This is a genomic window from Streptomyces sp. OZ13, assembly GCF_052068155.1.
GTDB lineage: Bacteria > Actinomycetota > Actinomycetes > Streptomycetales > Streptomycetaceae > Streptomyces.
On record NZ_JBQHCZ010000002.1, the window covers coordinates 338,759 to 394,146 of the forward strand.

The 55,388-nt window shown below is 70.8% G+C and carries 53 protein-coding genes and 1 pseudogene; 26 read left to right on the forward strand and 28 right to left on the reverse strand.

The window, feature by feature from the left end:
- Window positions 1–124: 124 nt before the first annotated feature.
- Entirely contained in the window at window positions 125–1,393 is a 1,269-nt protein-coding gene (locus ACTMTU_RS05180; RefSeq protein ID WP_441262251.1) for a transcriptional regulator, read from the reverse strand.
- Window positions 1,394–2,032: 639 nt separating this feature from the next.
- On the opposite strand from ACTMTU_RS05180, the gene ACTMTU_RS05185 reads away from it, so the two are divergent.
- The gene (locus ACTMTU_RS05185; protein WP_441262252.1) at window positions 2,033–2,392 is read left to right on the forward strand and encodes a hypothetical protein; all 360 of its coding nucleotides are present in this window, start codon (window positions 2,033–2,035) and stop codon (window positions 2,390–2,392) included.
- Window positions 2,393–2,568: 176 nt separating this feature from the next.
- On the opposite strand, the gene ACTMTU_RS05190 is transcribed toward ACTMTU_RS05185, so the two are convergent.
- The gene (locus ACTMTU_RS05190; RefSeq protein ID WP_441262253.1) at window positions 2,569–3,399 is read right to left on the reverse strand and encodes a dienelactone hydrolase family protein; all 831 of its coding nucleotides are present in this window, start codon (window positions 3,397–3,399) and stop codon (window positions 2,569–2,571) included.
- Between the two features lie 135 nt (window positions 3,400–3,534).
- On the opposite strand from ACTMTU_RS05190, the gene ACTMTU_RS05195 reads away from it, so the two are divergent.
- The 3 genes from ACTMTU_RS05195 to ACTMTU_RS05205 all read left to right on the forward strand — a co-directional run bounded on the left by ACTMTU_RS05195 (window position 3,535) and on the right by ACTMTU_RS05205 (window position 6,603).
- A complete protein-coding gene (locus ACTMTU_RS05195) occupies window positions 3,535–4,605 on the forward strand; it encodes a GlxA family transcriptional regulator (protein ID WP_441262254.1) in 1,071 nt (356 codons plus the stop codon).
- 128 nt (window positions 4,606–4,733) lie between these two features.
- Window positions 4,734–5,501 (forward strand): SDR family NAD(P)-dependent oxidoreductase, encoded by a 768-nt coding sequence (locus tag ACTMTU_RS05200; RefSeq protein WP_441262255.1) that lies wholly within the window; start codon window positions 4,734–4,736, stop codon window positions 5,499–5,501.
- A gap of 178 nt (window positions 5,502–5,679) precedes the next feature.
- A complete protein-coding gene (locus tag ACTMTU_RS05205) occupies window positions 5,680–6,603 on the forward strand; it encodes an RNA polymerase sigma-70 factor (RefSeq protein WP_441262256.1) in 924 nt (307 codons plus the stop codon).
- A gap of 153 nt (window positions 6,604–6,756) precedes the next feature.
- Here the strand turns inward: ACTMTU_RS05205 and ACTMTU_RS05210 are convergent, their stop codons facing one another.
- Entirely contained in the window at window positions 6,757–9,057 is a 2,301-nt protein-coding gene (locus tag ACTMTU_RS05210) for an FdhF/YdeP family oxidoreductase (protein WP_441262257.1), read from the reverse strand.
- A 38-nt stretch (window positions 9,058–9,095) separates the two neighbouring features.
- Window positions 9,096–9,614, reverse strand: a complete 519-nt coding sequence (locus ACTMTU_RS05215; protein WP_441262258.1) for an SRPBCC family protein — start codon at window positions 9,612–9,614, stop codon at window positions 9,096–9,098.
- A 576-nt stretch (window positions 9,615–10,190) separates the two neighbouring features.
- Between ACTMTU_RS05215 and ACTMTU_RS05220 the strand changes: the two genes are divergently transcribed.
- Window positions 10,191–11,678, forward strand: a complete 1,488-nt coding sequence (locus ACTMTU_RS05220) for a SpoIIE family protein phosphatase (protein ID WP_441262592.1) — start codon at window positions 10,191–10,193, stop codon at window positions 11,676–11,678.
- A 357-nt stretch (window positions 11,679–12,035) separates the two neighbouring features.
- Here ACTMTU_RS05220 and ACTMTU_RS05225 read toward each other — a convergent pair whose 3' ends face one another.
- From ACTMTU_RS05225 to ACTMTU_RS05235, 3 genes are read right to left on the reverse strand one after another with little or no spacing between them, the layout of a single operon-like run.
- A complete protein-coding gene (locus tag ACTMTU_RS05225; RefSeq protein ID WP_441262259.1) occupies window positions 12,036–13,694 on the reverse strand; it encodes an acyl-CoA dehydrogenase family protein in 1,659 nt (552 codons plus the stop codon).
- A 29-nt stretch (window positions 13,695–13,723) separates the two neighbouring features.
- Entirely contained in the window at window positions 13,724–14,344 is a 621-nt protein-coding gene (locus ACTMTU_RS05230) for a TetR/AcrR family transcriptional regulator (RefSeq protein ID WP_441262260.1), read from the reverse strand.
- 45 nt (window positions 14,345–14,389) lie between these two features.
- Window positions 14,390–14,614, reverse strand: coding sequence for a hypothetical protein (locus ACTMTU_RS05235; RefSeq protein ID WP_441262261.1), 225 nt, complete (start codon window positions 14,612–14,614; stop codon window positions 14,390–14,392).
- A 580-nt stretch (window positions 14,615–15,194) separates the two neighbouring features.
- Here ACTMTU_RS05235 and ACTMTU_RS05240 point away from each other — a divergent pair.
- On the forward strand, window positions 15,195–15,788 hold the full coding sequence (locus tag ACTMTU_RS05240; protein ID WP_441262262.1) for a hypothetical protein: 594 nt from the start codon (window positions 15,195–15,197) through the stop codon (window positions 15,786–15,788).
- A gap of 58 nt (window positions 15,789–15,846) precedes the next feature.
- Here ACTMTU_RS05240 and ACTMTU_RS05245 read toward each other — a convergent pair whose 3' ends face one another.
- The 3 genes from ACTMTU_RS05245 to rpmB all read right to left on the reverse strand — a co-directional run bounded on the left by ACTMTU_RS05245 (window position 15,847) and on the right by rpmB (window position 17,328).
- Window positions 15,847–16,356, reverse strand: a complete 510-nt coding sequence (locus tag ACTMTU_RS05245) for a hypothetical protein (RefSeq protein WP_441262263.1) — start codon at window positions 16,354–16,356, stop codon at window positions 15,847–15,849.
- Window positions 16,357–16,786: 430 nt separating this feature from the next.
- Window positions 16,787–17,092, reverse strand: a complete 306-nt coding sequence (gene rpsN / locus ACTMTU_RS05250) for a 30S ribosomal protein S14 (protein WP_441262264.1) — start codon at window positions 17,090–17,092, stop codon at window positions 16,787–16,789.
- Window positions 17,092–17,328, reverse strand: a complete 237-nt coding sequence (gene rpmB / locus ACTMTU_RS05255) for a 50S ribosomal protein L28 (RefSeq protein ID WP_441262265.1) — start codon at window positions 17,326–17,328, stop codon at window positions 17,092–17,094. Before rpmB ends, rpsN begins: the two co-directional genes overlap by 1 nt.
- Window positions 17,329–17,489: 161 nt before the next feature.
- On the opposite strand from rpmB, the gene rpsR reads away from it, so the two are divergent.
- Window positions 17,490–17,738 carry a 30S ribosomal protein S18 gene (gene rpsR, locus ACTMTU_RS05260; protein ID WP_441262266.1) on the forward strand — a complete coding sequence of 83 codons (249 nt, stop codon included), beginning with the start codon at window positions 17,490–17,492 and terminating at the stop codon, window positions 17,736–17,738.
- Window positions 17,739–17,745: 7 nt separating this feature from the next.
- A pseudogene (gene rpmF, locus ACTMTU_RS05265) lies at window positions 17,746–17,892 on the forward strand (50S ribosomal protein L32).
- Between the two features lie 82 nt (window positions 17,893–17,974).
- On the opposite strand, the gene xdhC reads toward rpmF, so the two are convergent.
- The 6 genes from xdhC to ACTMTU_RS05295 form a co-directional block, all read right to left on the reverse strand.
- Window positions 17,975–18,784: a xanthine dehydrogenase accessory protein XdhC gene (gene xdhC, locus ACTMTU_RS05270; protein WP_441262267.1), complete on the reverse strand. Its 810-nt coding sequence runs from the start codon at window positions 18,782–18,784 to the stop codon at window positions 17,975–17,977.
- 1 nt (window position 18,785) lies between these two features.
- On the reverse strand, window positions 18,786–21,188 hold the full coding sequence (xdhB, locus tag ACTMTU_RS05275) for a xanthine dehydrogenase molybdopterin binding subunit (protein ID WP_441262268.1): 2,403 nt from the start codon (window positions 21,186–21,188) through the stop codon (window positions 18,786–18,788).
- Window positions 21,185–22,660 (reverse strand): xanthine dehydrogenase small subunit, encoded by a 1,476-nt coding sequence (locus tag ACTMTU_RS05280; RefSeq protein WP_441262269.1) that lies wholly within the window; start codon window positions 22,658–22,660, stop codon window positions 21,185–21,187. The genes xdhB and ACTMTU_RS05280 overlap by 4 nt, the downstream gene beginning before the upstream one ends.
- 589 nt (window positions 22,661–23,249) lie before the next feature.
- Window positions 23,250–25,439: a catalase/peroxidase HPI gene (katG, locus tag ACTMTU_RS05285; RefSeq protein ID WP_441262270.1), complete on the reverse strand. Its 2,190-nt coding sequence runs from the start codon at window positions 25,437–25,439 to the stop codon at window positions 23,250–23,252.
- 571 nt (window positions 25,440–26,010) lie between these two features.
- Window positions 26,011–26,355 carry a tetratricopeptide repeat protein gene (locus ACTMTU_RS05290; RefSeq protein ID WP_441262271.1) on the reverse strand — a complete coding sequence of 115 codons (345 nt, stop codon included), beginning with the start codon at window positions 26,353–26,355 and terminating at the stop codon, window positions 26,011–26,013.
- 143 nt (window positions 26,356–26,498) lie between these two features.
- Window positions 26,499–26,891, reverse strand: coding sequence for a DUF2267 domain-containing protein (locus ACTMTU_RS05295; protein ID WP_441262272.1), 393 nt, complete (start codon window positions 26,889–26,891; stop codon window positions 26,499–26,501).
- Window positions 26,892–27,629: 738 nt separating this feature from the next.
- On the opposite strand from ACTMTU_RS05295, the gene ACTMTU_RS05300 reads away from it, so the two are divergent.
- Entirely contained in the window at window positions 27,630–28,865 is a 1,236-nt protein-coding gene (locus ACTMTU_RS05300) for a GNAT family N-acetyltransferase (RefSeq protein WP_441262273.1), read from the forward strand.
- A 534-nt stretch (window positions 28,866–29,399) separates the two neighbouring features.
- On the opposite strand, the gene ACTMTU_RS05305 is transcribed toward ACTMTU_RS05300, so the two are convergent.
- Window positions 29,400–29,789 carry an ATP-binding protein gene (locus ACTMTU_RS05305; protein WP_441262274.1) on the reverse strand — a complete coding sequence of 130 codons (390 nt, stop codon included), beginning with the start codon at window positions 29,787–29,789 and terminating at the stop codon, window positions 29,400–29,402.
- 340 nt (window positions 29,790–30,129) lie between these two features.
- On the opposite strand from ACTMTU_RS05305, the gene ACTMTU_RS05310 reads away from it, so the two are divergent.
- From ACTMTU_RS05310 to ACTMTU_RS05335, 6 genes are all read left to right on the forward strand, one after another.
- Window positions 30,130–30,654 carry a hypothetical protein gene (locus tag ACTMTU_RS05310; RefSeq protein WP_441262275.1) on the forward strand — a complete coding sequence of 175 codons (525 nt, stop codon included), beginning with the start codon at window positions 30,130–30,132 and terminating at the stop codon, window positions 30,652–30,654.
- A gap of 103 nt (window positions 30,655–30,757) precedes the next feature.
- Window positions 30,758–31,648 (forward strand): DUF4097 family beta strand repeat-containing protein, encoded by an 891-nt coding sequence (locus ACTMTU_RS05315; RefSeq protein ID WP_441262276.1) that lies wholly within the window; start codon window positions 30,758–30,760, stop codon window positions 31,646–31,648.
- A 42-nt stretch (window positions 31,649–31,690) separates the two neighbouring features.
- Entirely contained in the window at window positions 31,691–32,695 is a 1,005-nt protein-coding gene (locus ACTMTU_RS05320) for an ATP-binding cassette domain-containing protein (protein WP_441262277.1), read from the forward strand.
- Window positions 32,695–33,486, forward strand: a complete 792-nt coding sequence (locus ACTMTU_RS05325) for an ABC transporter permease (protein WP_441262278.1) — start codon at window positions 32,695–32,697, stop codon at window positions 33,484–33,486. Before ACTMTU_RS05320 ends, ACTMTU_RS05325 begins: the two co-directional genes overlap by 1 nt.
- A gap of 71 nt (window positions 33,487–33,557) precedes the next feature.
- On the forward strand, window positions 33,558–34,784 hold the full coding sequence (locus ACTMTU_RS05330; protein ID WP_441262279.1) for a cytochrome P450: 1,227 nt from the start codon (window positions 33,558–33,560) through the stop codon (window positions 34,782–34,784).
- 3 nt (window positions 34,785–34,787) lie between these two features.
- Window positions 34,788–35,021 carry a ferredoxin gene (locus ACTMTU_RS05335; protein ID WP_441262280.1) on the forward strand — a complete coding sequence of 78 codons (234 nt, stop codon included), beginning with the start codon at window positions 34,788–34,790 and terminating at the stop codon, window positions 35,019–35,021.
- Between the two features lie 359 nt (window positions 35,022–35,380).
- Here ACTMTU_RS05335 and ACTMTU_RS05340 read toward each other — a convergent pair whose 3' ends face one another.
- The 5 genes from ACTMTU_RS05340 to ACTMTU_RS05360 all read right to left on the reverse strand — a co-directional run bounded on the left by ACTMTU_RS05340 (window position 35,381) and on the right by ACTMTU_RS05360 (window position 40,261).
- The gene (locus ACTMTU_RS05340; RefSeq protein WP_441262281.1) at window positions 35,381–35,608 is read right to left on the reverse strand and encodes a hypothetical protein; all 228 of its coding nucleotides are present in this window, start codon (window positions 35,606–35,608) and stop codon (window positions 35,381–35,383) included.
- A gap of 316 nt (window positions 35,609–35,924) precedes the next feature.
- Window positions 35,925–37,088 (reverse strand): ATP-binding protein, encoded by a 1,164-nt coding sequence (locus ACTMTU_RS05345; protein WP_441262282.1) that lies wholly within the window; start codon window positions 37,086–37,088, stop codon window positions 35,925–35,927.
- A gap of 336 nt (window positions 37,089–37,424) precedes the next feature.
- Window positions 37,425–38,078 carry a TOPRIM nucleotidyl transferase/hydrolase domain-containing protein gene (locus ACTMTU_RS05350; protein ID WP_441262283.1) on the reverse strand — a complete coding sequence of 218 codons (654 nt, stop codon included), beginning with the start codon at window positions 38,076–38,078 and terminating at the stop codon, window positions 37,425–37,427.
- A gap of 161 nt (window positions 38,079–38,239) precedes the next feature.
- Window positions 38,240–39,124, reverse strand: a complete 885-nt coding sequence (locus ACTMTU_RS05355; protein ID WP_441262284.1) for a GNAT family N-acetyltransferase — start codon at window positions 39,122–39,124, stop codon at window positions 38,240–38,242.
- A 171-nt stretch (window positions 39,125–39,295) separates the two neighbouring features.
- Window positions 39,296–40,261, reverse strand: coding sequence for a Rieske 2Fe-2S domain-containing protein (locus ACTMTU_RS05360; protein WP_441262285.1), 966 nt, complete (start codon window positions 40,259–40,261; stop codon window positions 39,296–39,298).
- A 167-nt stretch (window positions 40,262–40,428) separates the two neighbouring features.
- Between ACTMTU_RS05360 and ACTMTU_RS05365 the strand changes: the two genes are divergently transcribed.
- Together ACTMTU_RS05365 and ACTMTU_RS05370 are read left to right on the forward strand one after the other, a co-directional pair.
- Complete coding sequence (locus ACTMTU_RS05365; protein ID WP_441262286.1) at window positions 40,429–40,593, forward strand: hypothetical protein; 165 nt, start codon at window positions 40,429–40,431, stop codon at window positions 40,591–40,593.
- Window positions 40,594–40,630: 37 nt separating this feature from the next.
- The gene (locus ACTMTU_RS05370) at window positions 40,631–41,056 is read left to right on the forward strand and encodes a DUF1801 domain-containing protein (RefSeq protein ID WP_441262287.1); all 426 of its coding nucleotides are present in this window, start codon (window positions 40,631–40,633) and stop codon (window positions 41,054–41,056) included.
- Window positions 41,057–41,126: 70 nt separating this feature from the next.
- Here the strand turns inward: ACTMTU_RS05370 and ACTMTU_RS05375 are convergent, their stop codons facing one another.
- Window positions 41,127–41,810, reverse strand: a complete 684-nt coding sequence (locus ACTMTU_RS05375) for a hemerythrin domain-containing protein (RefSeq protein WP_441262288.1) — start codon at window positions 41,808–41,810, stop codon at window positions 41,127–41,129.
- 144 nt (window positions 41,811–41,954) lie between these two features.
- Window positions 41,955–42,815, reverse strand: a complete 861-nt coding sequence (locus ACTMTU_RS05380) for a helix-turn-helix domain-containing protein (RefSeq protein ID WP_441262289.1) — start codon at window positions 42,813–42,815, stop codon at window positions 41,955–41,957.
- Window positions 42,816–42,943: 128 nt separating this feature from the next.
- On the opposite strand from ACTMTU_RS05380, the gene ACTMTU_RS05385 reads away from it, so the two are divergent.
- The 4 genes from ACTMTU_RS05385 (at window position 42,944) to ACTMTU_RS05400 (ending at window position 47,059) form a co-directional block, all read left to right on the forward strand.
- Window positions 42,944–43,939 carry an aldo/keto reductase gene (locus ACTMTU_RS05385; protein ID WP_441262290.1) on the forward strand — a complete coding sequence of 332 codons (996 nt, stop codon included), beginning with the start codon at window positions 42,944–42,946 and terminating at the stop codon, window positions 43,937–43,939.
- A 339-nt stretch (window positions 43,940–44,278) separates the two neighbouring features.
- Complete coding sequence (locus ACTMTU_RS05390; protein ID WP_441262291.1) at window positions 44,279–45,349, forward strand: hypothetical protein; 1,071 nt, start codon at window positions 44,279–44,281, stop codon at window positions 45,347–45,349.
- 719 nt (window positions 45,350–46,068) lie between these two features.
- Window positions 46,069–46,833: a glutaminyl-peptide cyclotransferase gene (locus ACTMTU_RS05395; protein WP_441262292.1), complete on the forward strand. Its 765-nt coding sequence runs from the start codon at window positions 46,069–46,071 to the stop codon at window positions 46,831–46,833.
- Between the two features lie 58 nt (window positions 46,834–46,891).
- Entirely contained in the window at window positions 46,892–47,059 is a 168-nt protein-coding gene (locus tag ACTMTU_RS05400; protein ID WP_441262293.1) for a DUF6000 family protein, read from the forward strand.
- Here the strand turns inward: ACTMTU_RS05400 and ACTMTU_RS05405 are convergent.
- Complete coding sequence (locus ACTMTU_RS05405) at window positions 47,056–47,478, reverse strand: MarR family winged helix-turn-helix transcriptional regulator (protein ID WP_441262294.1); 423 nt, start codon at window positions 47,476–47,478, stop codon at window positions 47,056–47,058. The two genes, ACTMTU_RS05400 and ACTMTU_RS05405, sit on opposite strands and share 4 nt — an antisense overlap.
- Window positions 47,479–47,647: 169 nt before the next feature.
- Between ACTMTU_RS05405 and eno the strand changes: the two genes are divergently transcribed.
- The gene (eno, locus tag ACTMTU_RS05410; RefSeq protein WP_441262295.1) at window positions 47,648–48,946 is read left to right on the forward strand and encodes a phosphopyruvate hydratase; all 1,299 of its coding nucleotides are present in this window, start codon (window positions 47,648–47,650) and stop codon (window positions 48,944–48,946) included.
- Between the two features lie 132 nt (window positions 48,947–49,078).
- Here the strand turns inward: eno and ACTMTU_RS05415 are convergent, their stop codons facing one another.
- The 3 genes from ACTMTU_RS05415 to ACTMTU_RS05425 form a co-directional block, all read right to left on the reverse strand.
- Window positions 49,079–50,116 (reverse strand): DNA topoisomerase IB, encoded by a 1,038-nt coding sequence (locus ACTMTU_RS05415; RefSeq protein ID WP_441262296.1) that lies wholly within the window; start codon window positions 50,114–50,116, stop codon window positions 49,079–49,081.
- 155 nt (window positions 50,117–50,271) lie between these two features.
- On the reverse strand, window positions 50,272–51,351 hold the full coding sequence (locus tag ACTMTU_RS05420; protein ID WP_441262297.1) for a response regulator: 1,080 nt from the start codon (window positions 51,349–51,351) through the stop codon (window positions 50,272–50,274).
- Window positions 51,344–51,568, reverse strand: coding sequence for a hypothetical protein (locus tag ACTMTU_RS05425; RefSeq protein WP_310650526.1), 225 nt, complete (start codon window positions 51,566–51,568; stop codon window positions 51,344–51,346). Before ACTMTU_RS05425 ends, ACTMTU_RS05420 begins: the two co-directional genes overlap by 8 nt.
- A 501-nt stretch (window positions 51,569–52,069) precedes the next feature.
- On the opposite strand from ACTMTU_RS05425, the gene ctaC reads away from it, so the two are divergent.
- The 4 genes from ctaC (at window position 52,070) to ACTMTU_RS05445 (ending at window position 55,315) form a co-directional block, all read left to right on the forward strand.
- Window positions 52,070–53,005: an aa3-type cytochrome oxidase subunit II gene (gene ctaC / locus ACTMTU_RS05430; protein WP_441262593.1), complete on the forward strand. Its 936-nt coding sequence runs from the start codon at window positions 52,070–52,072 to the stop codon at window positions 53,003–53,005.
- A 523-nt stretch (window positions 53,006–53,528) separates the two neighbouring features.
- Complete coding sequence (locus ACTMTU_RS05435; RefSeq protein ID WP_441262594.1) at window positions 53,529–54,029, forward strand: DUF5709 domain-containing protein; 501 nt, start codon at window positions 53,529–53,531, stop codon at window positions 54,027–54,029.
- Window positions 54,030–54,177: 148 nt separating this feature from the next.
- Window positions 54,178–54,759: a sugar O-acetyltransferase gene (locus ACTMTU_RS05440; RefSeq protein WP_441262298.1), complete on the forward strand. Its 582-nt coding sequence runs from the start codon at window positions 54,178–54,180 to the stop codon at window positions 54,757–54,759.
- A 13-nt stretch (window positions 54,760–54,772) separates the two neighbouring features.
- Window positions 54,773–55,315, forward strand: coding sequence for a TetR/AcrR family transcriptional regulator (locus ACTMTU_RS05445; protein WP_441262299.1), 543 nt, complete (start codon window positions 54,773–54,775; stop codon window positions 55,313–55,315).
- Window positions 55,316–55,388 lie beyond the last annotated feature (73 nt).

Sequence of the window (55,388 nt, forward strand, 5' to 3'; positions counted from 1 at the left end):
CGCGGCCTCGCCGTTTCGCATCCCGCAGCCGCCCATCAGGTCGGCCACGAGGCCGCCGGGCGGCTCCGGGCGGCACGCCGGGGGCGCGAGACCGCGTCCACCGGGTACCGGCGGGGTGCCGTGCTCACCGCGGAGCGCCGCCGGGTGGCGCGAGCAGCATCTCCCGGTGTTGCAGGGCCAGCCGCAGGAGCCCCGCCGCAGGCGCCGACATGCGGTCCGCGGGGAGGTCGGCGACGGTGGCCTCGCTGAACGGCAGCCCCACCACGGCGCCGTCGGCCCGGCGCCCGCTGATCACACTGCCTTCGTCGTTCTCTTCCACGGCCTCCGCGAAGACCGTGTCGAAGGTACGGGCCTCGAAGACCGCCACGGTCAGCACGCACACGGCGAGGTGCAGTGGCTCCAGTGCCATGCCGAAGCACCACACCCGCAGCGAACCGTCGTCCAGCGCCGCGTCGAGCAGGCTGTACGGGGGCCGACCGTAGTCGACCTCGGTGCCGGTGTCGCCGGTCGCCTCCGGAGCACCGAGCAGTTCCTCGTTGTACTCGCGCATGATGACTCGCCACAGGGACAGGTCCCGCCGGTGCGCGAGGGGTGACAGGGAGGCGGGCTGGATCATGCCGCCGGGGAGCGGCCCGTACGTCTCCTCCCCGGTGGCGACCTTGCCCTTGCCTCTCTTGAGCAGGAAGAAGGACGCCTGCCCGTCCGGGGTGCGCCGCAGGGTCAGGGTCCCGACGGACGGGAGTACCTTCCGCCGCCCGAGCAGCAGGGGATCGGCAGCGAGGAGGCCGCGCATGGGCAACCGTCCCCAGAACGGCAGGCGCCCCGGCTCCCGCCGCGTGGCCTCGGCGAGTTCATGGGCCACGGCCTCGTTCTGATCGATGAGGTCGAAGTACTGGCCGGCGCCGAAGTCCAGGCGGGGCCCGTCCGCGTGCGCCCAGTCGGCCCGCAGCAGCCGGAAGGACGGGCGGTCCTCGAAGAGGGCGGGCCGGGCGAGATCACCCAGGGCCGAGGAGTACCGCTCATACCGCCGCGACCTGGTCTCCTTCGGCAGGTACCGCTGTGCCGCCCGGAGCAGGGCCGGGTCGGCCGGCGGCGGATTCTCCTGCCAGGCGAGCGTCACCTGCCGCAGCGGGACCGGCCGCGGCGGGCGCATCGCCGGTTCCCACAGCAGTGTGGAGGTCCCGATCCGTTCCAGTGTGGGGCGTGCGCGTAGATGGATGTCGGCGGCTGTCTCGGACAGTTCCCCGAAGCGTGCGCTCATGTCCTTCCGTCCGTTGACGAAGGACAGCCGTGACTCCCCGGCGTTTTCGGGAGCGAGCGCGCCTCGTGCGTAGTAGACGCCGACACCGGCGGACACCAGGCCCGCCAGGCCCAGCCACTGCTCCAGATCCATGTGCTTCCCCCACCTCAGCGGCCGCCGACGCGTGTGCCCTACCCCTGCGAACGGCCCACCACGCTGCCGGGCGGCCTGCCCGCGGTACTTCGTCCCGGGCCCGTGGACGCCACGGCGCAACGGCCGTTGAGCCTGCCATCGGGCTTACCGCCTCCGAGGTGCGCCCGACGCCCACCCTGCTCCGCCGACCTGCCGCGTCCCGCCCGCGCCGGCCCGGGGCGAAGTCTCCGGCCCAGGGGTGCACTTCACGCGTCCACAAGTCTCAACGAGGAGCCCGGCCCGCCGTCACGCTTCCTCACATCCCCCGCCGGACAGCCGGGGTGGGCTGTTTGCATCAATACGGTCACCCGTGCCCGACAGGAGTCATTGTGCCGATGACCTGCGCTTTCACCCCTTTGTCAAGCCTGATGGGGGGTGGGTGGGCGTGCCGTTGTCCGGGTTTGTGCCGAGGGTGGTGTACGGGAGGCACGAACACCACCGGAGCCATGCCGGTGGGGGTTCTTCCACGGGAGGAGTGTCATGCGCAGATTGTCACAGGCCCGGATCGTCCTGGCCGGAGCCGCCGTTGTACTGGTGTGGTCCTCGTCCGCAGCGTGGGCTGATGGCACGTCCGCGGGCGCGGGGCCCTCGAATGTGAGCGTGAGCCCGTCGCAGGTCCATCAGGGCGCGACGTTGAGGGTCACCGCCTCGGGCTGCACCGGTGGCGGCACCGTCACCTCCGCGGCATTCCCCACCGTGCAGTTGCCCGCCGGGGCCACCACGACGGCCACCGCACGGGTGACCAATACCGCCACGCCCGGCGCCCACACTCTGACGGTGCGGTGCGGCAACCGGACCGCGAACGCCTCGTTCACCGTGCTGGCCGGTGCCGCGGCACGGGGCGGTCTCGGCGGCAGCCAGGTCTCCAGCACGGCGGTGACCGCCGCGGGCGGTGCCATGGCGGCACTGGCCGTCGGCACCGGAGCCTTCCTGATCACCCGCCGTCATCGTGCCCAGTGAATCCGGGGTGACGCATACCGGGCCGTAGCCACGCCTGAACCGGGAGCGGCCGAGTCGGGTGGTGTACCGCCCGCCCTTTGACGTGTGGTTCCGGGCCCGGCGAGGCGAGCGCCGACCGGAACCACACCCCGCCGGCGAGGGGTTGGCGGTGAGGTAACGGTGTCCGACCGGGCCGGTCAGGTGGCGGACAGCGGTCGTTTCCCGTGCGGGTACAGGCGGTCGGTGAGGAAGGCGAGGATCTCGTCGCGGGCCCGGACCGTGGGGTGGCCGGCCTCGTCGACGAGATGCGCGGTGACGACGCTGTGCGGGGTACCGACCAGATCGGCGAAGAAGGGCGGCGGGGCCGGGTTGGCGGCGCTGTCGGGCAGGACGCGCCCGTCGAAGGCGTCGCCGAGCAGCGATCGGTAGGCGGCGAAGCGCTGTCCCGTGCACCAGCGGTCGCCCTCGAAGCGGTAGGCGAGGACGGTGAGTCCGTCGCGGTCGAGCCGGTCGCGCACCGCGCGCGCGTCCGCCGCGTCGAGCTCGAGTCCGCCAGGGTCGTCGAGCGGCAGTGACGGGTGATTGACCACCGGGGCGATGACCGCGGGCTCCAAGGCCATGGTGAGGGCGAAGTTGCCGGTGAAGCACAGGCCGATCGCGCCCACCCCGGGTCCACCGCACGCGGTGTGGGCCTGGCGCGCCAGGCCGCGCAACCAGGCCGTCACCGGGCTGGTGCCGCCCCGGGCGAAGGCGCGGAACTCGGCGCTGACACAGGCGCGGCGGACGACTTCCCGGCCGCCCTCGACCGTGGGGAAGGCGCCGTCCGTCCCGAACAGGGAGGGCACGTGGACGGTGAAGCCCGCGTCCCGTACCCAGCGCGCGAGCCGCAGGACGTCGGGACTGATGCCCGGCATCTCGGGCAGCACCACGACCGCCGGCCCGGCCCCGGCTACGTACACCGTCTTCTTCACCCCCTCCACGGCCACGCTCCGGCGGGTGAAGTCTGTGATCGCGTCGTCGTCACTCATGAGGCCAGCCTGGTCCCCGGGCCTGCCGCCGAGTGAGGGGCGAGATCGCCAAGGCCGGGGGTAATCTCGCCAAACGCAAGGGAGGCGAGCGGTACGCGGCCGGCCGGTGCCGGGACACCAGGGGGTGGGGGAGCGATGGTGGAGGCGACGCGGCAGGCACAGGAAGGTGCGGATCGGGGCGCCGGGCCGGGTGCGCTGCGGGTCGGGGTCCTGGCGTACCCCGACTGCTTCGCGTCCGAAGTGTTCGGCGTCCCCGACCTGTTGACGATGGCCGGGCATGTCGCCGGACCGGACGCGCCCGGCTACCGGGTCTCGGTCGTCTCGCCCCGCCGCCGGGTCACCGCCTCGGGTGGCGCGAGCCTGGACGTGCGTCCCTTGCGAGAGGTCGACGTCCTCGTGGTCCCCGGCTTCGAACTGCGCCCGGACACCGACCTCGACGCGCGGCTCGCCCGGCTCGCCCCCGAGATCGCGGCGATCCGCGCGCAGGCCTCCGCCGGCACCGCCGTCGTCTCCCTCTGCGTCGGCGCGTTCCTGCTCGCCGAGGCCGGGCTCCTCGACCGGCGCCGGGCCACCACTTCCTGGCTGCACGCCGGCGAACTGGCCAGGCGCTGCCCGGACGCCGACGTGTGGCCCGAGTGCCTGGTCATCACCGACACGGGGGTGACGACCACGGCCGCCTTCAGCGCGATGTACGACTTCGCGCTGGACCTGATCCGCCGGCACAACGGCGCCCGGGTGGCCCGCACCACCGCACGGTTGGCGCTCGTCGACGACGCGCGGACCTCCCAGACCCCGTACGTCGACCCGCGGCTCCTCCCGCAGCCCGGCCGGGACTTCTCCCAGCAGGTCATGCGGCGGCTCGACCAGAACCTCACCGAGCGGTACGACCTCGCCGCGCTCGCGGACGCCTTCGGGGTCAGCACCCGCACTCTGCTGCGCCGCTTCGCCGAAGAGACCGGACGCAGCCCGCTGGCCCATCTGCAGGCCTCCCGGGTGCGCCGCGCCCGGCATCTTCTGGAGACCACCGACCGCACCGTCTCCGCCGTCGCCGCGGCAGTCGGATACGAGGACCCCGGTACGTTCGCCGGCCTCTTCGCCCGCCACACCGGCCACCGCCCGAGCGTCTACCGGGCCGCCTTCCGCCGCACGGCCCGGGCGTCGGCCCCGGACGGCGGCGTCCAGCTCGACTCCGTCGGGGATGCCTGACTCAGGCCGGATCGCCTCGACCGGGAACAGCTGGTTCTGTCTGCATGTCAGTGACGGCCGGGCTGTCTCGTCTCAGGTTGCGAAGACAGGTGGGAGAAGAATCCACTTCGACAACGGAGGAGCTGGTCATGAGCGAGCGGACCACACATCAGAAGGTCGCGCTGGTCACCGGGGCGAACAAGGGAATCGGTCGTGGGGTAGCCGAGCAGCTCGCTGCGCTGGGCATGACGGTGCTGATCGGCGCCAGAGACCTGGGGCGCGGCGAGGAAGCCGCTGCGGCCGTGCGCGCGGCCGGTGGCGACGCGCACGCGCTGCCCTTGGATGTCACCGACCAGGCCACCGTCCACGAGGCCGCGAAGCAGGTCGAGGAGCGCTTCGGCCACCTCGACGTCCTGATCAACAATGCCGGCATCACCGGCTCCGGGCAGGTCTCGCCCGAAGACGCCCACGATCAAGTCCCCAGCTCCGTCGACCTGGACATGGTCCGGGCGGTGTTCGAGACCAACGTCTTCGGAGTGATTGCGGTGACCAACGCCATGCTGCCGTTGTTGCGGCGGTCACCTGCGCCACGCATCGTCAACGTCAGCAGTCACGCCGCGTCGTTGAGTCTCATGAGCGACCCGGACGGCCCCTTCGCGGCACTGCTGCCGTCGGCCGCGTATTCACCGTCGAAGACCGCACTGACCGCTCTGACGGTGCAGTACGCCAATGAGCTGCGGAAGGACGGCATCCTCGTCAACGCAGTGGCCCCCGGCTTCGTCGACACGGACAGCAACAACCACACCGGATTCCTCACGGTCGCGCAGGGTGCCGCGGTAGTGGTGCGCCTGGCCACGCTCGGCGCGGACGGCCCGACCGCCGGATTCTTCAGTGAGGAGGGCCCGGTGCCCTGGTGATGGTGGCCCTTGACAGCCGTGCGCTCTACCGGCCGGGCGCCGTCGCCGGTCCGGAGGTGCCCGGCCCTGCTGCCGGCCACACGACCGGCAGTGGTATTTGAGGGTGGGAGGGGCGTGGTTCTCCGGCCGGAGCCGCCGCCACCCGTCGGAGCGGCAGGGTTTCAAGGGGGGAGCCGGCATGACGAAGACAGAAGAGTTCCAGGAGCAGCGGCCGCTGCTGTTCTCGATCGCCTACAGGATCCTGGGCAGTGTGAGCGAGGCCGAGGACGCGGTCCAGGAGGCCTGGCTGCGCTACCAGGCCACCTCCACCCGGCCCGGATCGGCCAAGGCGTTCCTGTCGACCGTGGTCACCCGGATCTCGATCGACGTGCTGCGTTCGGCCCGCGTCCGACGGGAGGAGTATGCCGGCCCGTGGCTCCCCGAACCGCTGCTGACCGACCCGTACGAGGATCCGGCGCGGTCGGCGGAGCTGGCGGACTCGCTGTCGGTGGCGGCCCTGCTCCTGCTGGAGAGACTCACCCCGCTCGAGCGGGCGGTCTTCGTGTTGCGGGAGGTGTTCGCCTTCGGCTTCCCGGAGATCGCGTCGGCCGTGGGGCGATCGGAGGCGGCGTGCCACCAGCTCGCGGTGCGGGCGCGCCGTCACATGAACGCGGGCCGGGCCCGGTTCGAGGCCGACCGGAAGGCCCGCGACAAACTCGCCGAACGGTTCTTCGACGCCTTCCGGGAAGGGGATGTCGACGGGCTGGCCGAGCTGCTGGCCGCCGACGTCCAGATGATCGGCGACAGTGGTGGCAAGGCCCCGCGTTTCAAGCCGGTCGTCCTCGGCGTCGGGCACGTGGTCCGGGTGCTCGCGGCGTTCGTGCCGCTGGTTCTCAGGGGCGGTGGCGTCGTGGAACCGCAGCAGGTGAACGGCCGGCCGGGCGCGATCTTCCGCGACCGGGACGGCCGGGTCCTCAGCACCTGGGCGCTCGAGGTACTCGACGGGCAGATTCAGACGATCCACACAGTGAACAACCCCGATAAACTCGGGCACGTCGGTCCCGTAGCGGATGCCTGGTTGGCTCTCCGCGAGGCGAACCAGGCACATGGGCCCCGAGACTGACCGAAGTGCCGACGGCACTCCGAGACGGGATGCAGGAGCCTGGGTCGACACCGGCGGGTCGGCGCAACGGAGTTGCCCGGGCTCACCTCGTCCCCGTACGGGCCGGCCGCGATGGCAGGCACCAAGAGGAATGTCGTCCGGGCGCCTGAAAGCTCACTCCGCGCCGGCGGCCGTGGGCTCCAGCCGGACCACGATGCTCTTGGCGGTCGGCTGGTTGCTGGTCCCGGCCACGCTGTCCAGCGGCAACAGGACGTTGGTCTCGGGGTAGTACGCGGCGGCGCAGCCAGGTGTCGTCGGGTAGGGGACAACCTCGAAGTCCTTCGCGCGGCGCTCCGTGCCGCCGTCCCACACACTGACCAGGTCGACACGCTGTCCCTGTGACAAGCCGAGCCGGGACACGTCCTGAGGGCTTACCAGGACCACGTGACGGCTTCCGTGGATGCCCCGGTAACGGTCGTCGTCCGTGTAGGGGATGGTGTTCCACTGGTCGTGGGAGCGCAGCGTCTGCAGCAGCAGGTGCCCCTCGGGGCATTGCGGCATCTCCCACGCGTTGCGGGTGAACAGGGCCTTGCCGACGGGAGTGGGGTAGATCCCCTCATTGACCGGGTTGGGCAGCCGGATGCCGCCGGGACGGACCACCCGGCGGTTGAAGTGCTGGAGCCCTGGCACGACGCGGGAGATCCGGTCACGGATGGTCCCGTAGTCCGCTTCGAACTCGTCCCACGGGATTCCGGTCCTGCCGTCAAGGGTTTGGCCGGCGAGCCGGCACAGGATGGCGACCTCGCTGAGCAGGATCTTGGAGGCCGGTGCCAGGCGCCCGCGGGAGGTGTGCACCTCGCTCATCGAGTTCTCCACGGTGACGAACTGCTCGCCCGTTGCCTGGACGTCCACTTCTGTGCGGCCCAGGGTCGGCAGGATGAGCGCGGTCCGGCCGCAGACGGTGTGGGACCTGTTGAGCTTGGTGGAGATGTGCGCGGTGAGGCTGCATCGCCGCATCGCGTCCTCTGTGACGTCACTGTCCGGAGCTGCCCGGACGAAGTTGCCGGCGACGCCGAGGAAGACCTTGATACGGCCTTCCCGCATGGCCTTGATCGAGTTCACCGTATCGAGCCCGTGGGCGCGAGGCGGCTCGAAGTCGAACTCCTGTTGCAGCGAGTCGAGGAAGGCGTCGGGCATCCGCTCCCAGATGCCCATCGTGCGGTCGCCCTGGACGTTGCTGTGCCCACGCACCGGGCATGCCCCGGCTCCGGTCCTGCCGATGTTCCCCCGCAGCAGCAGGAAGTTGACGATCTCCCTGATGGTAGGGACCGCGTGCCTCTGCTGGGTCAGGCCCATGGCCCAGCAGACAATGACGCGTTCGCTGCGCAGTACCTCGTCCCGGACGTTCTCGATCTCTTCTCGGGTCAGTCCGGTCGCGGTGAGGATGTCGTCCCAGGCGATGGTGCGGGCGTGCTGGGCGAACTCTTCGAAGCCGCTGGTGTTGGAGCGGATGAAGTCCTGGTCGAGCACGGTTCCCGGCCGGGCGTCCTCCGCCTCCATCAGGAGCCGGTTCAGTCCCTGGAAGAGCGCGAGGTCGCCCCCGCTGCGGATGTGAAGGAACCGGTCGGCGATCTGGACACCGTGCCCGATCACACCGCGAGCCTTCTGCGGGTTCTTGAACCGCAGCAGTCCTGCCTCCGGCAGGGTGTTCACCGCGATGATTCGGGCGCCGTTGAGCTTGGCCTGCTCCAGTGCGGAGAGTTGCCGAGGATGGTTGGAGCCGGGGTTCTGCCCGACCAGGAAGATCAGCTCGGCGTGGTGGATGTCCTCCAGACTCACCGTTCCCTTGCCGGTGCCCAGGGTCTCGTGCAGAGCGAAGCCGCTGGACTCATGGCACATGTTGCTGCAGTCGGGCAGGTTGTTGGTGCCGAAGGCCCTGGCGAAGAGCTGCAGGACGAACGCCGCCTCGTTGCTGACCCTGCCCGACGTGTAGAAGACCGCCTCGTCGGGCGAGTCCAGCGCCTTCAACTCGTCGGCCAGCAGCCCCAGGGCGTCGTGCCAGCTGATCGGCTCGTAGTGGTCCGAGTCGGGGCGCTTGACCATCGGCTCGGTGAGCCTGCCCTGCTGGTTGAGCCAGAGATCGGACCGCCGGCCCAGTTCGGAGACCGGGTGCCTGCGGAAGAAGTCGGCCGTGATGCGCCGTGACGTCGCCTCGTCGTTGATGTGCTTGGCGCCGTTCTCGCAGTACTCGTTGCGGTGCCTGTGGCCGGGGGACGGGTCGGCCCAGGCGCAGCCGGGGCAGTCGATCCCGTCCACCTGGTTCATGGTCAGCAGCGTCACGCCGGTTCGCCGGGCCGACGTCTCCTCGAGGGAGTACTGCAGAGCGTGGGTCACCGCCGGCACTCCCGCCGCCCACGTCTTGGGCGGGGTGACGGTGAGGTGTTCGTCCGGCTCTTGGCTCGGTGGCTTCTTCATCGGGGTGTTTCTCGCTCTCTTGCTCTCGAGTGGGCGGCTCAGCCGACCGGCCAGTGAGGGACCCGGCTTCTGGGCGGCTCCGCCTCCCAGTGCTCCACGTGGCCGCCTCGGATGACCCCCCGCCAGGCCCCTCCCTCCTGTCCCACACCCTCGATGAACTCCTTGAAGTGACCGAGCTCGGCGCGGACCACACGACGAGTGAACCCGGAGGCATGGACAAGGCGGCCCGTGACTCCGTGCGGTGTGACGCTCATGCGTACCGAGACCGCGGTACGGTCCGATGCCGTCGCACGGAACGACACTTCACCGCGGTGGCCGGAACGTCTGCCCAGGCTCCGCCACGCCACCAGGGAGTCGGGCACCTGTTCCACGATCTCGGCGTCGAACTCGTGCCGCACGGGACCGAACCTGATCACCCAGCGGGTGAGATTGGGGCGGACCTGCTCGACCTTCCGCACCGCGGACATGAACCGCGGGAAGCTCTTGAACTGCGACCACTGGTTGTAGGCCGTACTTACCGGTACCGCGACTTCGATCGTCTCTTCAACGGTGTTCATGGCCCCACCTGCCTTCGGGCGCTGACTTTTCTCAGTGTCGCCGCGTGTCCGACAGGCCGCCACGTGGAGGCGATCGTCCGGACCGGGAAGCGGTTCAGCGCGGTACAGGCAGTGACGACGGCAGCGAGCTGCTGGGCGCCTCGGTCGGCGAGGCGGTGCGCTACGCCGAGCCTGCGGGGTACGGCGGACCGGCGAGCGTCGAACGCGGCACCCGGGCGGAGGTCCGCCGTCGTCCTTGGTCCGCTTCGACAACACACGATCCACAGAATTGGGGGACGCTGGACCGAGTCGGTTCATTACCCCACATGAAGGGTGTGGCGCGCCCATGGGTGGACCTGCGGGAGTCGCGCGCCTGCTCGCGCGGGCGCTGCGTGCGTACGACCCGAACTCGCTCCTGGACGCTCTGACGGCCTCGGGAGACGGATGCCGGAGCCTGCCCGCGGGGCGCACAGCTCTGTACTTGTCGGTCGGGACGGGCCTGCAGGCCGTTCCGGACGGCGCGATCGATGACAGCCGCGTACTCCGCGCTGTGCGGCGTGTGGTCCGTACCGGACGGCCCACCGTCCTTTCGCGCTGCTGCATCCGGACGACGTACCCGTGATCCAGGCGGCGATCGCCCGGGTGACGGAGGAGGCCGTCGGCGCGGCGGCTCACGGGGTGACGGAAGACGCCGGCCGCTACCACCTGACCTACCGCGTCCTGCACCCCGACGGCAGCGTGCATCCTGTGGCGGAGTTCGGACGTGTGGTCGTGGACGGCTCCGGCCGACCCACGTGCGCTCTTGGCCTGGTGGTTGCGACGGCCACCGCGACCGATCCGTTGCCGCACGAGCCCGTGTCGGTGGAAAGCTCCCGGGGCTCGTTCCTCTTCACCCTCACGCGGGCGCTGTCGCAGGCACTCACCGTGCCGGACGTCGCCCACGTCATGACCCACGTGGCACGCCCGGCCCTGGGGGCGGAGAACCTGATCGTCGGCCTCGCCGAGGCCGGGCAGTTGACCATCGTCGGAGAAACCGAGATCGCCGCGGCGCTGTCGCATCTTCGCGTTCCCGCCCACGCGGTCATGACCTTCGCCGCGGTGCAGGAACAGCCGCTGTTCATCGAGGACATCAGCCGTCACGAAGGCCCTGAACTGACCGACCTGGCCACCACCGGCGAGGTGCTTCCCCGGTCGTGGGTCGTTCTGTCGCTCGGCCATGCGGACCGTGTCGCGGGCGCCTGCCTCATCTCCTTCGCCGGACCTCGACGGTTCGATGCCGACGAGCGGACGTTCTACACCGCCGTCGCCGCCATGCTCGCCCAGAGCCTTGACCGCGCACGCCTCTTCGATACGGAGCATCAGCGTGCCACCGACCTCCAGGAAGCGATGCTGCCTCGGCATCTGCCGACCCTGCCCTCGCTCAGGGTGTGTTCCCGTTACCTTCCCGGCACGCAGGGTATGCAGATCGGCGGTGACTGGTACGACGTCCTCTCGCTCAAGGACGGGACGGCGGCTCTCGTGGTGGGTGACGTCCAGGGCCACGACGCCCATGCGTCCGCCGTCATGGGGCAATTGCGTGTCGCGCTGAGGGCCTGCGCGGAGGCAGGGCTTCCGCCCGGGGCGCTGCTCGCCCACGTCAACCGCGTGCTCAGCGACTTGGACACCGACCGATTCGCGACGTGCACCTACATGGTGCTCGACCCGGAGGACGGCACACTGCTGGGATCGAGGGCGGGGCACCTCCACCCCTTGCGTCTGCACCGTTCGGGCGGGAGCGAGGTCGTACTGGAGGGAGGACCCCCGCTCGGCGTCGACCCTGATGCGCACTTCCCGACCACCGCGACGCGCGTGGATCCGGAGGACGCCCTTGTGCTGTTCACCGACGGACTCGTGGAGCGCCGCGACACCGACATCGATGTATGCGTGCACAACATGATCGACGACATCCAGCGATGGCGGAACCGAAGGGGGAAAGACCCCGAACTCGCGGAACTCGTGGACTTCCTCGCCCGCCGAGAGGCCCCGCGGCGCGTGGACGACGTCGCCCTCCTCGCCGTCCAGCGCGTCATCGAGACCGCTCGGTAAGCGATACGTGGCCACGGCGGCGCTGTCGGGTCGGCAGTTCGATCGGGACAGGGAAGCGCTGCCCGCCCCACGGACGGGGGCCCACCCGCTCGTACCGGCACGGGGACCGGGGGAGGGTGGCACTGAGTGTCGGCGTCGACCGCGCGCGTCGTCCGGGAGGGAGGCCACGGTGCAACGAGGCAGAGCGGGGCGGCGCCTGGCCGGTGCGTCCGGAGCCGGCCGTTCCTCCGGGCGGCACCCGGCCCGCCGCTCGGCGAAGCGCAGGCAGGGGCGGTTCACCGCTCGTGCCGCTGCGGACGTCCAGGGGCAGTCGCGCAGCGGCACCGGCGGGATCGCCCGGTCAGGACCCGAAGGCCCTCAACGCGGGAGCCGCTCCAGCAGGGCAGCGAAGTCGGTCCCGGCAGGCAGCGTGCCGAAGGCCAGGCCCTGGTCCCCTGCGAGGCGGGACGCGCAGAACGCGTCCGCGACGGCCGCCGGGGCGTGGCGGACGAGAAGGGAGCCCTCCAGCACCAGGGCAGCGCGCTCGATGAGGCGACGGGCCCGCAGCGGAGCGTCCTCGGTGAGGACGAGGTCGCCCTTCAGCTCGCGCCAGGCCGCGTCCAGGCGGCTGTCGGCGCCCGTGGCGGCCTCTACCTCGGTGCGGAAGGCGTCGAGGGAGTCGGGCTCGCGGGTGAGGGCGCGCAGCATGTCGAGGGCATTGACGTTGCCCGAGCCCTCCCAGATGCCGTTCAGCGGGGCCTCCCGGTACAGGCGCGGCATACCGGACGCCTCGTCGTAGCCGTTCCCGCCGAGGCATTCCAGCGCCTCGGCGACGGCGACGGGCTGGCGCTTGCACACCCAGTACTTGCCGACAGCGGTCGCGAGCCTCAGGAAGGCACGCTCCTGTGCGTCGCCGCGCTGTGCCCGGTCGGCGGCGCCGGCCAGGCGCAGGGCGAGGGTGGTGGCGGCTTCCGACTCGAGGCTCAGGTCGGCGATGACGTTGCGCATCAGCGGCTGGTCGATCAGTTTGGCCCCGAATACCGCCCGGTGGCGCACATGGTGCGCGGCCTGAGCGAGCGCGGCACGGATGCCGGCGGCGGAGCCGAGCACGCAGTCGAGGCGGGTCATGGTGACCATGTCGATGATGGTGCGCACGCCCTTGCCCTCGGCGCCCACGAGCCAGGCCACCGTGTCGTCGAACTCCGGTTCGCTGCTGGCGTTGGAGCGGTTGCCGAGCTTGTCCTTCAGGCGCTGGATTCGGAAGGTGTTGCGGCTGCCGTCGGGCAGCACGCGCGGCACCAGGAAGCAGGACAGACCACCGGGGGCCTGAGCGAGCACCAGGAAGAGGTCGTTCATGGGCGCGCTGGTGAACCACTTGTGTCCGCGCAACCGCCAGGTGCCGTCGGCCTGTTCCGTGGCGGTGGTGGTGTTGGCGCGGACATCGGTGCCGCCCTGCTTCTCCGTCATCCCCATGCCGGCGAGCAGGCCGCGCTTCCCGGCGGGTGTGCGCAGCCCCGGGTCGTAGACGCGGCTGGTGAGCAGCGGTTCGTACACCTTGGCGAGGTCGGGCGCGTGGCGCAGGGCCGGGACCACGGCGTACGTCATGGAGACCGGGCACAGGTGCCCCTGCTCCACGGTGCTCGCGAGCATGAAACTCGCGGCACGTGCCACATGGGCGCCCGGGCGGTCGTCGGCCCAGGCCGCCCCGGCAAGGCCCGCCCCCACGGAAACGTCCATCAGCGAGTGGTACGCGGGGTGGAACTCGACCTCGTCGATGCGGTTGCCGTAGCGGTCATGGGTACGGAGCACGGGCTCGATGCGATTGGCCTGGTCCGCCCAGAGCTGGGCCTCCTCGCTGCCGACGAGCCGACCGAAGCGGTGCAGGTCGTCGAGATGCCACGCTGCGCCTTCGCGGCGCACGCCCTCGATCAGCACCGGGTCGTCGGCGACGTCGTGACCGGTCAGCGGTGGGGGCTGGTTGGTCACCTCGTGCGTGGCTGCCGTCGGATTGCTGCGGGGTGCGGCGGGTGCGGTCATGGGATTTCCCTCCCGGGCGGTGGGTCTGGTCACGGTCGCGGCGCCGCGGCGGCGGCGCCCGCGCAGCGCAGAGCCATGGCGGTGAGTTCGGCGAGGAGCCCGTCGGTGTCGTCCTCCTCCGGCGTGCCCAGCGGCGCGACCAGGACCTCACCGATCGCGCCTGTGAGGGCGGCGGCCGTGATCTCCGCGTTCTGAGGTGGCAGGAGTCCCTCCGCCATGCCCTGGCGGACGACTTCGGCGAACAGGGCGCGGTAGCGGAGGCGGAAGTCGAGGCGTGCGGCGCCGACCGCCGGCTCGGCCGGGGCGGCGAGCAGGGCGTAGGCAAGCCCACGGTTCTCCAGGGCACGGCGGGCGAACACCCGGACACCGGCGACGAGTCGTTCGACCGGGGTCCCGGAGCCGTGCAGAACCTCGGCGAGGACCTCGACCTCCCGCCCCGCGGCGCGCCGGAAAACCTCGACGGCGAGCGCCGCCTTGGACGGGAAGTGCTGGTAGACCGAGCCGGCCGAGATGCCGGCCGCCTCGGCGACCGCCGACACGGAGGCGTGCGCCCAGCCCGCGTCGGCGACGACGTCGGTGGCACGGGTGACGAGGTGTTCCCGGGCGGCTTCGAGCCGGCGAATTTCGGCCGGGGTCTTGCGGTAGGCCATGGAAGAAGTGAACCACCATTCATAGTTTCCGGACAAGGGTCGGGCTCACCGGCTCGGAACCCCGTGGAGGACGTGGGCGTCTCTTGGCCCGCCAGACAGCGTCACCCGCCTGCCCGCCCGGGTCTGGGGCGAGGTCCACGACTGGCTCGCCGACCAGACCGGCACCCGCTCGGCGAACAGCGACATCACGGTCGGCACCTTCGTCTCGTTCGTGCCGTACCTGGACCAGGTGGTCAAGGCGCCGCCGAACACGATCGAGCGACGCCTCATCGGGACAACCTCCGAAGCCCGCCGCCGCGGCTGCACCGTGCCCAAGGAGGCGTCGGAGGCGGCCTGGAGGGCACTGAAGCCGCTCAAGCTGCAGGAGACCGTGGTCGGTTGGTCTCCCGCGGCCCACGTCAGGGACCTGTGCCAGGGCGGACGGGGCCGGTAGTCGGACGCGCCCGGTGGGGTTACACCCTGGTGCAGAAGGAGAAGACCCTGATGTCCTTGCAGAACTTCCGAGCGACGGATCCACCCGTCGGCGTCCGGCGATCGCATCCGGGACGGTTCCTGGCCGCGGCCGGCCTGGCAGCCATGGCTGCAATGGTGCTCCCGGCCCCGCTCGCCCGCGCCGACACGGTAGACGTGAAGTGCTCGGTCCCGGACCTCGTCGCGGCGGTGAACAGGCCAATAGCTCACCGGGCCCCGACACCCTCCGCCTGGCCCGCAAGTGCACCTACCGGCTGGTGACCCCCAACCCCGCCAACTCGTCCAGCGGCCTGCCGGCCATCACCAGCGACATCACCATCGAGGGCAAAGGCGCGACGATCACGCGCGCCCGGTCCGCACCCGAATTTCGCTCCTCTTCGTGGACGACGCCGGCACCTTGAAGCTCAACAAGACCACCATCAGCGGCGGCGCGGCACCGGACTGTCCGAACTTCCCGGGCGGCGGAGCCTGTGGTGGCGGCATTTCCAGCCTCGGCACGCTGACGGTGAGGGGCACGAACGCGGCAGCACTGAACGTCCACAGCCTCGTCGGCTCGCTGACCGCTGTCCTCGACCAGCGCATACTCGACGTCGGCGACGGCAGTTCGCATGCCTTGAGTAGTGGCCGCCTCCGGAGTGACACCACGACCGGATCGGTGGCCGAGCCGCCGGAGGCCGCCCAGCAATTGATCACCGAAGCCTCCGCGTACACGTATTACGTGCTGACCCTGCTCCAGATCCTCCACCCCGACGATTTCGAGGAACCGCTGCATCCGGGCAAACGTCACCGCGGCAGGAAACCCTCAGTTCCTGGCAGAGACCAGACTCGAACTGACGGTGTCCCCGCACAGTGTGCGACCGATGATCGACTCGGCTCGCGCAGCAGGGCGGCTGCGCCCGCTCGCCACCACTCTGCTGCCGGCTGCCATCCCCGGCCACGGCTCCAGACATGCGCGTCGGCCACCTGCCGCTGACGCGGGGCCACCGGTCATGTACGCCGAGCGGCTCGACCAGGGCGTCAGCGAATGATCGCTACGGGGCGGCTGCGTCGACGCAGACGGCGTAGGCCTGAACGGTGCCCTCGATCTCGCCTTCGTTCACGGCGCGCGCGAGCCAGACATCGGGCAGGTTGGGGTCGGGGTATGTGATCTCGTTCGTGAAGTCGGCATCGCTGGGAAGGGTGACGATGCCTCCGCCGGTGGCCACTTTGCCGTCCGGGCACGTGGCGATGGCGTTGACGGTGTTTCCGGGAACCGCGGTCACTGGCTCTCCTACCACGACCTCGCGCCCCGTCACGCCGCCGCCTCCGGGTCCCGGGGCGGTGGTGCTGGTCGCGCTCTGGCTGCAGTTGATGTTCTGGGTGCCGGTGAACTGGTTGTGGGAGCCGACCTGCCCGCTCGGGAAGCAAGCCAGCACCACAGACGGGCTGTCGAGGAGCGAGAGGAGTGAGCCATCGTCCTGGGCGTGCGCGCCACCTGCTGAGATGAGGGCCGCCGTCGTCACGGTGGCGCTGACGCAGGCGATTCTGGCGGTCAACTTCATGGGGTGTCCCTCTCCTGATGCGGTACGTGCGGACGCACAGGTAACTCGGCCGGCCCTCGTCAGGAATCGGGGGCGAGCCCGCTGCCGCTCGTTCGGAGCAAGCGGCAGACCACGGCACCGGCACCGGGCCGGCCGCCGTATCAGCCACGACCTCGCCATCGGCGAGCGGCAGTCCGACCTTCGCATCCGGACTGGAGGTGCGTCTTGGGACCCGGCCACGCTGAACGCCCCTGACTCGGCGGACGCCGATGCGCTTCGCTGGACCACCTGCTTCGGCCTGGCGCCTGGCTCCGATCGGCGCTCTTCGAAAGGGCCGGAGCGCTCGGCGCGGCCCGTCGGCATACCGGATGCGACGGACCGCGCTGCGAGGAAGGCGCCCGCCGGCGCGTACGACGGCAGGACTCCGGGGCGTCGGGTCAGCGGAGTTCCGTCACCAGGACGACTTGGTCACCCCGGGCAGGAAGCCGGCGTGCGCCTGTTGCCGGGTGCGGACCCTGGAGAGACCGAACTTGCGCAGGTAGCCGCGGGGGCGGCCGTCCACGCTGTCGCGGTTGCGTACGCGGGTGGCGCTGGCGTTGCGCGGCTGCCGGCGCAACTCCGCCAGCGCGGTCAGGCGTTCGTCCTGGGTCGACGAGGGGCGGCGGACGATCTCCTTGAGCTCGGTCCGCCGGGCGGCGTACCGCTCGACGATCGCCTTGCGCTTCTCGTTCTGAGCGATCTTGCTCTTCTTCGCCATCAGACCTTCCCTCCGCGCGCCCGGATCCGTGCCACGGCCGCCTCGATCCCGATCGCGTCCACCGTCTTGATCGCCTTGGCGCTCAAGGTCAGACGGACGTTGCGCCCCTCGCTCGGGAGCCAGTAGCGCTTGCGCTGGATGTTCGGGTCGAAGCGGCGCGAGGTGCGCCGGTGCGAATGGGAGATCGTGTTGCCGAAGCCCGGCTTCGCGCCGGTCAGTTGGCAGTGGGCGGACATGGGTGTTACCTGCCTCTCTCTGCGGCATCCACTACTTATTGGTAATGGAAATCGTTCCCATATACTAGCCTCATGGCGCACCGGGCCGAGAGCGGCGTCGAACAGCTCCTCGGTCCCGCCTGACCCTCTGAGCACTCCCAGCAGCCCAAGGAGCAACACGCATGGCCCGCCGCCCGGAAACCCGCAAGCACGCAAAGCCCCGCCCCAACCCGCTCGAGGCGGCCGAAGTCACCTACATCGACTACAAGGACACCGACCTGCTGCGCAGGTTCATCTCCGACCGCGGCAAGATCCGCAGCCGCCGCGTCACCCGCGTCACCGTGCAGCAGCAGCGCCGGCTTGCCGCAGCCATCAAGAACGCCCGGGAGATGGCCCTGCTGCCCTATGCCGGTAACGCAGGCGGGCGTTGACTCCCTGATGGCTGTTCCCGAGCGGAAGATGTCCCGCAGCAACACTCGTCACCGCCGCTCCCAGTGAAAGACCGGCACGCCCCAGCTCGTACCGGTCACGGTCGACGGCGTCAGCCACCCCGTGCCTCGGTATGGCCGAGGCCTGTTGAAGTGACGGCTGTCGTCACGCCGGCAGGGGTGCCCCGCATGCGTGCGTCGCACAAGCGTGGGACACCCCTGCCGGTCCGGTCGGAGGGTCAGTTCCCCTCGGTTTCGAAGGTACGGAGCAAATCGGCCGCGACGCTCACAGCGATGGTCGCGGGTTCCTTGCCGGTGATGTCGGCCAGCCCGATCGGGGTCTTGATCCGACCGATGGCGGCCTCGTCGTGACCGCCCTCGGTGGTGAGGCGCTTGCGGAACCGCACCCACTTGGCCGCCGACCCGATCAGCCCGATGGAGCCGAGATGGGTCGTGCGCAAGGCAGCGTCGCACAGAGCTGCGTCCTCGGCGTGATCATGGGTCATGATCAGGATGTGCGTGCCGCGCGGCAACTCCGCCAGGACCTCCTCCGGCAGCAGCGGCGTGTGATGCACGTGCACCTGCGCCACCGAGTCCGCCAGCACGTCGAGCCGTTCCTTGGTGAGCATGTCGGAGCGACTGTCGATCAGATGGAGATCGAGGTCCTGGCGTGCCAGGATGCGCGCCAGTTCCAATCCGACGTGCCCCACGCCGAAGATCGCCACCGCCCTTACCACCGGCAGTGGTTCGAGCAGCACCGAGACTGTGCCGCCGCAGCACTGCACGCCGTGCTGGTTGACCACCTTGTCGTTCAGGGCGAAATCGATCAGCTCCGGCTCCGGCTTGGACGCGGCCATCATCTCCCGGGCCCGGTCGATCGCGACGGCCTCGACATTGCCGCCACCGATCGAGCCCCACGTCTCGGTCTGCCCCACAACGAGCTTCGCACCGGCGTCGCGGGGGGCATGGCCGCGTACGGTCGCGACGGTCACCAGCACGCCGGACTCCCGGCGGGCCCGCAACCGCGCGACCGCGGCGACCCACGTCATGTCAGGCACCGCTCAGCGCTTCTGTGGCGGTCCGGACCTTGCCGTTGAGGACGTTGCCGTTCAGGGACGCGTCGCCCTGGCGAGCCGCCTGGATCGCCCAGTACACCGCCTCAGGGGTCGCGGGCGAGGCCAACTCGACGCTGACCCCGCTCGGCCCGAACGCGGCGGCGGCCTGCCGCAACGCCTCTCGGACCGAGAACGCCAGCATCAGCGGAGGCTCACCCACCGCCTTGGAGCCGTAGACCGCGCCCTCTTCGGTGGCGTTCGTGAGAAGCGTGACGTTGAACTCCTCGGGCATCTCCGAGAAGCTCGGCAGCTTGTACGTGCTCGCCGCCTGCGTCAGGAGCCGTCCGCGGTTCGGGCCGTCGCTGGTGTCCCAGCGCAGCTCCTCGAGCGTCAGCCAGCCCGCGCCCTGCACGAAACCACCCTCGACCTGACCGATGTCGATCAGCGGAGACAGGCTGTCGCCGACATCGTGCACGATGTCCACCCGCCGGATGCGGTACGCACCGGTGAAGCCGTCGACCTCCACCTCGGTCGCCGCGGCGCCGTAGGCGAAGTACTTGAACGGCGAGCCCCGGAACGACTTCGCGTCCCAGTGCAGACCCTCGGTCCGGTAGAAACCGGCCGCCGACAGCTGAACCCGCTGGAAGTACGCGGTGTGCACCAGGTCGTCCCAGGCCAGCTCCGCGTCACTGCCCAGGGCGCGCGCGACGCCGTCGACGATGCGCACATCCGAGGCGTTGGCGCCCAGTCGGCCGGCGGCCACCTGCAGCAGCCGCTCGCGCAGCTGCTCACAGGCGTTCTTGATCGCCCCACCGTTGAGGTCCGCACCGGAACTGGCGGCGGTGGCCGAGGTGTTGGGCACCTTGTCGGTACGCGTCGGGGCGAGGCGCACCTTGTGCAGCGGGATGCCCAGCGTGGTCGCGGCCACCTGCATCATCTTGGTGTGCAGCCCCTGGCCCATCTCGGTGCCGCCGTGATTGATCAGGACCGAGCCGTCCTTGTAGATCAGGACCAGCGCGCCGCCCTGGTTGAAGGCGGTGAGGTTGAACGAGATGCCGAACTTGATGCCGGTGATCGCAAGGGCCCGCTTGGTGTGCGGATGCGCGGCGTTGAAGGCGGCGATCTCGCGCCTGCGGTCGGCGATGCCGGCGTTGTCCAGCACCTGCCGCCAGACGGTGGAGATCCGTTCGGGCTGGGTGACCGGCTGTCCGTACGGGGTCGTCTGGCCCTGACCCGGCCGGTAGAAGTTGCGCTCGCGCAGCTCCATCGGATCCAGGCCGAGCTTCGGCGCGCAGCGGCCCAGGATGTCCTCGATCACCAGCATGCCCTGCGGTCCGCCGAAGCCGCGGAAGGCGGTGTTGGAGACCGTGTTGGTCCTGGCGACGCGACCGGCGACGCGCGCGTTGGGGATCCAGTAGGTGTTGTCGATGTGGCACAGCGCGCGGGCCAGGACCGGCTCGGACAGGTCCAGGCTCCAGCCGCCGTCCGCGATCAAGGTGGCGTCGAGGGCCTGGATACGGCCTTCGGCGTCGAAGCCGATCCTCCACGTGGCGTGGAACCCGTGCCGCTTGCCGGACATGGTCAGGTCCTGGGTCCGGTTGAGCCGGAACCGGACCGGCCGACCGGTCAGCTTGGCGCCGAGCGCGGCGACGGCCGCGAAGCCGTGCGGCTGCATCTCCTTGCCGCCGAAACCGCCGCCCATCCGCAGGCACTGGACGGTCACCTCGTGGCCGGGCACGCCGAGCACGTGAGAGACGATCTCCTGGGTCTCCGACGGGTGCTGGGTGCTGCTCTGGATGAACACCTGCCCGTTCTCGTCGACCTGGGCCAGCGCCGCGTGGGTCTCGAGGTAGAAGTGTTCCTGACCGGCGAACTGGAACTCGCCGGTGAACACGTGCGCGGAGTCGGCGAAGCCCGCGTCGACGTCGCCGTGCACCATCAGGGGACGGGCGCCGTGGTAGCTGTCCGCCGCGATCGCGTCCTGCAGCGTGACCAGGGCGGGCTTCTCGTCGAGTTCCACCTCGACGGCCGCCGCACCGAGGCGGGCCGCCTCCAGGGTCTCGCCCAGCACCCAGGCCACCGCGTGGCCGTAGAACATGACCTCGTCGGGGAACAGGGGCTCGTCGTGCTTCATGCCGGCGTCGTTGACGCCGGGCACGTCGGCACCGGTCAGCACGCGTACCACACCGGGCACGGCGAGCGCGGGCTCGGTGCGCAGCGCGGTGATCCGGCCGTGGGCCTTCATGACCTGGACCGGGTAGGCGTGCAGCACGTCCTTGGTGCGCTGGACCAGGTCGTCGGTGTAGAGCGCGGTGCCGGTGACGTGCAGGGAGGCACTCTCGTGCGGCATCGGGACGCCGACCACGGGCTTTTCGGGGCGCTCGGACAGATGACTCATGACGACACCGCCTCGGGGGTCTGTGCGTGCAGCTTCAGCAGGCTCTGGCCGAGCATCGCGGAACGGTAGAGAGCGCTGGCGCGATGGTCGTCCATCGGCGTGCCCTCGCCCCGCAGCACGCGGGCCGCGGCCTCGACGGTCTCCGCCGTCCACGGCCTGCCCTCCAGGGCAGCCTCGGTGTCGAGGGCCCGGATGGGGGTGGCGGCCACGCCGCCCAGGCCGATGCGTGCCTTGCGGACGATCCCGTCCTCGACGTCGAGCGCGAAAGCGACCGCCACGCTGGAGATGTCGTCGAAGCGCCGCTTGGCGATCTTGTGGAAGGCCACGACCGGTGACAGCGGCAGCGGGATGCGCACCGCGCGGATCAGCTCACCTGCACGGCGCACGCTCTGCCGGTAGCCGGTGAAGTAGTCCGCCAGCGGCACCTCGCGCTCACCGTCGGCGTCGGCGAGCACCAGCGACGCCTCCAGCGCGAGCAGCGCCGGTGGGCTGTCACCGATGGGAGAGCCGGTACCCAGGTTGCCGCCGAGGGTCGCACCGTTGCGGATGAGACGGGAAGCGAACTGCGGGAACAGCTCGGCCAGCAGCGGGACGTCGCCGTCGAGGCGGCGTTCGATCTCGGTGAGCGTCAGCGCCGCCCCGATCTCGATGTGGTCGGACTCGACTCGCAGCGCCCGCAGTTCGGGCAGCCGGTCGACGGCCACGACGCAATCCGCCCGGCGGGAACGGATGTTCACCTCCACACCCCAGTCGGTGGAGCCGGCGACCACCACGGCGCCGGGCCGCTCGCGCAGCAAGTCCAGCGTCTCCGCCAGCGTGCTCCTCCGCAGGAACGCGCTGTCGCCCTGGGCGTATTCGGTGGCAACCGGTGCGGGCGGGGCCTGCTCGCGTCGCTGCGCCAGTGGGTCGTCGTCGGTGGGCGTACCGACAGCGAACGCGGCATCACGGATCGGGCGATAGCCGGTGCAGCGGCACAGGTTTCCGCTCAGCGCGTGCAGATCGAAACCGTTCGGACCGTGCTCGTGGCCGGTGTCGTCGGCAGAGTCCGGGTCCGGGTCCGCGTGTGCGCAGCGGTCGGGTCGGTAGTACTCGGCGGCCATGCTGCACACGAATCCCGGTGTGCAGTAGCCGCATTGGGAGCCGCCGCGGACCGCCATCTCCTCCTGCACCGGGTGCAGGGTCGAGGGCGTGCCGGGTTCGCCGGAGGTGGCGAGACCTTCGGACGTGATGATCTCCTGACCGTCGAGCGCCGCGACCGGGACCAGGCAGGCGTTGACCGCCACCCAGTCGGTGGGCTTGTTCACCCCGGGACGGGCCACCAGGACGGAACAGGCGCCGCATTCACCCTCGGCGCAGCCCTCCTTGGTGCCGGTGAGGCCGCGCTCGCGCAGGAAATCAAGCGCCGTGGTGTGGGGCGTGGCCGGGGAGATCGGTGCTTCTTTACCGTTGACCGTGATCCGCGCCGCTACCATGACAGGCCACCGTTTCGGTGCGCGACGGGTCGGTTCATCATGTTCGCCAATTTCAGGCAGCTTTCTGTGTTCAGACGCGCCACGTGAGAGAAGCGGGCGCAGAACGGCACGCAACAGCGACGTGCCGGAAGGCGGTGAAGGGAAACCCGGAAGGTGCGGGGAACGCGGAATGTGCCACGGAAGGGCACATCAGAACGGCGTGTCAGCAGCCGTGCGCGATTCGACCCGGAATCCAGACCGTGCAGTGGGCGAGGCGACCAAGATCAGAGCTGGTGTACATCTGCTGGTCGCCTCCTTTCGGTCGTGACGGGTCGGCGTCCACCGCAAAGTAGTGGCTGGCGTCACAGAGGTCAAGAGGCCAAGTGGAACAACGGAGCCGAGGATGCGGCGCCTCGCCCTGGTCGCAACGGGACGCAGGGGCCGGGATGCCATTTCGGAGATCTTGTGCGGCGCACCGGGTGGCTCGTCACCCGTGCCGGCGGCCAGGACGAGAAACGCCGGCCCGGCGGAGCGAACTGCGCGCACCGTCCTGACCGGCGTCCGTGGATGTCCCGGCCGGCCGGTGATCGGACGGCCGGGGACATCGGGCTCAGGCGAGGTCGAAGCGATCGAGGTTCATGACCTTGTTCCACGCGGCCACGAAGTCACGCACGAACTTGTCGCCCGCGTCCTTGGACGCGTAGACCTCCGAGACGGCTCGGAGCTGGGAGTTCGAACCGAAGACGAGGTCCACGGCGGTGGCCGTCCACTTGACCTCACCCGTGGCACGATCACGGCCCTCGAACACGTTCTCGGCAGAGGTCGACGTCTTCCACTCCGTGCCCATGTCGAGCAGGTTGACGAAGAAGTCGTTGGTCAACGTTCCCGGCCGGTGCGTGAAAGCGCCGAGGGGGGAGCCCTTGAAACCGGTGTTCAGGGCCCGCATGCCGCCGATCAGAACCGTCATCTCGGGAGCGGTCAGGGTCAGCAGGTTGGCGCGGTCGAGCAGGAGCGTCTCCGGCGACAACTTCTCGCCCGCCCGGAGGTAGTTGCGGAAGCCGTCTGCCGGCGGTTCGAGCACGGCGAACGACTCCACGTCGGTCTGCTCCTGCGTGGCGTCCGTGCGCCCCGGTGCGAAGGGGACCGTGATCTCGTGCCCGGCGTCCTTGGCGGCCTGCTCGACGGCCGCGCACCCGCCCAGGACGATCAGGTCGGCGAGCGAGATCCTCGTTCCGCCGGCCTGTGAGCCGTTGAAGTCCTGCTGGATCTGCTCGAGGGTCCGCAACACCTCGGCCACTTCGGGCACGTCATTGACCGCCCAGTCCTTCTGCGGCGCGAGCCGAATGCGTGCTCCGTTGGCCCCGCCGCGCTTGTCGGTGCCGCGGAAGCTCGCCGCCGATGCCCAAGCGGTGGTGACCAGCTGCGACACGGACAGGCCCGAATCGAGGACCTTGCGCTTGAGGGCGGCTACGTCCTCTTCGGACACCAGCTCGTGATCGACCTCGGGGACGGGGTCCTGCCACAACTGCGGCTCGGGAATCCACGGGCCGAGATAACGCGTGAGGGGACCCATGTCGCGGTGCAACAGCTTGTACCACGCCTTGGCGAACGCTTCCGCGAGCTGGTCCGGATTCTCGTGGAACCGCTTCACGATCGGCCCGTAGACCGGGTCCAGCTTCAGCGCGAGGTCCGTCGTCAGCATCATGGGGGCGTGCCTCTTCGACGGATCATGGGCATCAGGCACAGTGCCCTGCGCCGAGGGATCCTTGGGGGTCCACTGCTTCGCACCGGCGGGGCTCGTCGTCAGCTCCCAGTCGTACCGGAACAGATTGTCCAGGTATCCGTTGTCCCATTTCGTCGGCTCCGTGGTCCATGCGCCCTCGAGCCCGCTGGTGAGCGTGTCCGCGCCCTTGCCGCTGCCGTGGGTGTTCCGCCAGCCGATGCCTTGCTGCTCGACGGGGGCGGCCTCGGGCTCCGGACCGATGTAAGAGGGATCGACCGCGCCATGGCATTTGCCGAACGTGTGGCCGCCGATGATGAGAGCGGCCGTCTCCTCGTCGTTCATCGCCATACGGCCGAAGGTCTCGCGAATGTCCCTGGCGGCGGCGAGCGGATCCGGGTTGCTGTTGGGCCCCTCCGGATTGACGTAGATCAGGCCCATCTGCACGGCGCCGAAAGGACCCGTGAGTTCCCTGTCGTCGCTGTAGCGCTCGTCTCCGAGCCAGGTGTCCTCGGGTCCCCAGAAGATCTCCTCGGGTTCCCAGATGTCCCGCCGCCCGAATCCGAACCCGTACGTCTTGAAGCCCATGGATTCCATGGCACAGTTGCCGGCGAAAACGAGAAGGTCGGCCCAGGAGATCTTCCGGCCGTACTTCTGTTTGACAGGCCAGAGCAAACGGCGCGCCTTGTCGAGGCTCGCGTTGTCCGGCCAGCTGTTGAGGGGGGCGAAGCGCTGGGCGCCGCTGCCGCCACCGCCCCGGCCGTCGGCGATGCGGTACGTTCCCGCGGCGTGCCAACTCATCCGGATGAAGAGCGGCCCGTAGTGGCCGTAATCGGCGGGCCACCAGTCCTGTGACGTCGTCATCACCTCGAAGACGTCCTGCTTCAGCGCGTCGACGTCGAGGGTCGCGAACTCTGCTGCGTAGTCGAAGTCCTCACCCATCGGATTGGACAGAGGCGAGTGCTGGTGGAGAACCTGAAGATCCAGCTGATTCGGCCACCAGTCCCGGTTCGTCCTGGGACGAGTCGGCGTGGGGGTCGGGGAGGGGATTACCGGGTTCTCGCTTTCGCTGCCGGACACGTCCGTCCTTCTTCCTGTATCGGTCCTTCTGCTGGCTTATTGCTCTTGACGTCGTTGCATTGCCGGTGTCGAGAATCGCGACCCGCGCTCTGACGCGCCATGCAGCCCGCCGGCCGGAAACACCTGACCGCACCCGCACGAAACGCGCCTCGGCGGCCGGCGAGGACCCGTCGTCATGCACGACGCCGATGATCGAGTCTGTGTCGGCGTCCGTATGGTCGCGCACCGCGGGCCGCACCGCTAAGAGAACACGCAGGGCACCCGCGCATAACATCAGCCTAAGTCGAAAGCCGTTCGGGCATTGCCTCAATTCCTCTCGACATTCCAGGCCTCCGGGGGTGCGGCAGAGGGAAAACGTCTTATCGTCATAATCGCCCTGCCGGGCGACGGGAGCGGACATGTGTATTGCCGGCCCGGCACGCAATGGAACGGTGAAGCTGCGAAACAGGATTCTGATGGCGACCGTCGCAATGCTCGCGGCGCGGTGCAGCATGAGCAGCGCCGCCAGTCGTCGCCGAACGCGATCCGGCCCCGGCGCAGTGACTGCGCCGGGGCCGGATCGACTTCGTCGTCAGAGCACGGTTTCGCCGGACATCGCCGCCGCCATCCGCAGGTGCGGCGCAGCCTCGTCCGCCCGTCCCTGCCGCTCGAGGGTGCGGCCCAGCATCAGGTGCGCGTAGTGCTCGACCGGGTCGCGCTCCAGCACAGCCAGCAGCTCGCTCTCGGCCTTCGCCAGGCGGGCGGAGTGGTAGTACGCGCGGGCCAGCAGCAGCCGCGGCCCGACCTGCTCGGGCACCTCGTCGACCAAGCCCTTGAGGATGCGCGCCGCCGTCACGTACTCCTTGGCGTCGAAGAACATCTGTGCCCGCTCCCACCGCTCGGCGGGCGTCCCGAACTCGAAGTAGCTCTCGCTCACCTGCGTACCTTTCCGCTCGCCGGCCGGTCATTGGCCGGACACCCCTCCGAACACGGTCGTGCTGCTCGGCATTCCGCCGCCGTGCACGCGTCGCTGCACCCGCCGTCCGGGCGGGGCCGGCGACCCAGGCACCGCGGACGCGGTCAGTCGCTCAAGTCGGGTTTGCCGAAGAGGACGGCGTAGCCGGAGGGGAGCTGGCTGATGATCTGGTTGAGCTCGCCGGGGGAGACGGCGTCGGCCAGGGTGCTGAGTACGGCGCTGGCGTCCCACTGGGCGGTCTGGGGACGGGCCCCGGTGCGTTCTCCCACCCGTCGGTAGAACTCTTCGACGCCGTACGACTCGGCACGCTGCTCCCCGTCGACCCTGAGAGCCTCCTTCAGCGCGGCGGGCAGTTGGGCCGACAGGTCCTTGGCCTCCCCGGGCGTGATGCGGTGCGCCAGGATCTCCAACACCGCAGTCGTGATCTTGGCGGCTTCCGCCTGATCCGCGTACTCACCGCGCTCCCGCACCCGAGCCAGGAATTCGTCATGCCTCATCGATCTCTCCTCGGTTCGACAGCGGCGCACCGACCGATCCCGTTCTGCCTGGTCAGAGCCAGGACTTCGTCTCCGTACCGGGGCCGACGTCCGGTGTGTCGGCCCCCGGACCCTGACACTCGAGCCGTGCGGCTTGCCCTGGGCCCGTCGAACAGGACCGGTGACACCGCATCCGTGCAGTCGCACAGGACGGGTGACACCGCACACGCGCAGCCAAACGGCCCGCCGTCGAACCGTGCGGTCGGGCCAGTCGCCCTCCACGGCCACGAAGGAGAAAGCCCTTCTCCTCGATCAGCCGCCGGGTCAGCAGGTCGGGCCACCGGTAGTACTCGGACGTGCCGTGCGACGCCTCTCCCAGCAGCACGTACCTCGCGTCACCGATCCGCTTCAGCAGCGGATCCAGCGACTCGTGCCCGGTCAGGGGCAGCGCATCGTGACGGATCCGGAACGAGTGCCCGAGTGCGGCGGGAGTCATGGAGCCTCCTCACGTCGGAACGCTTCGAGGCCACCGGATGCCCCACTGCGTCTCTTCACACGTCGCGGTCTGCTGGGCGGGTAGCCCTCCCTGACCGGGGGCATGCGCCTGCCGGAGCCGCAATCCGCGCACCGGGACCGGGGCCGGGACCGGGCTGCGCTGCGACCGGCCGTAATTCGCTTGCCCTGGCGACGCGGCAACGCTGCACTGTGGCGGGCGCCACGAGCCGTGGTGCCGGCATTACACGGAAGGCAGCGGCAGCGATGGAGATACGTCCCACGACCGGCCAGGACCTCGACGTCTTCGTCGACACACTCCATGCCGCATTCGGACGCTTCCCGGAAACCCCGGCCGAGGGCGGCGGCGGAGTCTGGTGGGCGGCGCTCGAAATGGACCGCAACCTGCTCGCCATGACGGCTGACGGGCGGCCTGTCGGCACCGCCGGCGCGTACTCCTTCGAGCTCACCCTGCCCGGCGAGATCCTGGCCCCGGCCGCCGGGGTGAGCGCCGTCGGCGTCGTGCCCTCGCACCGGCGCCAGGGCGTGCTCAGCGCGATGATGCGGCACCAGCTCACCGATCTGCGGTCCCGAGGGGAGTTCCTCTCCGTACTGCTGGCCTCCGAGGCCCCGATCTACGGCAGGTTCGGCTACGGCCCGGCGACCTACACGCAGCGGCTGACGGTGCCGCGCCACCAGGCCGTCTTCGCCCTCCCTCGGGCGAGCGGCGTGACCCGGGCCCCCGCGAGCGGCCCGGACACCGGCTCGGTGGAGGTCCTGCGGCGGGCCGAGTGCGGCGACGTCCTGGAGGCGCTCTACGACCCGTACCGCCGCGCGCAGCCCGGCGCGCTGTCCCGGCCGCACCGCTGGTGGGCCCTGGGCGCGGGGCAGCCCCCGCTGTCTCCGGCGCCGCGCTACGTCGCCGTCCACCGTGACGCCGACGGCGTCCAGGACGGGTACGCCAGCTACTCGCTCGGCGAGTCCGGCACCTTGACGGTCGACGAGACCATCGCCACCGACGACGCCGCCTTCACGGCCCTGGCCCGGTTCGTCCTCGGACACGACCTGGTCACTCAGGTCGTGTTCAGGCACTTCCCTCCAGAACACCCTCTGCGCTGGCAGCTTGCGGACTTCCGCGCCGGCGAGGTGAGCGGCGACACCGACTGGCTCTGGGTGCGGCTGCTGGACGTACCGCGTGCGCTGACCGCGCGCGGCTGGTTCACGGACGGTGAGCTCGTCCTCGACGTCGACGACCCGTTCCTCGGCGAGCGCGGCCGCTACCTGCTGACCGTCCGGGACGGCAAGGCCGACTGCGTCCCGACGGACCGGGAGCCCGACCTGTCCCTGGACGTGAGCGACCTGGGCTCCGTCTACCTCGGCGGCACCGCCCCGAGCACGCTCGTGCGTGCCGGACACATCCGGGCCCACCGCCCCGGCGCGGCCGCCCTCGCCGACACCCTGTTCCGCGCCGAGCGCCCTCCGCACTGCCTGCACTGGTTCTGACCCGCACGTTGAGGAGGCGACCGTGGTGAACGTCTTGAACTCTCCCGACGCGACCGGCACGACACGCACGTGGTCCGCCTCTTCGTGATCCGGGCCCTCGTGACGGACCGCTCGGCGGGCGGTGAACGGCCCGTCTGACCAGGGCCGATCAAGGAGAGCCGAGCGCCGTTACCCTCCCATCGCCGACCACGGTCTCATTGGCTGATGTCACCGCAGCTTGCCGACCCGTGGGGCGGTCCGCGCCCCCTTTCGGCCTGGACCGAATTGATCACCGTGCTTCGGTCCGACGGCGCGGCGTTGCGGCCGGCGCGGCGGTAGGTGTCCGGCTGCACTGCTCTGCCCGCCGGCTTCTGCCACTCGGAGCAGTGGGACGGGGCCGTTCGGTCGGTGCATCGTTCTCGGGGCCCGGGCCGGCGTCGCTTCAGGGGCTGGTGGAACGCTCGGGGCCGTGGTCAGGGGCCCGTTCCGCCGGGGCGGAGCGGGCTGTCGGGCGGGCCGTACCGGTGCGCAGCGCGAGACCCGGCGTGGTGGCGGTCAGTGGGGCAGCGGCAGGACCGCGGACACCGTCTTGCCGCCCGGCCGGATGCGGACCCGCACCTCCGCGGACAGGGTGCGCACCATGTGCCAGCCGAACCCGCCGGGTCGCCCCACGTCTCTCGGCAGCGGACGCGGGGCCACGCGGCTGGGGTCGTCCACCGACACCGTCACCGTTCCCGGGCCCGCCACCAGGCGGAACCGGGTCACGCCACCGGCATGCCGCAGCGCGTTGGTGACCAGTTCCGACACCACCAGCAGCACCGCGTCCACCTCGGGCCTGCTTGCCGGTGCCACCGCGGCGAGAAACCCCCGCGTCGCATCCCTGGCCCGTTCAGCGGTCTGCGGGCGGGCCGTCAGGGACTCGCTGTCCGCCTCGGGTGGCTGCATGATCACAAACCCTCCGTCGGAGCTCTTGGACCTTGAATCGCATGCCCCGAGATATGCCGGTCATCCCCCGATGCCCCGAATGCGCCTGCCGCAGGGCCGCAAGCCTGCGCCTGCGCAGACTCCGGCCACGTAGTCGTCGCCGGGCCGGTGGTCCGACGGCGCCAGAGCCCTCGTTCTGGTGCCGTCGTGGCGTCATCGGAGTGCCACTGCGCGCCATTCCGCCCCTCGCGCGGCACCGTGACACGTCGATTCAAGGAAGAGAGTGCAGCTCAAAGACCTGTGCGCCAAGGAGGAGCCACTTTGGCTCGCCATGGTGCCACTGATGTGCCATCATGGCGTCATGGACCTCACGCCCTACGTCGACAACCTCCGGCACGAACTCGCCGTCGCGGCGGACGCGGGCGGTGACGAAGCCCGCGCCCTCGCCGAGCGGCTCACCGCCCCCCTCGAGTCCGCCGCCCGTCTCACCTTGCTCAACGCGCTGTCCGCGGCCATGGGCGAGGTCACACGGGATCTGGCGCCCGGCTCCGTCGATGTGCGGCTGCGCGGGCTCGACCCCGAGTTCGTGGTGACGCCACCGCCCGTGTCCGAGCCGTTCCGGGAGGCGCAGGTGCCGGTCGCCACGCCCGCCGCAGGCGCGCCGTCGCCCGCGGACGCCGACGACGGCGCCATGGCGCGGATCAACTTCCGCCTCCCCGCCCACCTCAAGGCCCGCGCAGAGGATGCCGCCGCGGCGGAGGGCCTGTCGGCCAACGCCTGGCTGGTGCGGGCGGTGTCCACCGCGCTCGACGGCGGGGAGCGCGTGAGCCCGCCGGGCCGCGGCAAGGAGTCGGGCGGCCGGAGCTTCACCGGCTGGGTCCGCTAGGCCCGCCACCCCCACTCCACCGGCGGAGCTGATTTCGCCGACGTGACTCATCACCCGCCTCACCGGCGGGATCACCCACCCAAGCCAAGAGGACGGGACAGCCATGCCTGCTTTCGACACACCCGAACCGATCTCCGCCACCTTCGAGTTGGAGGTCGGCACCGCGCGCATCACCGCCGGCAAGCGCACCGACACGGTCGTGGAAGTCCTGCCGCGCAGCGGCGCCGACGACAACGACGTACGCGCCGTGCAGCAGACCCAGGTCACCTTCTCGGGCGGCAGGCTGACGGTCAGGACTGCCAAGAAGCGGTCCCTGTTCGGCAAGACGGGCGCCATCGAGGTGAGCGTCGAACTGCCCGCGGGATCGGATGTCCGGGGCACCACGGCCATGGGCGGCTTCTTCTGCGAAGGCCACCTCGGCGAGGCCGTCCTCAAGACCTCGTTCGGCGACCTCCAGGTCGACGAGGTGGCCGGCGCCGAACTCAGGACCGACCACGGCGACATCCGCCTGGTCCGCTCGACGGGGGACGTCGAAGTCGTCGGCGCGGGCCGCATCGAGATCGGCACCGTCGCCGGCACGGCGACCGTCAAGAACGGCAACGGCGCGACCGAGGTCGGCGAAGTAACCGGTGGCCTGAAGACCAGCGCGGCCAACGGCGATGTCTCCGTGGGCATCGCGCACAGCAGCGTCGAGGCGAAGTCCGCCAACGGCAGGATCGAGATCGGCGTCGCCCACGCCGGGGTCGACGCGGTGTCCGCCAACGGCCGCATCCGCGTCGGCGACGTCGCCCGCGGGCGTGTCGACCTGCGCTCGTCCGTCGGAGACCTCGAAGTGGGCATCCACCAGGGCACCGCCGCCTGGCTCGACGTGCACACCAAGTACGGCACGGTACGCAACTCGCTCGGCTCCTCCGCCGGTCCCGCGGACTCCGACGAGACCGTCGAGGTGCACGCCCGGGCCGGGGTCGGCGACGTCATCATCTGCCGCGCCTGACCGGGCGTACCCCCCGACTCGCGTCCCCGAAAGGAATGCGGCATGACTGCCACCCTGACGACCGCGCCGAGCGCCGCGAACGCGCCGGCGCCGGCGATCACCGCCACCGGACTGCGCAAGTCCTACGGCGACAAGCTCGTCCTCGACGGCATCGACCTGAACATCGCCGAAGGCACCGTCTTCGCCCTGCTCGGGCCCAACGGCGCCGGCAAGACCACGACGGTGGAGATCCTCTCAACGCTCATCGACGCCGACGCGGGCGAAGCCCGGGTCGCGGGCCGCCATATCACCCGGGCCGCCGACGCGGTGCGCTCCGTGATCGGCGTCACCGGCCAGTTCTCGGCCGTCGACAATCTGCTGACCGCCGAGGAGAACCTGCTCCTCATGGCGGATCTGCACCACCTGGACCGCAGTGAGGGCAAGCGGCGGGCCAAGGACCTGCTGCGCCGCTTCGACCTGTCCGAGGTGGCGGACAAGACCACCGTCACCTTCTCCGGCGGCATGCGGCGCAAGCTCGATCTGGCGATGACCCTGATCGGCGATCCGCGGATCATCTTCCTCGACGAGCCCACCACCGGACTCGACCCGCGCAGCAGGCGCACCATGTGGGAGATCATCCGCGAACTCGTGGCCGACGACGGCGTGACCATCTTCCTGACCACCCAGTACCTCGAAGAAGCCGACCAACTCGCCGACCGCATCGCGGTGCTGGACCACGGCCGGCTGATCGCCGAGGGCACCGCCGACGAGCTGAAGCGGCGCATCCCCGGCGGCCACATCCGGGTGCGGTTCGCCGACGCCCGGAGCCTGGACACCGCCGCGGGCATCTTCGGCATCGCGACGCGCGACGAGGACTCACTCACCCTGCAGATCCCCAGCGACGGCTCCATCCCCAACCTGCGGGCCGTCCTCGACACCCTGGAGGCCATCGCCGTCCAGGCCGAGTCGCTCACCGTGCACACCCCCGACCTCGACGACGTCTTCCTGACCCTCACCGGTCAGCCCCGCCCCGCCGGCACCGTCGCATCGCCCGAGGAGAACGCCTGATGGCCACCATGTCGTACGCCGCACGAGACTCCAGGACGATGCTGCGGCGCAACCTCAAGAAGGCGCTGCGCTACCCGTCCCTGACGGTCACCGTCGTCGCGATGCCCCTCGTGATGCTGCTGCTGTTCAACTACGTCTTCGGCAGCGCCCTGGGCAACGGCATCAGCGGACTGCCCACCGGCAGCGGCGACTACATCGACTACCTGGCGCCCGGCATCATCCTGATGGCCGCCACCTCCGGCGCGCTGACCACGGCGATCAGTGTGTGCGTCGACAAGACGGAGGGCATCGTCAACCGTTTCCGTACGATGCCGATCTCCCATGCCTCGTTCCTGACGGGCCACGTTGTTGGCAGTGTGATCCAGACGATGACCAGCATCACGCTCGTCATCGGCGTCGCCCTCCTGATGGGTTTCCGCCCCAGCGCGACGCCCGTCGAGTGGGTCGCCGCCATCGGCCTGCTCACCCTGCTCACGCTCGCGCTCACCTGGATCTCCGCGGGCATCGGCCTGATCGCCAAGAACGTGGAGACCGCCAGCAACATCCCGATGCCGTTGACGTTCCTGCCGTTCGTCGGCAGTGCCATCGTGCCGACCGAGTCGATGCCCACCGGTCTGCGCTGGTTCGCGGAGTACCAGCCCTTCACCCCGATCATCGAGACGCTGCGCGGCCTGTGGCTCGGCACCGGCATCGGCTCCAGCGCGGCCGTCGGCCTCGCCTGGTGCGTGGCGCTCTCCCTCGTCGGTTACGTGTGGGCGCGCCGTACCTTCAAGGCCGGAGTCAAGCGGTAACCGCCGCCCTCCTCGAGCCACTTCACCGCCTCGCACCACCTGCACCCGCCCGACGATCGCAGGAGGAACCCATGTCGTACGACCCGACGGCCGCCGGCGCCACCGCCGAAGAGCCGCCCACCCTGCCCACCGACAGGCGCACCGGCTGCCCCTTCGACCCGCCCGCCGGACTCACCGCGCTGAGCGACCGGCCGCTGCGCCGTATGCGCTACGCCGACGGACACATAGGCTGGCTGGTCACCGGACACGCCGCCGCCCGCGCGATCCTGGCCGATCCGCGCTTCAGCTCACGCTACGAACTCCTCCACCCGCCCATGCCGATGGAGGGCGTGCAGGGAGAGATACCGCCCGCGCCGGTCGGCGACATCATCGGCCTCGACGCCCCCGAGCACACCCGCTACCGGCGCCTGCTCACCGGCAGGTTCACCGTCCGCCGCATGCGTCGACTCACTGAGCGCGTCGAGCAGTTCACCAACGAGTGCCTGGACGCCATGGAGCAGGCCGGGCCCACGGCCGATCTGGTGACGGCGTTCGCGCAACCCGTGCCCGCGCTCATGATCTGCGAGCTGCTCGGCGTGCCGTACGCAGACCGGGAGCGCTTCCAGAGCCACGTGGCGACCCTCTTCGACCAGACGGCGGATGCGGAGGCCACGGGCGAGGCCTACACGGCGCTGCTTCAGTACCTGAACGAACTGGTCCTCGCCAAGCGCGCCGAGCCCACCGACGACCTGCTCAGCGACCTCACCACCGCCGACCTCACCGACGAGGAACTGGCAGGGATCGGCGGGCTGCTGCTCGCCGCCGGGCTCGACACCACAGCGAACATGCTCGGCCTCGGCACCTTCGCCCTGCTGAGCAACCCCGCCCAACTCGAGGCCCTGCGCGCCGACCCCTCACTCGCCGGACAGACCGTGGAGGAACTGCTGCGCTACCTCAGCGTCGCCGACCCGCTGCCGCGGGCGGCGCTCGAGGACGTCGAGGTGGAGGGTCGGCTCATCCGGGCGGGGGAGACGGTGACCATTTCCGTGCAGGCCACCAACCGCGACCCGCTCAAGTTCCCCGAGCCCGACAGGCTCGACATCCGACGCAAGGCCGCCGGGCACCTGGCGTTCGGCCACGGCGCCCACCAGTGCCTGGGCCAGCAGCTCGCCCGCGTCGAGATGACCGTCGCGTTCCCGGCGCTCTTCGCCCGCTTCCCCACCCTGCGCCTCGCGGTGCCGCCGCAGGAGGTGCCGCTGCGCGACCGCTCCAACATCTACGGAGTGATCAGCCTGCCGGTCACCTGGGACGAGGAGTAGCCCATGAGCGACCCACGAGAGCCCCTGCGACTCCGCGTCGACCGTGACCGCTGCGCCGGCGCCGGCATGTGCGCCCTGACGGCTCCGGCCGTCTTCGACCAGGACGACGACGAGGGTCTGGTGATGCTCCTGAACCCCGCACCAGCCCCCGAGCACCGGCCCGCCGCCCGGATGGCCGTCGGCCTCTGCCCCGCCGGAGCCATCGCCCTCGACGCCCCGGATTCCACGGACCTGTAGCGCCCGTGGCGCGGCCCGGACCGAGAACCCCGCACCGCGCACCGGTGGGGGCTCTCGCGTGTGCGGACCGCCCAGCACTTCGCCGCGTGCGCCGAGGTGGAACCGGCGCCGATGACGGCACGGACCCGCGACGCCGGCGTCGACCTGGCCTCGCTCGCCGCGGATTCGCCCGCACCCGGCCCGCCGTCGACTGGTCCACCACCACCCACGCCGACCCCAGCAGCGCCGTTCCCACCGGCGTCGGGTGACCCGGCAAGCGTCGAACCCGCCCAGGATTCAAAGGGCGCGCCGACAACGGCCTCCGGGGGAGGGGCATTCGCTCGGACGGGAGCAGGCGGAGGCGCGGGAGGAAATCCCGGTCAGAATGCGCAGCCCTGCGGTCTCGAGCCTTGCGGCTCGAGGTCGCCGATCGCTGGTGGGCGGGCCGCAGCCATGACCGCGGTCGTGGTCAGACGAATGACGGAGAGGGGGAGTACGCCTTCCCAGCCCAAGATCCTCATGGCGACGGTGCCGGTCGAGTCCGTTCGGATCTCGAGACCGAGGGTGTCGGTGCTGTTCCATGTCGCTTCGCGGTTGTCCATGGTCAAGGATGACTCCGACGAGCGCTCCTGCGGTGAGGCACGCCGATGGAGGCGTACGGCGAAACGTCCCGCATGCCTTACTCGCCGGCTTCGGCGCAACCGACCTCACCGTCGATCTGCCCGACGGCCGGGAACACAGCGAGACGCTCATCGGGTCCCCGCAGCACACCTCTCGGCGCCCGGCACACCCTGCGGCCCTGGGAAACCCGCGTCCACCGCCGCAACGTCTGACGTTGCCGCCGACGACTGAGAGCACCAGCGCGACCGCCCCCGTCGGTCCCGGTCCCGGTCCCGGGAAGCGGCGGGGGCGGTCATCTGACGCTCAGTGCCGGGCGCCTCGGAGGATCCGGCCGATGACGATCGTGGCCTGCTCCGGCTGTTCCTCGAGCCATGTGCCGAGGTGTTCACGGACGGCCCGGCCGACGCAGGCGCGCGCTGTCGCGTTGTTCAGCGTGCCGCACGTGGCGCCGCCGTACTCGGGATGCTCCAGCGATACCGACACCACCGCCGTGAGCCCCTCGCCGATCCGGTCGGCACCGAGATCGGGATCCGCCTTCGCGAGCAGTCCCCGCTGCCGCGCGGACGCGTTGACCGCGGCCACGAGCCCGTCGCGGAAGCCCTCTGCGTGCGTGCCGCCCTCAGGAGTGGGCCTGCTGTTCGCGAAACTCCGGACCTGTTCCTCGCGGGAGTCGCTCCAACGGAGGGCCACCTCCACCGCTCCCGCCGTCAGAGGGAGCTCCTGCTCGAAACTGACGATGTGCGGGTGAACGGGGACGGCGTCCGGGCCCTCGATGAAGACGACGAAGTCCCGTGCTCCGCCCGGGAACCGGAAACGGGCCGACCGGGATCCGCCCGCGGGACGTTCGTCGGTCAGCGAGATGTCGAGGCCCCGGTTCAGGAAGGCCAGTTCCCTGAAGTGCTCCGTCAGCACGGTGAACGAGCACTGCGCCGTGCCGAAGATGTCGGCGTCGGGCCGGAAGGTGATGGTGGTCCCGCTACCGGTCGCCGGTCCCACGGCCTTCGGCGGAGCGAGCGCGACGCCGCACGCGTATTCCTGGACCCAGCGGACCCCTTCACGCCGCACCTCGGCCGTCAGGTGGCTCGACAGGGCATTGGTGACGCAGGGCCCTGCGCCGATGCGGCTCAGGACACCGGAATGGCGGTCACCGGGCTTCGGTCCGATGTGCGGGCGGGTCAGCAGGGCTTCGAGGCCGGGCCCTCCGGTGTCCTCCGCGGCCTCGACGGGGATCCCCGGCCCGTCGTCGGCGACGCGCACGCCGCCGTCGGATGTGAGGGCGATGTCGACGGAGTCCGCGCGGCCGGCGAGGACTTCGTTCACCGCGCGGTCGGCGACCTCGAACACGAGCTGATGCAGGCCTCGTTCGCCGGTCGAGCCGACGTACATCCCGGGCCGCTTCCGAATGGCTTCCCGCCCCTCCAGCACCTCGATCCGGGCGGCGTCGTACGTGATGGCGTCCTGACTCATGAAGTCCCCCTCCGGGTGTCCTGTGGACTCTCCCAGCCTAGGCGGATCCGCGGAAAACGCCAGGTCAGAGCCGGTTCCCCGTGAGCATGGGCGGCCGGGTGAGCGCCTGCGCGGAGGCGGTCGGCCCAGGGATCGTGAGCCGCGGGCGGAGCCCGGCGCAGGGGCCGCCGAGGCCGGGAACGACCCCGCTCCCGGCGGACCCGAGGTACCCGATCCGGGAAGTTCTCACGCCCGCCCGGCACGCCGCGTCCGAGCATCGGCGCGCTCTACGGCGTGCGGGACGCTCGCGGCACCGCCACACGCCACACTCCGAGTGACGCCGTTTTTCGATCAGGTTCAGACGTGCGTGAGGAGGCGTTCCAGCGGCCGGGGAACGCGCTCGAGGTCCAGGTGGGTGATCAGCGCCTGCGCGTAGAGCGCCTTGCGGCCGCTGTGCGTGCCCATGAAGCGCCGCAGTTGGTGCTCCACGGGCCGTTCCCGCTGCGCCGGCTGGCCCTGGAAGGTGTGGAATGGGCGCATCTCGCCCTGGGCCTTGATCACTTGCTGCACTCCGTCGGCCCCGAGAGCGCGGATCAGCTCGTCCTCCAGGTCGGCGACGCACACGTGGAACCCGAGTGGCTCCAGTCCGGCCCGCGTGAGACCGGACCCGAGACCGACCCGTTCCAGATGACGACGGAAGTGCCGCTCCTCGCCGATGTCGCAGAGACCGGCGAGCGGGAGGCCGAGTCCGGGCGGACCGCACACGTCCAGGAACCGCCCGATGTTGGTCGCGCCTCCGAGCGGTACCACCGCGACGCCCTCCGCGCCGAGGTCGCGGCCGTAACGCGCGGCCAGCGCTTCGAGGGCGACGTGATCACTGCTGCCCTCGACGAGCACGATCGTCCGCACACCGCCGGCCAGTTCCCGCGCCGACGCTGCCGCCGCTCCCGACTCCGCTCCGCCGGCCGCCCACGCGACCAGCGCCAGGCGGAATCGCCTCAACTCGTCCACGAGACCTCGCTTTCCGATGCCATCCTGGCACGGCCGAGATCCCGCACGCACGTACGTTTTCCGCGGGTGACGGGCCCCGGAAGTCGGCAGCTCCGCACTGCCGGCCGCGGGGCAGCGCCGGCTTGTTCCGGCACCGCCGGCCGGTACGCAGCCCCGTCGCATCAACCGCCGGACGGAGCCGATGAGTCCCGATAGTGGTCCCGGACTTCGGGGCGTTGCCGGAAGCCGGCCGACATGTAGGTGGCGACGGCGCCGGCATTGGAGCTGGGGGTGCAGACGAGCGCGCTCGACGAGCCCAGTTCCTGGAGCGCGGCCGCCGCGGCGACGGTGATCGCCTTTCCGTAGCCGTGACGGCGATGCTCCCGGTGCACGCCCATCGGCTCGAGCAACCCGGGCTTCCCCGGACCGGCCGACCACACCGTCACCGCCGCCACCGCGTTGCCCCGGTCGTCGTACGCGACCAGACAGCGGGCGTCGGCGTACGGCAACCCGGCCGCCATCGCGTGCCAGCGCTCGTCCGTGAACCTCGACCCGTCGAACGCCGCCCGCTGTACGGCGGCGAACACATGGGCGTGCTCGGGCCCGATCGCCTCGATCCGCACGCCCGGGTCGTTCACCGACTCCGTGAGGTCGCGGCGCAGCGGCGTCCACGGCTCGTCGACGTCCCAGCCGTCCTCGAAGAGCAGATCCTGGACCAGCGCGCCCATGGGCGACTCGATGTTCGCCTTCCCCTCGGGCAGCACGCCGCGCTCCGGATCGCTCACGTCCTCGACCAGCTTCCGGGCCAGCTCCTCGTCCCGGTGAGCGTCGGGCGCGATCGTCAGGCGCAACAGCCCGGGACCGTCCAGCAGCCCGACGGCGAGAATCCGTCCGCCCCGGCTCCACGTCCTGACCGCCGCGGCGGTCGCTTCCGCACCTGACCGCCAGTACCAGCCCAGGTCCCCGGGATGCAGTTGCATGGGCGCCCCGTCGTACTGCCACTCCCGCAGCACACCCACAGCCTCGCTCAGCCCTTCGACTCCCGGCATGCTCAGCACAATCGACATGCCCTGATCACACACCACCGCGCCGGCCGTCCGCACCCGATTTCCGGCCGGCGGGCGCGGGTGGGGGCTGCGGGTCCTCGCGCGGCGGCCGGGAGGTCCGGCGGGCCGCCTGCCGCAGTGGGGCGGGGAGAGCTCGCCGTCGTTCCGAAGCCCGGCGTTCCGCCGCTCCTGTCAGGCGGCGTCGCTCCTGTGCGGTCCGGCGTCCGACTCCGGGCGCCGCAGGCGTGCTTCGACACGGCCGCCGGTGATGCGGGTGTCGAAGGCGGGCTGCGGCGCCGTCGCGGGGCCGCGTACGTTCCAGCCGTCGGCCAGGCGGAACACGCTGCCGTGCCAGGGACAACGGACGCAGCCGTCGCTGATCGTCCCTTCGGAGAGCGGGCCGCCCATGTGACTGCACGTGTCGGCGAGAACGTGCACGGTGTTGCCGCTCTCGCGCACCACCAGGACCGGCACGTCGTCGATGTGCCGGCGGACCGCCCGGCCGACGGGGAAGTCGGCGACGGCGCCGATCCCCTGCCACCCGGACTTCACGAGATGAGGTACGGCTTCCGCATGGTTGGCGCCGGATGCCTGCCGGTAGGCAAGGTGGCCGCCGAGCGCGCCCCCGAGACTCACGGCCGCCAGCCCGGCGAAACCGAGTGCCTTGCCCAGTCCGGTGCGGCCTTGTGTCCGGGCGGTCAACGAGCCCGCGTACAGCGCCACGGCCGTGACGTTGGTCGCCGCGTGCACGAGTCCCACGCGCATCTGCTGTCGCTGGAGATCCGCCCAGTCGACCCAGCCCGCCACGGCCGCAGGGGGGACCGCGGCCAGCCCCACCCCGACGAGGGCGCGTGCTCCACGGTGCTGTCCGGGAAGCAGGTCGAGCACCGCCGCGGAGAGCCAGCTGCCGATCGGCACCTGCACCATCAGGGGATGCACGGGGTGTCCCAGCCACCTGCCGTGCAGGAAGTCCCTGCCGCGTCCCAGGGGAAGCCCGTGCACGGCCCGCTGGACACGGTCGATCACCGGGTCGTTGCGCGGACTGCGCTCCAGGCGGTCGATCGCCGCGAGAAACCGGCCGGGGCCTGCCGACGACGAGAAGAAACGCTTCCGGAGTTCGGGCCGATCGCTGCCCGGTGATGCGTCCCATCGGTTCATAGGACCTGGGTAACCACGGACGAGCACACGAAACCGCATCGAGGCTGCCGCCGGGCCGACAGGGCTGCCGGCAGCACGGGGGTGCCGCTCTCCTGATGGCATGCGGCCGACGCCGGAGAGGACAACGATGAAGCCGTACGCCGTCCGTCACAGGAAGGAAGCAGGCCATGTCCGACCAGGAGAAAGAATCCGTGACTCCCGAACCGGAGGAGGAGCCCGACTTCGCCGACGAGCACTCCCGTCCCACATATGCCGATGAGCCCTCGACGGAGGACCCCGACGAGTCGGTTCCGTCGGGGGAGGGCGGCGACGGGGGAATGGACCCCGCCTGAAAGGCCGGTAGATGGTCACAACCGTATAATCGGGCCCATGGCAAATCGGCCGTCAGAGAAGCCGCGACTGCTGTCGGGTGGCAACCCGCAGATTCCCAAGGGCGACGGCGATGGTCCGGTCCAGGCCTATATCGAGGCGATGCCGGGCTGGAAACGCGAGGTCGGCCGCCGTCTGGACGACCTCGTCGTGCGGACCGTCCCCGGCGTGCGCAAAGCGGTCCGGTGGAACTCGCCCTTCTACGGAGTCGAAGGCAACGGGTGGTTCCTCGGTCTCCACTGCTTCACGAAGTACGTGAAGGTGACCTGGCTCAACGGCACATCGCTGGACCCGCTGCCGCCGGGCGAATCCAAGCATGAGCGCGTGCGCTACCTCGACATCCATGAGGACGAGGAGTTCGACGAGGAACTCGTCGTCAGCTGGATCCGTCAGGCCGCCGACCTGCCCGGTGACGATCTCTTCTGATTGCCGACGGCGATGCCGTGGCCGGTACGGCGAGTTCGGCCTCACCGATCAGTGGTAAAGCCGCCGGGGCTCAGTGACTCGCCCGTGCCCGCCTTGCCGCGAACCAGGCAGTGACGAGCGCCCCGCCCACCATCGCCGTCGTCCGGGCGCCTGAGCTTCCGGCGACGGCTCCGGCCATGTCGCGAGCCCGGTCCAACGCGCTCAGCGGCACTCCGGCCAGCACGTTCGCCAGAGGCCGGCGGGGCACGGCCGGGTGGGGATGCGTGGGGGCGGTACGCCGCACCGTCTCCCACGTGGTGCCCAGCCGCCGCAGCCGTGCGCGGTCATGGCCCAGCGCCTCCTGCAGCCGGGGCAGGAGCAGTTCCTCCTCGTCGCGGATGTCCTGCCGTATGAGGGCAAAGGCCCGCTCGACGAGTTCGTCGTGGCGGGGGTCGGCCGGGTCGGTGTGTTCGACGGCGGCGACCAGGTCGTTGATTTCCTGGTGCTCCTGCTCGACCCGAGAGGTCAGTTCCTCGCCGTCGTCCGCGAGCCGCCGCAGCGCCGGCCACAGCACGGTCTCTTCGGCGAAGGCGTGGCTGAAGGTCAGCTGGATGATGTCCTTCAGCGTCTGCTGCCGTTCCTCCGGGGGCCGCCTGCCCGATACATAGCGGTTCATCAGGCGGTCGAGCTTGGCGTGGTCACGCCGCTGCCGCACCAGGACGCTGGCCTCGCCGCCGAGCTCCTCGACGCTCTGCTGTGTGATGGAGGTGGACATCGGGGCCTCCTCAGCCCGTGTGGTGCCCCGGGGCCGGACTCGTTCGGCGGGCCGCTCGGGGGTTCGTCGCCTTCGCCGCCGGTCCCGCGAGTACCCAGTGCCTCTCGGAAGCACTCCTCACCGGGCCCCGCTCCGGCCGCCTTTTCACCTGACAGGCGGGCCAGTCACCCCCGTGGGGAATTCCTCGACGCCGAGGACCAGCAGCAGCTCCAGTCGCTCGCGGGCCTCGGCGTCCGCCGGGGTGAGCACGAGCAGCAGCTGGCCCTGGTCGGGAGTCACGAGGGTTTCGCAGTCCATCAGCAGGCGGCCCACCCGCGGGTGCAGCACGGTCTTGCGGTCGGCGCGCCGGACCGCCACCTCGTGCTCGGCCCAGAGCCGGCGGAAGTCGGCGCTCGCGGCCTGCAACCGGTCGACGAGCCCGGCGACCGTGGGGTCGCCGGAACGGCGGCCGGCGGCCGCGCGCAGGTCGGCCACGAGCTGCCGGGCGTGGTGCTCGTGCTCCTCCGGCGGGTGGACGGCGCGAGTGGCGGCGTCGGTGAACCAGCGGTGCACGAGGTAGCGCCGGTCGCCGGACAAGCCGGTGTGGTCGCCCGTGAGCAGGACGGCCGCACGGTTCTGGGCGAGGACCTCGCCCAGGTCGGACAGCACCAGGGCCGGGGTGTCGCCGAGCAGGCCGAGCATGCGCACCAGACCGGCGCGGGCCAGGCGGGCCACTCCGTCGGCGGGCGGGGGCCGGTGGCCGGCCAGGTGGAACAGGTAGTCCCGCTCGTCGTCGGAGAGGCGCAACGCCCGGGCCAGCGCGCCGAGCAACTGGGTCGAGGGCTGACTGCTGCGGCCCTGCTCGAGGCGTACGACGTAGTCCACCGACATGCCGGCGAGCATGGCCACCTCTTCCCGGCGCAGGCCTGCGGTGCGGCGGCGCGGGCCGTCGGGGATGCCGACCTCGGCCGGGCGGATCGCCTCGCGGCGGTGGCGCAGGAAGTCGGCGAGCTGCTCACGTTGCATGGCTCCATGGTCCCCCGCCGCGGGCGGGCCGATCCAGGGAGCGGCTCTCCCATGATGAACGCTCCGCTCCCGTACTCCGCGGCGCACCCGCAAGGTGGGTGACGGATCCGACGACGAAGGAGAACGTGATGCAGACGCGAACCCTGGGCAGTACCGGCCCGACCGTTTCCGCGCTGGGCCTGGGTGCGATGGGCATGTCGGACGTTTACGGCGCGGCCGACCGCGCGGAGAGCATCGCCACCGTGCACGCCTCGCTCGAGGCCGGCGTCACCCTCATCGACACCGGCGACTTCTACGCCATGGGCCACAACGAGCTGCTGCTCGCCGAGGCCCTGCGCGGCCGGGACCGGGACAGTTACCAACTGTCCGTCAAGTTCGGGATGCTGCGCGGACCGGGCCACGACTTCGGCGGTGCCGACGCACGTCCCGAGGCGGTGAAGAACTTCCTGGCCTACTCCCTGACCCGGCTGGGCACCGACCACATCGACATCTACCGTCCCGCCAGGCTGGACCCGGCGGTTCCGATCGAGGAGACGGTGGGCGCGATCAAGGAGATGATCGACGCCGGGTACGTGCGGCACCTCGGCCTCTCGGAGGTCGACGCCGCGACGATCCGCCGGGCGCACGCCGTACACCCGGTCGCCGACCTGCAGATCGAGTACTCGCTGATCTCCCGCGCGGTGGAGGCGGACATCCTGCCCACGCTGCGGGAGCTCGGCATCGGCCTGACCGCTTACGGCGTCCTCAGCCGCGGCCTCATCTCCGGGCACTGGGCCGCCGGCCGTACCGCCGGCCCCGGCGACTTCCGCGCCTTCAGCCCGCGGTTCTCGGCCGGGAACGTGGAACACAACCTCGCCCTCGTGGACGCTCTGCGCCGGGTCGCCGAGGCGAAGGGATGCACCGTCGCCCAGCTGGCCATCGCCTGGGTGGCCGCACAGGGCGACGAGATCGTGCCGCTGGTCGGCGCCCGTACCCGCGAACGGCTGGCCGAGGCGCTGCCCGCGATGGAGCTGACCCTCACCGCGGACGACCTCGCCGAGATCGAGAAGGCGGTGCCGCTCGGCGCGGCGCGCGGCGACCGGTATCCGGCCGCGTTCATGTCCGGTCTCGGCGCGGGGAACTGAGTCCGCCTCTCCGGCGGCTCCCGGCGCGAGTGCCGCCGGGAAGCGGGCACCCACGCGACGAGGTTCTGTCCCGTGCGGCGTGAGCCGGTTGCCGGAGCGTCTCGCCCAGATGATTGAGGGGATGTGTCTCCCCGTCAGTGATCACGGATGCGACGTGGGACCGGATCGAGCCGCTGATGCCGGTCGGTCCGGCCCATGGACTCCGGTGCGCATCCGCTCGCACCGGAGTCCAGGCTTCAGGCACTTTGGCTGCCCTCCCGGGCAACGGGCTGCGGGAAAACTCGTTGGCCGGCTGCCGCCGACCTGCGACGATGCCCCTGTTTGCCGAGCGGAGGGCACTTGTTCGTTTTCGTGTGCGCGGGGTGCGACGCCGAGCTGACCGCCCCGTTGTCCCGGGTCGCCCTGCCGGTCCACACCTATCAGAAGTACGGCAACGGACTTCAGCTCCCGGTGCTCATGGAACCGGGGACGTTCGCCGTGGAACCGGAGCCATGGGGCCCGCCTTGGCGGAGGTGGGAGGAGATCGATCCGGACGAGGCGGCGGCCCGTGGCGTCCACGCGCCGGTCCACGCCCTGTCCGACGGCGCGCCCGGTGCGGTTGTCATCGCACCCGGGGACATCTGTGGTGCCGTGCTGATCCCGGAGAGGCGCGGCGGCGCCTGCTGCGGCCTCGACGTGGCCGACGGTCGCAACATGGCCTGCGAGGCGTGCGGTCTGCCGGTGGCGAGCCGTGTCGACGACTGCTCTCTCTGGCAGGCCATGTGGCTCGCCCCGGACGCCGTGCGTCGTGTCCAAGTCGGAGACGCCGACACCGGACCGCTCTCCTGGGCGGAGCTGATGGCGGAAGGGAAGGGCGTGACCCCCTTCGAGCCGATCACCCTGTGGGGATCGCTGTCCGGGGCGAGCCGCCGGTGGTCCTGGAGCCCGCAGTGGGAGGCCGCGGCCGGGCGGGCACTCGCCCACCTTCTGGTGGCGTCGGAGGGCCGGGCGGTGACCGTCCCGGACGGCCTGACCGCGGAGGTGTTCCAGCACACCCTCGACGCCCTGCTGCCGGCCGGTCCGCCGGTGCGGCGAGCCGTCCTCGCCGGACCGGGGCCGGCCGCCCCCGACGCGGACGCCGGCATCCTGCTCGTACCGTCCCATCCGCAGACCGGGGAGGTCTGGACCCCGGCCGCCCCGGCCGCCCGGGCGTACTTGGTGCCGTTGCCGTTCGGGGTGTGGCTCCGGCTGGTCTTCCCTGAGCCGCGGCTGCCCGTCCCCGCGTCGAGTCTCATGCCCGCGGACGTCCTGCGCGACGACCCGCCCGCCCCGAGTGTCGATGACGTGTTCCGGATCGACCTGGGAGTGTTCCGGCGCACCCTGGTCCGGCTGCCGGCGGTACGCAGCCCGTGGCTGCGCGAAATTCTCTAGCAACCCGCGTGCTCCATGCACGCGGGCATTTCCGGCCGGCCTGCGGAAGGCGGCGAGACCCTGCCGCCCGCCCTGTCCCGCGACCTTCCGCCGCAATCGCACAGCGCCGGACGGCGGTGCCTGCCGAGCACGCCGGGGCCCGGGTGAGCCGTATGCGTGACCTGGACGGGGCCACCGCTGAGGCGATCAGGTGAGGCAGGCGTCCGCCGCGTATCCGGCCGCACCTCCAGACGTTGTCCGTTCGGCATTCCCGGACCGGCACTCCATCAGGGCCCACCCGATTCCGGTGGCCCTGATGGCGGTCGCTCCGCACGGTCGAGTGCAAGGTCCTGGGCCCACCCCGCTTGCCGGCAGGGACGAGTCGAGGACGTACGACCGCCACGCGTCCACAGTTCGTGACCGGCGCCCGAGCGCCATGGGGTCCGGCTCTTGAGCGACGGACCTGGAAGGGAGACTCTTGTGGGGCAGGGACAGCAGCCGAAACCGGCGCAGCAGTGAGGGCGGCGCGGTGGAGGCCACCGGGGCCGTCGCAGGCATCCGGGGCCACTGAGACGACCACCGGGCGTGCCGTCGCGCGCCGTGGCAACCACACAAGGGTGCTGGTGGCGGTGGTGGCGGCAGTCGTCGGGGCGCTGCTCCTCGGCCCGGCCGAACCGGGGGAGGCCGTCCGACCCGTCGGTGCCTCGCGTGAGACCTCCGCCCCTGTGGACCACGGCCGCATGCCTGCTCGTGGACGGGCGACGGCGACCGCGCTCGGCGATGTGGCCGCCGCCCCTCGGGTCCGGTTACTGCGGGCGGTGGTGCGAGACACCCTTCCCCACGATTCCCGAGCCTTCACCCAAGGTCTGGAGTTCCGCGGCGCCACCCTCTACGAGAGCACGGGGCTGGTCGGCCGGTCCTCCCTGCGGGCCGGACCGCCGGGCAGGCCGCCGACGCGGTACGTCGAACTTCCTGCGCCGTTGTTCGGCGAAGGCATCACGCTGTCCGGTGACAAGCTGTGGCACCTCACGTGGCGTAACGGCATTGCCATCGAGCGCGACCCGACCACCCTCGCGGAACGTCGCCGAGTCGGCTACCGGGGCGAAGGCTGGGGCCTGTGCCACGAACACACCGCCGGGCGGGGACGGCTGGTGATGAGCGACGGCACCGACCGGCTCACCTTCCGCGACCCCGACTCCTTCACGGAGACGGGCGGCGTCAACGTCCGCCGGGACGGCAGGCCCGTTACAGGGCTCAACGAACTGGAGTGCGCGCCCGACGGCTTCGTCTACGCCAACGTGTACACGACGGACACGATCCTGCGCATCGACCCGCGCACCGGTGACGTGAGCGCGCACATCGACGCAGCCGGACTCCTGACCGCATCCGAACGCCGCGGAGCCGAACAACTGAACGGCATCGCCGCCGTACCGGGAACCGACGGTTTTCTGATCACCGGCAAACTCTGGCCCCGCATGTTCCACGTCACCTTCGTCCCCCGATGAGCAGTGCGCCTGAGCAAATCAATGGTCGAACAGCTTCGCCCAGTACCAGGATGCGGCTATGCGTCACGCCAACGACGACCCCGAGCTGCTCGCTCTGATCCACCGCTACGTCACGCCCGGCAGGCGCTACCTCGAACTCGGCGGCCCTCTCCGGCGCAGGACCGAGCCTGAACGCACCAAGTTCACACGGGACCTCGGCGAGGCCGCCGGCGACATCACGAGCTAGTGCGCCGCGAGTCTCTCCACCAGCCCGATTGCCCGCGCCAGCAACTCCCGCTCCTCTTCCGTCAGTTCCGCCTCGATCGCTCGGGCAAGCCAATCCGCCCTGCGCCCCCGCTCCTCCTCCAGCAGCGCCCGCCCCGCAGAGGAGAGCTCGACCAGGCTCTTGCGGCCGTCGGTCGGATGCGCCCGGCGCGTGATCAGCCCCTGGTCCATGAGCAGTCCGACGGCTCGGGCCATGGACTGCGGGCGCACCCGCTGATCGGCCGCCAGTTCGCTGGTCGTCATCGCACCGCTGCGGTCCAGCGCGCCGAGAACGGCCACCTGACCCAGCGGCATCTGGTCCTCGAGCTTCACCCGCCGCGTGAGCTTTCCCGTCGCGGTGCGCAGTTCGGCCGCGACGGCGGCGGATTCCGGAAGGGGCATGCCGAATTTTAACGCAGCACCGCTGCGCAGCAGAACTGCGCAGCCTGGCTGAACAGGGAAACTGAACAGCATGGCTGCACAGCATTGCTGTAGAGTTCCTTGTGTCGGGTCCAGCGCCACCGTCGCCGCAGCCGAACCCGGCACGCATGCGACAACGGGAAGGACTCCCATGACCGCCATCACCTCCGTCACCGGCCGCCGTGTCCTCGACAGCAGGGGCAACCCCACCGTCGAGGTGGACGTGGAACTGGCGGACGGATCCGTCGGCCGGGCCGCAGTCCCCTCCGGCGCCTCGACCGGCGCCCGCGAAGCCGTCGAACTCCGCGACGGCGACCCGGCCCGCTGGCACGGCAAGGGCGTCGACCACGCGGTACGCCACGTCAACACGGAGCTCGCGGCCGCCGTCACCGGTCGCGAGGCCGAGGACCAGGCCGGCCTCGACGCCGCCCTCGTTGCCACGGACGGCACCCCGACCAAGGCCAGGCTCGGCGCCAACGCGATCCTCGGCGTCTCCCTGGCCACCGCCAAGGCCGCGGCCGCCGCCCACCGCCTGCCGCTCTACCGCTACCTCGGCGGCTCCGACGTGCGGCTGCTGCCCGTGCCGATGATGAACATCGTCAACGGGGGTGCGCACGCCGACAATCCCCTGGACTTCCAGGAGTTCATGATCGCCCCGATCGGCGCGGAGACCTTCGCCGAGGCCGTGCGGATGGGATCCGAGATCTTCCACACCCTGCGCCGTGACCTCCTCGCCGCCGGGCACTCCACGGGAGTGGGCGACGAGGGCGGCTTCGCGCCCGCCCTGCGCACCGCCGAGGAGGCGCTCGACTTCGTGGTGACGGCCGTCGAGCGCACGGGCTACCGGCCGGGCACGGACATCGGTCTGGTCATGGACCCGGCGTCGTCCGAGTTCTTCCGCGATGGCGTCTACGACTACACCGGGGAAGGAGTGCGGCGCACACCCGCCGAACACGCCGACCACCTGGTCAAGTTGATCGACGCCTACCCCATCGTGTCGATCGAGGACCCGATGGCCGAGGACGACCTGACGGGGTGGCGGGACCTGACCGCACGGGTCGGTGCGCGCTGCCAGCTCACCGGTGACGACGTGTTCTGCACGAATGAGACCCTCCTGCGCGAGGGCATCGCCTCCGGCGTCGCCAACTCGGTCCTCGTGAAGGTCAACCAGATCGGCACCCTGACGGAGTCCCTGGCCACCGTCGACGCTGCCCACCGGGCGGGCTACACCGTCGTCATGTCGCACCGCTCGGGAGAGACGGAGGACACGACGATCGCGGACCTGGCGGTGGCCACGGGCTGCAGCCAGATCAAGACCGGATCACTGTCCCGCTCCGACCGCACCGCCAAGTACAACCAACTCATCCGCATCGAGGAGCAGTTGGGCGACAGCGCCCAGTACCCGGGCGCGGAGGCGCTGCGCCGCCAGGAGGCTCGTCCGCCGCTCTGACGGAATGCCGGAACCCGTTCTCACAAGCAGAGGCGAATACCCGGCTCAGGCCCTGGACATGGCGTCGACCGCCCTCGCCCTGCAGTCCCGGCACCTTCCGTACGACCTCGTGGCAACGAACAGATGCCGCCCCTAGGAACGGCACTCGGGCGGGTTGTCCGTGCGAAGCATGCGCAGGACGGCCCGCTCGGCGGGACCCCGGGTGGCGGGAATGCCGTACGCGCCCTCGTCGCCGAGGCGTGGCAGGGCGGCGGCGATGGTGACGCCCTCTTCGTACAGCTCGATCACCCGCGGGTTGATGTAGGAGCTGCGGCAGATCGCAGGGGTGTTGCCGAGGTATCCGGAGACCTCGCGGACCGCGCGGGCGATGGCACGGCGGCGGGCGGTCTCGCTGCGCGCGACGGACTGTGAGACGGCGAGCGCGACGGCGGCCATGACCGTGGCGTGCCAGGTGCGGAAGTCCTTCGCGGTGATCTCCAGGCCGGCGATCTCCTGAAGGTACGCGTTGACGTCGGCGCTGCTCACGTCGTGCCAGGCGGGCCGCTCCCAGTACGCGAGGAGGCGGTCGCCGCCGCCCCGGCGCCGCAGCAGCGCGGTGAGGCTGCGGCAGGCGGCGGGGTCGGCGACGGTCTCGACGATCTCCTTGCCGTGCTTGCCGGTGTACGTGAAGAGGACGGCACCGCCCCGGCAGCTGGAGTGTTCGCGGAGCAGCGTGGTCAGGCCGTAGCTGTTGTTCAGCTCGGTGTACTGGTCGCTGCCCATGCGGAAGAAGCCGAGGTCGAGGAGGCGTACGGCGGTGGCGAGGACCCGCCTGCGGGTCAGGCCGCGGTCGCCGAGGTGTCCCTCGACGGCCTCCCGTACGGCGGGCAGGGCCTCGGCCGCGTCGAGGACGTGGTCGTGCTTGGCCTGCTCCTGCTCGGCGCGGAACTGCGGGTGGTACAGGTACTGGCGGCGGCCGGCGGCGTCGGTGCCGATGGCCTGGAGGTGGCCGTTGGGCGGGGTGCAGATCCACACGTCGCTCCAGGCGGGCGGGATGACGAGCGCCCGGATGCGGGCCGGCTCGACCGGGTCGCGCACCGGCTGCCCTTGGGCGTCGAAGTAGCGGAAACCGCGCCCGTGGCGCTTGCGGCTGTAGCCGGGGTCGGTGGGCCGGCTGTGGTGAAGACGCAATCCCGCCTCCTCGGACGCGATCGGCCGTGGAGGTGAACGGCCGATCGTCCAGGTCCACGTCGCCACGGCGCGAGTCCTCACGAACGGCGCTGCGGCGCACCACGCTTCTGTCCGGATGCGCCGGCCACAAACCCGCCCCGCCCGGAGGCGGTGGGTCACCGGTTTCCTCGGCGTTCGAGGTAGATCGACGTGAATACGGCGACCTTGGCGCGCAGCGCCCAGGGGTCGAAGGGCTTGCTCATGTAGTCGACGGCGCCGGCCGCGTATCCGCGGGCGGAGTGCTCCGGGTCGACGCCCATCGCGGTCAGGAAAATGATGGGGACGTCGCGGGTCCTCGGCCTGCGCTTGATGTGCGCGCAGGTCTCGTAGCCGTCCATCTCCGGCATCTGCACGTCCATGATGATGACGGCGAAGTCGTCGTGGTCGAGCAGCGCCTTGAGCGCCTCGCGGCCGGAGGAGACGGTGACGAGCTCCTGATCGAGGGTCGCCAGCACCGCGGTCATGGCGAGGAGGTTGTCCGCCTGGTCGTCGACGATGAGGATCTTGGGCATGTCCTGCGGTTCCGAGACGGCGGGCAGAGCCGCCGGCCGCTCCACGGCCTCCAGTTGACGTTCGAGGAGATCGCACCGTGCCTCGGCGGCGGCACGCTGTTCCCGCGCCTGACGCAGCTCGTTGTCCAGGCGGGAGACCTCCATCTCCAGGTCGTTGCGCTCCTGGAGGAGTTCGGTGACGTCGGAGTGGGCGGCGGCGAGCTTGTCCGCCCGCTCCCGTTCCGCGCTCCGGTCGGCCTCCAGCTGGTTGAGGCGTACCTCCAGGTCGGCGATGCGGTGGGTGCGGTCGAGAAGCGCGTCGCCCAGGACGTCGCCGCGGACGCTGGAGCGCCGGGACACCCGGTCGGCGTCGGCCAGCTGCTGCTCCAGGAGCTCGACCGCGTGCTTGGGGGAGGAGGCGGCGTCGACCGCCGAGCCGTACAGGCCGCGAACGAACTCGATGGCCTCCGTCGTGACGGCGGTTCCATGGTGCTCGGCAAGGTCCGTGAAGAGGTCCATGATCACTTGCCAAGGCGGTAAACGGGTTCCGTTCAGGTAGCGCGAGAACGTCCCGGGATCGCGTTGGCGCCGCGCCGCATAGCGTCGTACGGAGACCTCCATCCCTTCGAACAGCTCCCGCAGCGCCTGGGCGAGAGCGCGGGACGCCTCGGTGAGATCGGTGCCGAGAGGTCGCAGCTCACCCACGGTCTTCCGCCTCCCCGGCACCGGCGCCCGCCGCTTCACGGCAGCCGGCGGTCTCGGCGGCGATGAGGCGGTTGAAGAAGGGCACCGACAGCCCGGCGGTCGCGAGGCCCGCGAGGACGCTGCGGGGCGTTCCCTCGCCGGCGAGCGCGGTCAGAACTCCCGCGGTCACGCCGCCGATCAGGGCCAGCAGGAACACCAGGGTCGCTCTCTGAGACAACAGAGGCCGGTCCACCAGGATCTCCGTCCATTCAACCCGTGCCAGGGCAACGGGGCTTCACGCTTCCGGCGGATTGCCGGAGCGGGGAATCACAGAATGGCGGGCGGTGGGACCGATGCGCTCCGCGACCGGAGAAGAAGTGCAACAGCGATCGCTGTTGGCACCGGCTCTCTCCGCGGACGGCGCCTGTTCCCGCTGGTCGGAGCGGCATGCGCGTAACCGTTGCCCGGCGTTGCCCCGCAACGCTGCTGACGCGTTGCCGCGAGGACTGCGGAGACCCGGCTCGCAGGCCTTTCGTCCGGAGCCGCCGGAACTCCACCCCTTCGGGGCATCGGGCGGCGCGTTGGTCGGCGTTTCCAGGGCGACGCCCATAGCTTGGCCGGGAAGACACGCCTCTCTGCCTGCCCGAGGGTCGGCGACCGGCCGCCGCGGGTTGGCCGGCACGACCCCTGGAGAAGTTCCGTGAGCGCCTACGGCTCCACCCCCCTGTCCCGGCGACCGATGCGGCGGAAGCTGCCGCAGGTCCTCATCGCGGGGCTGATCCTCGGCACCGCTTCCGGTTGCTCGTACAACTGGGCGGACTTCCCGCGGCTCGGTATGCCGACCCCGGTGACGGAGGAGGCGCCGCGGATCCTCTCCCTGTGGCAGGGCTCGTGGGCGGCTGCGCTGGCCACGGGCGTGCTGGTCTGGGGGCTGATCCTGTGGAGTGTCATCTGGTACCGGCGCAGCCGTACGAACGTCGACATCCCTCCGCAGACCAGGTACAACATGCCGATCGAGGCGTTGTACACCGTGGTTCCGATCATCATCGTGTCGGTGTTCTTCTACTTCACGGCGCGGGACGAGTCGAAGCTCCTGGAGCTGTCCGAGAAACCGGCTCACACCATCGGTGTGGTGGGCTACCAGTGGAGCTGGGGTTTCAACTACGTCGAGGACGTGGACGGCAGGCCCGAGACGGGCGACGCGCAGGGGAGCCCTCTCCTGGGCACGTTCCCGGACCGGTTCCGCAAGGACTTCCCGGCGGGTGCCGAGGGCGTCTACGACGCAGGGATCCCCGGCACCCGGAACCCGCAGAACGGCAACCCCGGTCCGACGCTGTGGCTGCCCAAGGGGGAGAAGGTCCGCTTCGTTCTCTCCTCGCGTGACGTCATCCATTCGTTCTGGGTGGTCCCGTTCCTGTTCAAGCAGGACGTCTTCCCCGGTCACAACGTCAACGCCTTCGAGGTCACGCCCAGCAGGGAGGGCACTTACAGGGGCAAGTGCGCCGAGCTCTGCGGCGTCGACCATGCCCGGATGCTCTTCAACGTCAAGATCGTCTCTCCGGAGCGCTACCAGCAGCACCTGAAGAGCCTTGCCGTGAAGGGCCAGACCGGGTTCATCCCGGCGGGCATCGAACTGACCGACCCGGCCAGGAACGCGGAGCCCAACAAGCTGTGAGCCCATGCTGCGCAGCTGAGCATGCGTGCGGTCCCGGGCCGCCACGGCACGGCCGGGCACCCGGCCGGAGAGCGTCGTGGCGGGTACCCGTGCCGCACGGCGCGCCGGCCGCTCCGCGGATGCCGGTCCACAGCCCCGCAGGGACGCCTACGGCGCGTAGCGGGACGGCGTTCGCCACGGCTGCGCCGGGGGACGGCGGCCGCAGGGTTCACGCTGCCGGTCACGGGCACCCGCGACGGTGTCCGCCTCCCTCGCGACAGGAGCAGATCGTCGTTGACCGGTCACATGTCTCAGGCAGGGACGAAGCTGCCCGTCGGCGTCAGGCTCGCCGCGCGGGCCGCACGCGGCATCGCCCGCCGGCCCCGAGCGACCGCCCATGGTCGTGACGTCGCCCGGCGCTCCCGGACGGGTTACAGAAGAAGACGAAGGAGATCGATCCGGCCGGGGCGCACCGTGCGACCCCGGAGGAGCGGCCCGCGCCGAACGGAGCGGGGCCGGCCCGCGGAGAACGGAGGCGGTGATGATGACCGAGGGCAGCATGGCGGACGACGTATATCAGCCGACGGGCAGCAACGAAGAGCAGGAGGACGCCGCACCACTGGACCTCCAGAACACAGTGGGCGAGCGCAGCTACGACGACATCCTCGACGAGGGCTATTCGCCGCCGGAGAGGCCGCTCGGGGTGGAAAAGACCGGTACCACCGCGGCGGAGCAGCACGACGGCGAGACCCTCGAGCAGCGGCTGGCCCAAGAACTGCCCGACGCCGGAGCGGACGAGTCGGACGGCATCGGCGACCTGCCCGGCGGTGACGGGGAGCCGATCGATCCCGAGGCGGGGACCGAACGGGCGGGACGGCTGGTCGCGCCGGACGAGGGCGCCCACCCGGACACCGACAAGGAGCTCTTCGCCTCCGACGTGGGCATCGACGCGGGCGCGGCCGGCGCCGAGGAGGCGGCCATGCATGTCGTGCGCGACAACGACCTCGAACGATCGGAACGGGACCTGGACAGGGGAGGGACGTGAACCCGGCCGGGGCCTGTGCCGCGGGCACCCGCGGCGATCGGCCGTCACGAAACGCCGCGCTCCGCGGATCGGTGCGTCCGTCGTGCCGGGCACACTGACGAGCAGCAGGAGTGTACGAACGTACCTTCTGGAGTGTACGGTCGTACGCATGGCGACGGACTACTTTGCCGGCGACCCGCGCACCAACCTCGAGCGCATGCGCGCGGGCGACCTCTACATCGCCGACGACCCGGCGATCACCGGCAGGCAACAGCAGGCCGTGCGGCTCGCCGCCCGCTACCAGGCTGCCCACCTCGAGGACCCGGCGAAGGCCCGGCCGATCCTCGAAGAGCTGCTCGCCTCAGCGGGCGAGGACGTCGAGGTGCGCCCGCCGCTGTACGTCGACTACGGCAGCAACATCACCATCGGGGCCCGCACCTTCGTCAACTACAACCTGACCGCGCTCGACGTCGCCCGGATCACCATCGGCGAGGACTGCCAGATCGGCCCGAACGTCCAACTCCTCACCCCCACCCACCCGCTGGAGCCCCAGCCGCGACGCGACAAGCTGGAGGCCGCCCTGCCCATCACCATCGGCGACAACGTCTGGCTCGGCGGAGGCGTCATCGTCTGCCCCGGCGTGACCATCGGCGACAACAGCGTCATCGGGGCCGGCTCGGTCGTCACCAAGGACGTCCCCGCCGACGTCGTCGCCGTCGGCAACCCCGCCCGGCCGATCCGCAGCCTCTGAGACGCGGCACCCGATGGCCACCGGACACACCGACCCCCAGCGGCGCGAACGGATCATCGCCGCCACCCTCGACCACATCGCCGAGGAGGGCATCGCCGGCGTGTCCCACCGCAAGATCGCCACCCGTGCCGGCGTCCCGCTCGGCTCGATGACCTACCACTTCGCCGGCATCGACGACCTGCTCCGCGAAGCCTTCACCCGCTTCGCCGACCACTTCGTCGCCGTCTTCGAGCACCACCTGGGCCCCGTCGACAGCCCGGAACAGGCGCGTGAGGCCGTCACCGACCTCATCCACTCACTCTCCGAGGGACCGCAACGCGACCTGGTCCTCACGCACGAGCTCTACACCCTCGCCGCCCGACGCCCGGAGTACCGGGAACTGACCCAGGCGTGGATGCTCCGCAGCCGGCACCTCCTGGAACGGCACTTCGACCCCGACACCGCCCGCCAGCTCGACGCACTCGTCGAAGGACTCACCCTCCATAGGGCCCTCGACCGCGCACCGCACGACCGCGCGCTCACCCGCGAAGCGGTCAAGCGCATCACCGCCGCCTAGCAGCGGCCACAGAGCAGCCTGTGGGGGCGCGGCCCTGACACCGCGCCCCCACAGGCACGACGCATCACCGGGG

Coding starts and splice junctions, on each gene's coding strand:
- ACTMTU_RS05180 (WP_441262251.1), bottom strand. CDS start 1,393: ATGGATCTGGAGCAGTGGCTGGGCCTGGCGGGCCTGGTGTCCGCCGGT.
- ACTMTU_RS05190 (WP_441262253.1), bottom strand. CDS start 3,399: ATGAGTGACGACGACGCGATCACAGACTTCACCCGCCGGAGCGTGGCC.
- ACTMTU_RS05195 (WP_441262254.1), top strand. CDS start 3,535: ATGGTGGAGGCGACGCGGCAGGCACAGGAAGGTGCGGATCGGGGCGCC.
- ACTMTU_RS05200 (WP_441262255.1), top strand. CDS start 4,734: ATGAGCGAGCGGACCACACATCAGAAGGTCGCGCTGGTCACCGGGGCG.
- ACTMTU_RS05205 (WP_441262256.1), top strand. CDS start 5,680: ATGACGAAGACAGAAGAGTTCCAGGAGCAGCGGCCGCTGCTGTTCTCG.
- ACTMTU_RS05210 (WP_441262257.1), bottom strand. CDS start 9,057: ATGAAGAAGCCACCGAGCCAAGAGCCGGACGAACACCTCACCGTCACC.
- ACTMTU_RS05215 (WP_441262258.1), bottom strand. CDS start 9,614: ATGAACACCGTTGAAGAGACGATCGAAGTCGCGGTACCGGTAAGTACG.
- ACTMTU_RS05225 (WP_441262259.1), bottom strand. CDS start 13,694: ATGACCGCACCCGCCGCACCCCGCAGCAATCCGACGGCAGCCACGCAC.
- ACTMTU_RS05230 (WP_441262260.1), bottom strand. CDS start 14,344: ATGGCCTACCGCAAGACCCCGGCCGAAATTCGCCGGCTCGAAGCCGCC.
- ACTMTU_RS05235 (WP_441262261.1), bottom strand. CDS start 14,614: ATGAGGCGTCGCTCGATCGTGTTCGGCGGCGCCTTGACCACCTGGTCC.
- ACTMTU_RS05245 (WP_441262263.1), bottom strand. CDS start 16,356: ATGAAGTTGACCGCCAGAATCGCCTGCGTCAGCGCCACCGTGACGACG.
- rpsN (WP_441262264.1), bottom strand. CDS start 17,092: ATGGCGAAGAAGAGCAAGATCGCTCAGAACGAGAAGCGCAAGGCGATC.
- rpmB (WP_441262265.1), bottom strand. CDS start 17,328: ATGTCCGCCCACTGCCAACTGACCGGCGCGAAGCCGGGCTTCGGCAAC.
- rpsR (WP_441262266.1), top strand. CDS start 17,490: ATGGCCCGCCGCCCGGAAACCCGCAAGCACGCAAAGCCCCGCCCCAAC.
- xdhC (WP_441262267.1), bottom strand. CDS start 18,784: ATGACGTGGGTCGCCGCGGTCGCGCGGTTGCGGGCCCGCCGGGAGTCC.
- xdhB (WP_441262268.1), bottom strand. CDS start 21,188: ATGAGTCATCTGTCCGAGCGCCCCGAAAAGCCCGTGGTCGGCGTCCCG.
- ACTMTU_RS05280 (WP_441262269.1), bottom strand. CDS start 22,660: ATGGTAGCGGCGCGGATCACGGTCAACGGTAAAGAAGCACCGATCTCC.
- ACTMTU_RS05295 (WP_441262272.1), bottom strand. CDS start 26,891: ATGAGGCATGACGAATTCCTGGCTCGGGTGCGGGAGCGCGGTGAGTAC.
- ACTMTU_RS05300 (WP_441262273.1), top strand. CDS start 27,630: ATGGAGATACGTCCCACGACCGGCCAGGACCTCGACGTCTTCGTCGAC.
- ACTMTU_RS05305 (WP_441262274.1), bottom strand. CDS start 29,789: ATGCAGCCACCCGAGGCGGACAGCGAGTCCCTGACGGCCCGCCCGCAG.
- ACTMTU_RS05310 (WP_441262275.1), top strand. CDS start 30,130: ATGGACCTCACGCCCTACGTCGACAACCTCCGGCACGAACTCGCCGTC.
- ACTMTU_RS05315 (WP_441262276.1), top strand. CDS start 30,758: ATGCCTGCTTTCGACACACCCGAACCGATCTCCGCCACCTTCGAGTTG.
- ACTMTU_RS05320 (WP_441262277.1), top strand. CDS start 31,691: ATGACTGCCACCCTGACGACCGCGCCGAGCGCCGCGAACGCGCCGGCG.
- ACTMTU_RS05325 (WP_441262278.1), top strand. CDS start 32,695: ATGGCCACCATGTCGTACGCCGCACGAGACTCCAGGACGATGCTGCGG.
- ACTMTU_RS05330 (WP_441262279.1), top strand. CDS start 33,558: ATGTCGTACGACCCGACGGCCGCCGGCGCCACCGCCGAAGAGCCGCCC.
- ACTMTU_RS05335 (WP_441262280.1), top strand. CDS start 34,788: ATGAGCGACCCACGAGAGCCCCTGCGACTCCGCGTCGACCGTGACCGC.
- ACTMTU_RS05345 (WP_441262282.1), bottom strand. CDS start 37,088: ATGAGTCAGGACGCCATCACGTACGACGCCGCCCGGATCGAGGTGCTG.
- ACTMTU_RS05355 (WP_441262284.1), bottom strand. CDS start 39,124: ATGTCGATTGTGCTGAGCATGCCGGGAGTCGAAGGGCTGAGCGAGGCT.
- ACTMTU_RS05360 (WP_441262285.1), bottom strand. CDS start 40,261: ATGAACCGATGGGACGCATCACCGGGCAGCGATCGGCCCGAACTCCGG.
- ACTMTU_RS05365 (WP_441262286.1), top strand. CDS start 40,429: ATGTCCGACCAGGAGAAAGAATCCGTGACTCCCGAACCGGAGGAGGAG.
- ACTMTU_RS05370 (WP_441262287.1), top strand. CDS start 40,631: ATGGCAAATCGGCCGTCAGAGAAGCCGCGACTGCTGTCGGGTGGCAAC.
- ACTMTU_RS05375 (WP_441262288.1), bottom strand. CDS start 41,810: ATGTCCACCTCCATCACACAGCAGAGCGTCGAGGAGCTCGGCGGCGAG.
- ACTMTU_RS05380 (WP_441262289.1), bottom strand. CDS start 42,815: ATGCAACGTGAGCAGCTCGCCGACTTCCTGCGCCACCGCCGCGAGGCG.
- ACTMTU_RS05385 (WP_441262290.1), top strand. CDS start 42,944: ATGCAGACGCGAACCCTGGGCAGTACCGGCCCGACCGTTTCCGCGCTG.
- ACTMTU_RS05395 (WP_441262292.1), top strand. CDS start 46,069: ATGCCTGCTCGTGGACGGGCGACGGCGACCGCGCTCGGCGATGTGGCC.
- ACTMTU_RS05400 (WP_441262293.1), top strand. CDS start 46,892: ATGCGTCACGCCAACGACGACCCCGAGCTGCTCGCTCTGATCCACCGC.
- ACTMTU_RS05405 (WP_441262294.1), bottom strand. CDS start 47,478: ATGCCCCTTCCGGAATCCGCCGCCGTCGCGGCCGAACTGCGCACCGCG.
- eno (WP_441262295.1), top strand. CDS start 47,648: ATGACCGCCATCACCTCCGTCACCGGCCGCCGTGTCCTCGACAGCAGG.
- ctaC (WP_441262593.1), top strand. CDS start 52,070: ATGCGGCGGAAGCTGCCGCAGGTCCTCATCGCGGGGCTGATCCTCGGC.
- ACTMTU_RS05435 (WP_441262594.1), top strand. CDS start 53,529: ATGACCGAGGGCAGCATGGCGGACGACGTATATCAGCCGACGGGCAGC.
- ACTMTU_RS05440 (WP_441262298.1), top strand. CDS start 54,178: ATGGCGACGGACTACTTTGCCGGCGACCCGCGCACCAACCTCGAGCGC.
- ACTMTU_RS05445 (WP_441262299.1), top strand. CDS start 54,773: ATGGCCACCGGACACACCGACCCCCAGCGGCGCGAACGGATCATCGCC.